Origin of the sequence: Bradyrhizobium sp. R2.2-H (genome assembly GCF_004346455.1) — a bacterium.
Taxonomy (GTDB): domain Bacteria; phylum Pseudomonadota; class Alphaproteobacteria; order Rhizobiales; family Xanthobacteraceae; genus Bradyrhizobium; species Bradyrhizobium diversitatis.
Map to the genome: position 1 here is coordinate 334,803 of NZ_SMBR01000003.1, position 57,671 is coordinate 392,473.

At 64.8% G+C, this 57,671-nt stretch carries 39 protein-coding genes, 3 tRNA genes and 1 pseudogene (2 of these 43 cut by a window edge); 34 read left to right on the top strand and 9 right to left on the bottom strand.

Annotation, left to right across the window (positions count from 1 at the left end):
- The 3 genes from EDE08_RS09190 to EDE08_RS09200 all read right to left on the bottom strand — a co-directional run.
- A protein-coding gene (locus EDE08_RS09190; protein ID WP_131868597.1) for a hypothetical protein crosses the window boundary here: on the bottom strand, positions 1-205 show its 5' end (the start). It extends 395 nt beyond the left edge of the window; 205 of the gene's 600 nt are visible here — the first part of the coding sequence; its start codon is at positions 203-205; its stop codon lies off the left edge, out of view.
- A gap of 1 nt (position 206) precedes the next feature.
- Positions 207-1,154 (bottom strand): AbiTii domain-containing protein, encoded by a 948-nt coding sequence (locus tag EDE08_RS09195; protein ID WP_131868598.1) that lies wholly within the window; start codon positions 1,152-1,154, stop codon positions 207-209.
- A 233-nt stretch (positions 1,155-1,387) separates the two neighbouring features.
- A tRNA-Arg gene (locus EDE08_RS09200) sits at positions 1,388-1,464 on the bottom strand.
- A 402-nt stretch (positions 1,465-1,866) separates the two neighbouring features.
- On the opposite strand from EDE08_RS09200, the gene EDE08_RS09205 reads away from it, so the two are divergent.
- The 6 genes from EDE08_RS09205 to EDE08_RS09230 all read left to right on the top strand — a co-directional run bounded on the left by EDE08_RS09205 (position 1,867) and on the right by EDE08_RS09230 (position 13,069).
- Complete coding sequence (locus EDE08_RS09205; RefSeq protein ID WP_131868599.1) at positions 1,867-7,071, top strand: alpha-2-macroglobulin family protein; 5,205 nt, start codon at positions 1,867-1,869, stop codon at positions 7,069-7,071.
- A gap of 114 nt (positions 7,072-7,185) precedes the next feature.
- A complete protein-coding gene (gene pbpC / locus EDE08_RS09210) occupies positions 7,186-9,294 on the top strand; it encodes a penicillin-binding protein 1C (RefSeq protein ID WP_131868600.1) in 2,109 nt (702 codons plus the stop codon).
- A gap of 50 nt (positions 9,295-9,344) precedes the next feature.
- Complete coding sequence (locus EDE08_RS09215; protein ID WP_131868601.1) at positions 9,345-11,087, top strand: ArnT family glycosyltransferase; 1,743 nt, start codon at positions 9,345-9,347, stop codon at positions 11,085-11,087.
- A gap of 1 nt (position 11,088) precedes the next feature.
- A complete protein-coding gene (locus EDE08_RS09220) occupies positions 11,089-11,934 on the top strand; it encodes a phosphatase PAP2 family protein (protein WP_131868602.1) in 846 nt (281 codons plus the stop codon).
- Between the two features lie 65 nt (positions 11,935-11,999).
- Positions 12,000-12,734: a glycosyltransferase family 2 protein gene (locus EDE08_RS09225; protein WP_131868603.1), complete on the top strand. Its 735-nt coding sequence runs from the start codon at positions 12,000-12,002 to the stop codon at positions 12,732-12,734.
- Complete coding sequence (locus EDE08_RS09230) at positions 12,731-13,069, top strand: lipid-A-disaccharide synthase N-terminal domain-containing protein (RefSeq protein ID WP_025036223.1); 339 nt, start codon at positions 12,731-12,733, stop codon at positions 13,067-13,069. Before EDE08_RS09225 ends, EDE08_RS09230 begins: the two co-directional genes overlap by 4 nt.
- Before the next feature lie 2 nt (positions 13,070-13,071).
- On the opposite strand, the gene EDE08_RS09235 is transcribed toward EDE08_RS09230, so the two are convergent.
- Together EDE08_RS09235 and metC are read right to left on the bottom strand one after the other, a co-directional pair.
- Positions 13,072-14,763, bottom strand: coding sequence for a Na/Pi cotransporter family protein (locus EDE08_RS09235; protein WP_131868604.1), 1,692 nt, complete (start codon positions 14,761-14,763; stop codon positions 13,072-13,074).
- 178 nt (positions 14,764-14,941) lie between these two features.
- Entirely contained in the window at positions 14,942-16,126 is a 1,185-nt protein-coding gene (gene metC / locus EDE08_RS09240; RefSeq protein ID WP_131868605.1) for a cystathionine beta-lyase, read from the bottom strand.
- Between the two features lie 398 nt (positions 16,127-16,524).
- Between metC and EDE08_RS09245 the strand changes: the two genes are divergently transcribed.
- From EDE08_RS09245 to EDE08_RS09270, 6 genes are all read left to right on the top strand, one after another.
- Positions 16,525-17,541 (top strand): amino acid ABC transporter substrate-binding protein, encoded by a 1,017-nt coding sequence (locus tag EDE08_RS09245; RefSeq protein WP_131868606.1) that lies wholly within the window; start codon positions 16,525-16,527, stop codon positions 17,539-17,541.
- A 24-nt stretch (positions 17,542-17,565) separates the two neighbouring features.
- Complete coding sequence (locus EDE08_RS09250) at positions 17,566-18,771, top strand: amino acid ABC transporter permease (RefSeq protein ID WP_131868607.1); 1,206 nt, start codon at positions 17,566-17,568, stop codon at positions 18,769-18,771.
- The gene (locus tag EDE08_RS09255; RefSeq protein ID WP_131868608.1) at positions 18,768-20,288 is read left to right on the top strand and encodes an amino acid ABC transporter permease; all 1,521 of its coding nucleotides are present in this window, start codon (positions 18,768-18,770) and stop codon (positions 20,286-20,288) included. Before EDE08_RS09250 ends, EDE08_RS09255 begins: the two co-directional genes overlap by 4 nt.
- An 11-nt stretch (positions 20,289-20,299) precedes the next feature.
- Positions 20,300-21,037 (top strand): amino acid ABC transporter ATP-binding protein, encoded by a 738-nt coding sequence (locus EDE08_RS09260; RefSeq protein ID WP_131868609.1) that lies wholly within the window; start codon positions 20,300-20,302, stop codon positions 21,035-21,037.
- Positions 21,038-21,138: 101 nt separating this feature from the next.
- Positions 21,139-23,379 carry an O-linked N-acetylglucosamine transferase family protein gene (locus EDE08_RS09265; RefSeq protein WP_165935824.1) on the top strand — a complete coding sequence of 747 codons (2,241 nt, stop codon included), beginning with the start codon at positions 21,139-21,141 and terminating at the stop codon, positions 23,377-23,379.
- 122 nt (positions 23,380-23,501) lie between these two features.
- The gene (locus tag EDE08_RS09270; protein ID WP_165935823.1) at positions 23,502-25,745 is read left to right on the top strand and encodes an O-linked N-acetylglucosamine transferase, SPINDLY family protein; all 2,244 of its coding nucleotides are present in this window, start codon (positions 23,502-23,504) and stop codon (positions 25,743-25,745) included.
- Positions 25,746-25,806: 61 nt separating this feature from the next.
- Here EDE08_RS09270 and EDE08_RS09275 read toward each other — a convergent pair whose 3' ends face one another.
- Positions 25,807-26,841, bottom strand: a complete 1,035-nt coding sequence (locus EDE08_RS09275; RefSeq protein ID WP_131868610.1) for a cysteine synthase A — start codon at positions 26,839-26,841, stop codon at positions 25,807-25,809.
- Between the two features lie 759 nt (positions 26,842-27,600).
- Between EDE08_RS09275 and EDE08_RS09280 the strand changes: the two genes are divergently transcribed.
- The 7 genes from EDE08_RS09280 to EDE08_RS38325 all read left to right on the top strand — a co-directional run bounded on the left by EDE08_RS09280 (position 27,601) and on the right by EDE08_RS38325 (position 37,986).
- Entirely contained in the window at positions 27,601-29,052 is a 1,452-nt protein-coding gene (locus tag EDE08_RS09280; protein WP_245524746.1) for an efflux transporter outer membrane subunit, read from the top strand.
- Positions 29,042-30,433, top strand: coding sequence for an efflux RND transporter periplasmic adaptor subunit (locus EDE08_RS09285; RefSeq protein ID WP_131868612.1), 1,392 nt, complete (start codon positions 29,042-29,044; stop codon positions 30,431-30,433). The genes EDE08_RS09280 and EDE08_RS09285 overlap by 11 nt, the downstream gene beginning before the upstream one ends.
- A 37-nt stretch (positions 30,434-30,470) precedes the next feature.
- Positions 30,471-33,620 carry an efflux RND transporter permease subunit gene (locus tag EDE08_RS09290; RefSeq protein ID WP_131868884.1) on the top strand — a complete coding sequence of 1,050 codons (3,150 nt, stop codon included), beginning with the start codon at positions 30,471-30,473 and terminating at the stop codon, positions 33,618-33,620.
- The gene (locus EDE08_RS09295) at positions 33,620-36,724 is read left to right on the top strand and encodes an efflux RND transporter permease subunit (protein WP_131868613.1); all 3,105 of its coding nucleotides are present in this window, start codon (positions 33,620-33,622) and stop codon (positions 36,722-36,724) included. Before EDE08_RS09290 ends, EDE08_RS09295 begins: the two co-directional genes overlap by 1 nt.
- Positions 36,725-36,760: 36 nt before the next feature.
- Positions 36,761-37,495: a tRNA-uridine aminocarboxypropyltransferase gene (locus tag EDE08_RS09300; protein ID WP_131868614.1), complete on the top strand. Its 735-nt coding sequence runs from the start codon at positions 36,761-36,763 to the stop codon at positions 37,493-37,495.
- Between the two features lie 94 nt (positions 37,496-37,589).
- Positions 37,590-37,663 (top strand) — tRNA-Cys (locus EDE08_RS09305).
- A gap of 176 nt (positions 37,664-37,839) precedes the next feature.
- Complete coding sequence (locus tag EDE08_RS38325; protein WP_165935822.1) at positions 37,840-37,986, top strand: hypothetical protein; 147 nt, start codon at positions 37,840-37,842, stop codon at positions 37,984-37,986.
- A gap of 76 nt (positions 37,987-38,062) precedes the next feature.
- Here EDE08_RS38325 and EDE08_RS09310 read toward each other — a convergent pair whose 3' ends face one another.
- Positions 38,063-38,269 (bottom strand): hypothetical protein, encoded by a 207-nt coding sequence (locus EDE08_RS09310; protein ID WP_131868615.1) that lies wholly within the window; start codon positions 38,267-38,269, stop codon positions 38,063-38,065.
- 183 nt (positions 38,270-38,452) lie between these two features.
- Here EDE08_RS09310 and EDE08_RS39035 point away from each other — a divergent pair.
- The 7 genes and pseudogenes from EDE08_RS39035 to EDE08_RS09345 all read left to right on the top strand — a co-directional run bounded on the left by EDE08_RS39035 (position 38,453) and on the right by EDE08_RS09345 (position 46,452).
- A pseudogene (locus EDE08_RS39035) lies at positions 38,453-38,664 on the top strand (hypothetical protein).
- A 445-nt stretch (positions 38,665-39,109) separates the two neighbouring features.
- Positions 39,110-40,030 (top strand): ABC transporter substrate-binding protein, encoded by a 921-nt coding sequence (locus tag EDE08_RS09320; RefSeq protein ID WP_131868616.1) that lies wholly within the window; start codon positions 39,110-39,112, stop codon positions 40,028-40,030.
- A gap of 255 nt (positions 40,031-40,285) precedes the next feature.
- The gene (locus EDE08_RS09325; RefSeq protein ID WP_131868617.1) at positions 40,286-41,908 is read left to right on the top strand and encodes an amino acid ABC transporter permease/ATP-binding protein; all 1,623 of its coding nucleotides are present in this window, start codon (positions 40,286-40,288) and stop codon (positions 41,906-41,908) included.
- 43 nt (positions 41,909-41,951) lie between these two features.
- The gene (locus EDE08_RS09330) at positions 41,952-43,193 is read left to right on the top strand and encodes an acetamidase/formamidase family protein (protein ID WP_061881556.1); all 1,242 of its coding nucleotides are present in this window, start codon (positions 41,952-41,954) and stop codon (positions 43,191-43,193) included.
- Positions 43,194-43,467: 274 nt separating this feature from the next.
- On the top strand, positions 43,468-45,798 hold the full coding sequence (locus EDE08_RS09335) for an acetamidase/formamidase family protein (protein WP_165935853.1): 2,331 nt from the start codon (positions 43,468-43,470) through the stop codon (positions 45,796-45,798).
- Between the two features lie 14 nt (positions 45,799-45,812).
- Positions 45,813-46,196 carry a RidA family protein gene (locus EDE08_RS09340; RefSeq protein ID WP_131868619.1) on the top strand — a complete coding sequence of 128 codons (384 nt, stop codon included), beginning with the start codon at positions 45,813-45,815 and terminating at the stop codon, positions 46,194-46,196.
- A 181-nt stretch (positions 46,197-46,377) separates the two neighbouring features.
- Positions 46,378-46,452: transfer RNA gene (locus tag EDE08_RS09345), tRNA-Asn, on the top strand.
- Between the two features lie 238 nt (positions 46,453-46,690).
- Here the strand turns inward: EDE08_RS09345 and EDE08_RS39040 are convergent.
- Positions 46,691-47,299, bottom strand: coding sequence for a helix-turn-helix transcriptional regulator (locus EDE08_RS39040; protein WP_245524747.1), 609 nt, complete (start codon positions 47,297-47,299; stop codon positions 46,691-46,693).
- Positions 47,300-47,615: 316 nt separating this feature from the next.
- On the opposite strand from EDE08_RS39040, the gene EDE08_RS09355 reads away from it, so the two are divergent.
- From EDE08_RS09355 to EDE08_RS09380, 6 genes are all read left to right on the top strand, one after another.
- Positions 47,616-48,422, top strand: a complete 807-nt coding sequence (locus tag EDE08_RS09355; protein WP_131868620.1) for a hypothetical protein — start codon at positions 47,616-47,618, stop codon at positions 48,420-48,422.
- Positions 48,423-48,900: 478 nt separating this feature from the next.
- The gene (locus tag EDE08_RS09360) at positions 48,901-49,080 is read left to right on the top strand and encodes a hypothetical protein (protein ID WP_028176399.1); all 180 of its coding nucleotides are present in this window, start codon (positions 48,901-48,903) and stop codon (positions 49,078-49,080) included.
- A gap of 139 nt (positions 49,081-49,219) precedes the next feature.
- Positions 49,220-49,882, top strand: a complete 663-nt coding sequence (locus EDE08_RS09365) for a protein-L-isoaspartate O-methyltransferase family protein (protein WP_131868621.1) — start codon at positions 49,220-49,222, stop codon at positions 49,880-49,882.
- A 203-nt stretch (positions 49,883-50,085) separates the two neighbouring features.
- Complete coding sequence (locus EDE08_RS09370; RefSeq protein ID WP_131868622.1) at positions 50,086-51,471, top strand: TolC family outer membrane protein; 1,386 nt, start codon at positions 50,086-50,088, stop codon at positions 51,469-51,471.
- A 395-nt stretch (positions 51,472-51,866) separates the two neighbouring features.
- Positions 51,867-52,625, top strand: a complete 759-nt coding sequence (locus EDE08_RS09375; protein ID WP_165935821.1) for a PopZ family protein — start codon at positions 51,867-51,869, stop codon at positions 52,623-52,625.
- A 126-nt stretch (positions 52,626-52,751) separates the two neighbouring features.
- Positions 52,752-55,628 carry a valine--tRNA ligase gene (locus EDE08_RS09380; protein WP_131868624.1) on the top strand — a complete coding sequence of 959 codons (2,877 nt, stop codon included), beginning with the start codon at positions 52,752-52,754 and terminating at the stop codon, positions 55,626-55,628.
- Positions 55,629-55,726: 98 nt separating this feature from the next.
- Here EDE08_RS09380 and EDE08_RS09385 read toward each other — a convergent pair whose 3' ends face one another.
- Entirely contained in the window at positions 55,727-56,329 is a 603-nt protein-coding gene (locus EDE08_RS09385; RefSeq protein ID WP_131868625.1) for a DNA-3-methyladenine glycosylase, read from the bottom strand.
- Between the two features lie 130 nt (positions 56,330-56,459).
- On the opposite strand from EDE08_RS09385, the gene lipA reads away from it, so the two are divergent.
- Positions 56,460-57,416, top strand: a complete 957-nt coding sequence (lipA, locus tag EDE08_RS09390; RefSeq protein ID WP_131868626.1) for a lipoyl synthase — start codon at positions 56,460-56,462, stop codon at positions 57,414-57,416.
- A gap of 6 nt (positions 57,417-57,422) precedes the next feature.
- Positions 57,423-57,671: the 5' portion of a type II toxin-antitoxin system RatA family toxin gene (locus EDE08_RS09395; RefSeq protein ID WP_131868627.1), read on the top strand. It continues 234 nt past the right edge of the window; the window shows 249 of its 483 coding nt (coding positions 1-249); the start codon lies at positions 57,423-57,425; the stop codon falls past the right edge of the window.

Consider the following 57,671-nt stretch of genomic DNA (forward strand, 5'->3'; position numbering starts at 1 on the left):
TTGCTATCTCGCGATACATTGCCTCGCTAAGGGCCTTCGATCCTAGATTGGTTAATAATGCAAGTTGCTCGCCAATCCACAGCACTAACGGTTTGAATGCGAAATCCCACAGAGCGGAGCCAAGGATGGCTAAACTGAGACTGCCAACAATCCAGAGCAGGCTCTTGGTGAGACTGAATGAAGGTTCGAATTTGTTCGAGTCCATATCACTTTAATCCGTAGTATTTCAAAGCTGCCTCTTTAAGCAGATCGGTTGCAATTGCCGAGCCGATCTTCCACGCCCCTGACGCCGCCTTCGGTGCGTTCCTCTTGATCCATTCTAACGCCTTTGGTCCGAGAGGTTTGTCTGCGGTCGGCGGTCCCTCCGAAGCAACAATGTCGGTGATTTCCTTGGCTGCACCGTCCGGCAACCCCGCCTTGGCAAGCTCACTCACCATCGAAACGGAGTCGCCGGCCACGATTGCGAGTGCCACTTGAGCGCCATCAGTCGCGGTGACGTGCGTCACGTTCCCGTAGACGGTTTGATTGAAAATTTGGGTGACCGCCGCTGCGGTCTCTGGTGTTTTGCTGCTGATCACTTGCTGCAAGGTAACTTCGATGGCGTCAGGCACGCGCTTTTCAAGCTCGATGGTCAGTTCGAGAATCCGAGCGCGTACGGTCTGCACGATCTCTTGAATTGCGATTGGCGACATCTCAGCGACAATCGAATTGCAGGCCCAATCCTTGTAAACTTTGCCTTGCAGCAACAGGATTAAATTTGAAGCGTTGATCCCCAATGTTTCTTCGCTGGCCGCCATATCCTGAACGGTAGCGATGCTTTCCCTAACTTTATATCGGGTCCATTCTATGCTCGCGTGCTTCTCCACGAGTGCTGTTGGAATTGGCGCATTATTGATGCCAGAATTAAAAGGACCAGACCAACTGCCTCGAAATGAAAGAGCTGCCACTCGATATTCGGGGACATCCGCGTCCTTAGGATATCCCTCTGCTTCGTATTTGACCCAATCCTCAAGTGGTTCACTTCCCAGTCGGGAAGCTAAGAAACGCAATTTCAGCAAGATCGTGCCGAGATTCGGATTCTCTTGGAGAATCGCGCCCTGGATTTCCCGAAGTATGCTCAACGTTGCCCCCATGCCGTCCGGTTGAATCGACACGCGCCCTGATTCGGCCGTCAATTGTGCACAACGCTGAGCGAGCATTGATATGCGGAGTTCGAATTACTGTGGATTCGCTCCCCATATCTCCGACCTATTCACAGCCTTGTCGCGCCTCGTGTCGCGCCGAGTAGCCGGGAGTGCTCGGGAGCCATTGAGAATTCACGGGAATTTCGCGCAACAAGCGCAACACAAATTCCGCACCGACACGTCAGTTAAGTATCTGAAAAGACTGGCGATCCCGGCAGGACTCGAACCTGCAACCCGCGGAGTAGAAATCCGCTACTCTATCCAGTTGAGCTACGGGACCGTTTTGAGCCGCCCGGTCTGGGGGCTGGCCGTTCATCTAACATGCCAATATGAAAAATCTGGTGTTTCGCCAAGCCTGAACCGAACCGTTTTCCTCAATGCCGCGACAAAGTGGAACAGTGGCGTGTCAGGGTGCCGGGTTGAGCGGCAGCGGACTGGACGATGGATCACATCGCCGGGACCGCTGAGGAGCTTCCGGGACACCGCCGCTGGTCGATTGGTCCGGTATTGCTGCGCCATCAGGCGGCGTGCGCGGCGGTATCTTGATCGGTCTCCTCTGGGCTTGCCTTGTCATGGCGATTGCGACGATTTGCACCTTTGGTTCCATCGCCTTGAGGCCGTCACCTTTCCGCGCATTTCTTGCGACAAGCGGCGTTCGTCCGCGATTTCCGGGAGTCCATCCATGATCGGTCTTGTTCGCGCCGTCACGATCTGCGCCGCGCTGGCGCTCGGCCTTGTCGCTGCGCAGGCCGCCGACAAGGCTTTCAAACGCGACGATCTCGCCGATTCCGCGATCAAGCTGGAGGCCCAGATCAAGAGCGAGGCGGGGCCGGTCGCCAAGTCCAGCGCGACGCTGCGCACGGATGCCGACGCCGCCTTCCGGCGCAATGATTACCGCACCGGGCTGTCGGTGCTCGGGCAGATCGCGGCCACCACGCCTGATGATGCCGGCAACTGGCTGCGGCTTGCCAAGGTCATCTTCCAGATCTCGCCCAAGAGCTCGAGCGAGCAGACCTTCCTGCTCGAGCGCGCTTCGACCGCCGCCTATATCGCCTATCAGCGCGCCGGAAACCCGGGCGAGGAGGCCGACGCACTCGCCGTGCTCGGCAAGGCGCTGGCCGAACGAAAATTGTGGCGGCCGGCGCTGGATGCATTGCGGCTGTCGCTCGACATGCGCGAGGTCGCCGACGTCCGCGGTCAATATGAGAAGATGCGCGACGAGCACGGCTTCCGGCTGCTCGACTACACCGTGGACTCGGATTCGGCGAGCCCGCGCGCCTGCTTCCAGTTCTCGGAAGAGCTTGCCAAGCGGACCGACTTCGCGCCTTTCCTGGCGCTGGCGGGGCAGGACAAGCCGGCTCTGTCGGCAGAAGGCAAGCAGCTCTGCGTCGACGGGCTGAAGCACGGCGAGCGCTACAACATCAATCTGCGCGCCGGCCTGCCGTCCACGGTGAAGGAGGGCCTGCCGAAATCGGCCGAGTTCAACATCTATGTGCGCGACCGCAAGCCCTTCGTGCGCTTCACCAGCCGCGCCTATGTGCTGCCGCGAACCGGCCAGCGTGGCATTCCCGTGGTCAGCGTCAACACGCCCGCGGTCAACATCAACGTCTTCCGGATCGGCGACCGCAATCTGATCAACACGGTGGTCGACAGCGACTTCCAGAGGACGCTGTCGACATACCAGCTCTCCGATCTCGGCGACCAGCGCGGCGTCAAGGTCTGGTCCGGCGAGCTCGCGACCGCGATGACCCTGAACCAGGACGTCACCACCGCATTCCCGGTGGACCAGGCGCTCGGCGAGCTGCAGCCCGGCGTCTACGTCATGACCGCCGCGGCCAAGGGCCCGGGCTCGGACGACGAATCCCAGCTCGCGACGCAATGGTTCATCGTCTCCGACCTCGGCGTTTCCGCGTATTCCGGCAATGACGGCATCCATGTCTTCGTCAACTCGCTGGCCTCGACCGATCCGGTCGGCAAGGCCGAGGTGCGGCTGGTTGCCCGCAACAACGAGATTTTGGCCACCCGCAAGACCGACGACAGCGGCCACGTGCTTTTCGAAGCAGGGCTCGCGCGCGGTGAGGGCGGCCTGTCGCCGGCGATGCTCACCGTCACCGGCGAGAAGGCCGACTATGCCTTCCTCAGCCTCAAGTCCTCCGCCTTCGATCTGTCCGACCGCGGCGTTTCGGGGCGTGCGGTGCCGGCCGGCGCCGACGCGTTCGTTTATGCCGAGCGCGGCGTCTACCGCTCCAGCGAGACCGTCTATCTGACCGCGCTGTTGCGTGACGGTCAGGGCAATGCCGTCACCGGCGGGCCGATGACGCTGGTGATCGAGCGTCCCGACGGCGTCGAATTCCGCCGCGCCGTGCTGGCCGACCAGGGCGCCGGTGGCCGCACGCTGGCCGTGCCCCTCAACTCGGCCGTCCCCACCGGAACGTGGCGGGTGCGCGCCTTCACCGATCCGAAGGGATCGTCCGTCGGCGAGACCACCTTCCTGGTCGAGGATTACGTCCCCGATCGGATCGAATTCGATTTGTCGGCCAAGGACAAGCTGATCAAAGCTAATGCTCCAGTGGAGCTGAAGGCGGACGGCCATTTCCTCTATGGCGCGCCGGCCTCCGGCCTCCAGCTCGAAGGCGACATGCTGGTGGCGCCGGCGAGCGAACGCCCGGGCTTTGCCGGCTATCAATTCGGCGTCGACGACGAGGAGACCAGCTCGAACGAGCGCACGCCGCTCGAGAACCTGCCCGAGGCGGACGCCAACGGCGTTGCCACCTTCCCGGTCACGCTGGACAAGCAGCCGTCCTCGACCCGGCCGCAGGAGGCGCAGATCTTCATCCGCATGGTCGAGACCGGCGGCCGCGCCGTCGAGCGCAAGATCGTGCTGCCGGTCACGCCCGCCACGGCGCAGATCGGCATCAAGCCGCTGTTCGGCGACAAGAACGTCGCCGAGGGCGACAAGGCCGAGTTCGAAGTCGTGTTCGTCTCGCCCGAGGGCAAGACGCTGCCGCGCGACGGGCTGCGCTATGAGCTCCTGAAGATGGAGTCGCGCTACCAGTGGTACCGCCAGAACAATTATTGGGAGTACGAGCCGGTCAAGTCGACCTCGCGCGTGGCCGACGGCGATGTCGTGATCGCCGCGGACAAGCCCTCGCGGATTTCGTTGAACCCACAGCCTGGCCGCTATCGTCTCGACGTGAAGTCGAACGATGCGGATGGCCCGGTGACCTCGGTGCAGTTCGACGTCGGCTGGTATTCCGACGGTAGCGCCGACACCCCGGACCTGTTGGAGACTTCGATCGACAAGCCGCAATACGCCTCGGGCGACACCATGACGGTGTCGGTCAATGTCCGCAGCGCCGGCAAGCTGACCGTCAACGTGGTCGGCGACCGCCTGCTGACGACGCAGACCATCGACGTCAAGGAAGGCACCGCACAGGTGAAGCTCCCGGTCGGCAAGGACTGGGGCACCGGCGCCTACGTCGTGGCGACGCTGCGCCGTCCGCTCGATGCGGCGGCCCAGCGCATGCCGGGCCGCGCGATCGGGCTGAAATGGTTCGGCATCGACAAGCAGGCCCGGACGCTGCAGGTGAAGCTGTCGCCGCCTTCACTGATCCGGCCGAACTCGACGCTGAAGATCCCGGTCAAGCTCGACGGGCTCAATCCGGGCGAGGACGCCAAGGTCGTCATCGCCGCGGTCGATGTCGGCATCCTCAACCTCACCAATTACAAGCCGCCGGCGCCGGACGATTACTATCTCGGCCAGCGCCGCCTGAGCGCGGAGATCCGCGATCTCTACGGGCAACTCATCGACGGCATGTCGGGCACGCGCGGCCAGATCAAGTCCGGCGGCGACGCCGGCGCTGGTGAGCTCCAGGGCTCACCGCCCGCGCAAAAACCGCTCGCGCTCTATTCGGGCATCGTCACGGTCGCCGCTGACGGCACGGCCGAAGTGAGCTTCGACATTCCGGAGTTCGCCGGCACCGCGCGCGTGATGGCGGTGGCGTGGACCGCCACGAAGCTCGGCCGCGCCAGCACCGATGTCGTGATCCGCGATCCCGTGGTGCTGACCACGACCCTGCCGCGCTTCCTGCTCAACGGCGACCACGGTACCGTCAATATCGAGATCGACAATGTCGAGGGCCAGGCTGGCGACTACGTCATCAACGTGAAGACGGGCGGCCCGGTGAAGATATCAGGCAATCCCGCGACCACCGTGAAGCTCGCCGCCAAGCAGCGCAACGCGTTCTCGCTCGCGATCGACGCGACTGCGGCGGGGCAGGCGACGCTCGATGTCGACATCCGGGGCCCGAATGGCCTCGCGCTGGCGCGCCACTATGCCTTCGACGTCAAGGCAGCGACGCAGGTGCTGGCACGGCGTTCGATCCGCACCCTGGCGAAAGGCGAGAGCCTGACGCTGACCTCGGACATGTTCTCCGATCTCGTGCCGGGTACCGGCAGCGTCTCGGTCTCGGCCAGCCTGTCCACCGCGCTCGATGCGGCGACGATCCTCAAGGCGCTGGACCGCTATCCCTATGGCTGCTCGGAGCAGATTACGAGCCGGGCCATGCCGCTGCTCTATGTCAACGATCTCGCCGCCGGGGCGCATCTGGCCATGGACACCGAGGTCGACCAGCGCATCCGCGACGCGATCGAGCGGTTGCTGGCCCGCCAGGGCTCGAACGGCTCGTTCGGCCTGTGGTCGGCGGGCGGCGACGATGCCTGGCTCGATGCTTACGTGACCGACTTCCTCACCCGCGCCCGCGAAAAGGGCTTTGCGGTGCCGGACGTGCTGTTCAAGACCGCGCTCGACCGCATCCGCAACTTCGTCGTCAATGCCGACGAGCCGGAGAAGGATGGCGGGCGCGATCTCGCCTATGGCCTCTACGTGCTGGCACGCAACGGCGCCGCGCCGATCGGCGATCTCCGCTATCTCGCCGACACCAAGCTGAACAACCTTGCGACGCCGATCGCAAAGTCGCAGCTCGCGGCAGCTCTTGCACTGGTCGGCGACCGCAATCGCGCCGAGCGGGTCTATGCTGCCGCGCTCGACAGCCTCGCGCCCAAGCCGGTGCTGGAGTTCGGCCGCACCGATTACGGTTCGCAGCTCCGCGATGCCGCAGCGCTTGTCTCGCTCGCCAGTGAAGGCAACGCGCCGAAGGCTACGTTGACGCAGGCAGTGTCGCGGGTCGAGTCCGCGCGCGGACTGACGCCCTACACCTCCACGCAGGAGAATGCGTGGCTGGTGCTGGCGGCGCGGGCATTGGCCAGGGAGAACCTCTCCATGGAAGTGGACGGCCAGCCGGTCAAGACCGCGCTCTACCGCAGCTACAAGGCGGACACGCTGAGCGGCAAGCCGCTGAAGATCACCAACACCGGCGATGCGCCGGTGCAGGCGGTGGTCTCGGTGTCGGGCTCGCCGGTGACGCCGGAGCCCGCCGCATCCAACGGCTTCAAGATCGAGCGCAGCTACTTCACGCTCGACGGCAAGCCGGCCGATATCAGCAAGGTCAAGCAGAACCAGCGCTTTGCGGTGGTGCTGAAGATCACCGAGGCCAAGCCCGAATACGGCCACATCATGGTGTCGGACTATCTGCCGGCGGGCCTGGAGATCGACAATCCCAAGCTGGTGTCCTCCGGCGACAGCGGCACGCTGGACTGGATCGAGGACGGCGAGGAGCCCGAGGATACCGAGTTCCGCGACGACCGCTTCACCGCGGCGGTCGACCGGGCCTCGGATTCCAAATCGGTGTTCACCGTCGCCTATGTCGTGCGCGCGGTGTCGCCCGGCAAATATGTGCTGCCGCAGGCCTATGTCGAGGATATGTATAATCCGTCGCGCTATGGGCGGACCGGCACGGGTGCCGTCGAGGTGCGGGCGGCGAAGTGAGGTGGTGGGTTCGAGCGTAAGCGGGATTGTATGAGCGACGCGGCGCCACATTCTCAGTCGTCATGCCCGGGCTTGCCCCGGGCATCCACGGACTTGGGCGCCGCTGGCAAGAACGTGGATGGCCGGGACAAGCCCGGCCATGACGGAGTGCGGGGCAGGGGCCTTCGTGCTCTCTCCGCCCTCGCGCTCACCCTCATCCTCGCCATCATCGGTTTCGTCGGCTGGGTCTACTCGCTCGGTCCTCTCCCGCTCGACGAGGCTCGGCAAGTCTCCACCACCATAGTCGACCGCAACGGAAAGCTGCTGCGCGCTTATGCCATGGCGGACGGGCGCTGGCGGCTGCCGGTCGAGACAAAGGCAAATGTCGATCCGACCTATCTGAAACTGCTGTTCGCCTATGAGGACCAGCGCTTCTACGCGCACAACGGCCTCGATCCGCTGGCGCTGGCGCGCGCGGCGTTGCAGCTCGGAATGCGTGGCCACATCGTCTCGGGCGGCTCGACCATCACCATGCAGCTTGCGCGGCTGATGGAGCCGCGGCGGCAGCGCTCGCTTCATGCCAAGCTGCGCCAGATCGTGCGCGCGATCGAGCTGGAGCGGACGCTGAGCAAGGAGCAGATCCTCAATCTCTATCTCGCGCTCGCACCTTACGGCGGCAATCTCGAAGGCATCCGCGCGGCTTCCATCGCCTATCTCGGCAAGGAGCCGAAGCGGCTGTCGCTGGCGGAGGCCGCGCTGCTGGTCGCGTTGCCGCAATCGCCGGAAACGCGCCGGCTCGACCGCCATCCGGACGCGGCGCGCAAGGCGCGCGACCGCGTGCTCGACCGCATGGTCGAGGAGCATGTGGTCAGCGCAGATGATGCCAGGCAGGCCAAGGCGGTGCCCGTGCCGAAGCTGCGCAAGCCGATGCCGATCCTGGCGCCGCATGCCTCGGACACCGCGCTTTCGACGGTCAAGGACGCGCCGGTCATCAAGCTCACGCTGGACGCGAACCTGCAGAAGGTGCTGGAGCCACTGGCGCGCGACCGCGCCATCGCGCTCGGGCCGAACATCTCGGTCGGGATTATCGTCATCGACAACGAAAGCGGCGACGTGCTCGCGCGCGTCGGCTCGGCGGATTATTTCGACGAGAGTCGGGCAGGGCAGGTCGACATGACCCGTGCCGTCCGGTCGCCGGGCTCGACACTGAAACCCTTCATCTACGGGCTCGCCTTCGAGGACGGCTTTGTCCATCCCGACAGCCTGATCGACGACCGGCCGGTCCGCTTTGGCTCCTACGCGCCGGAGAATTTCGACATGACCTTCCAGGGCACGGTGCCGGTGAGGAAGGCGCTGCAATTGTCGCTGAACGTGCCGGCCATCGTGCTGCTCGACCGCGTCGGCTCCAGCCGCCTGACCTCGCGGTTGCGGCAGGCCGGCGGCAACCTGGTTCTGCCCAAGGACGAGACGCCAGGGCTCGCCATGGGTCTCGGCGGGGTGGGCGTGACGCTCCAGGACCTCGCCCAGCTCTATGCGGGTTTCGCCCGCCTCGGCACCACCAAGCCGCTGCGTGAGGTCGTGACTGATCGGGACGACCGCGAGCCGCTCCGGCTGCTGGATCAGGTCGCGGCCTGGCAGGTCGGCAACGTGCTGCTGGGAACGCCGCCACCGGAGAACGCTGCCCACAACCGCATCGCGTTCAAGACCGGCACATCCTACGGCTATCGCGACGCCTGGTCGGTCGGCTTCGATGGCCGCATGACCATCGGCGTCTGGGTCGGCCGGCCCGACGGCGCCCCGGTTCCCGGCCTGATCGGGCGCGTCGCTGCCGCGCCGATCCTGTTCGACGCCTTTGCCAGGACCGGCAAGACGCTCGCCCCGTTGCCGAAGGCGCCTAGGGGAACCCTTGTGGCGGGCAACGCCAAGCTGCCGCTGCCCCTGAAGCGGTTCCGCCCGGTCGGGGAGCTATTGCGCACCGGGAGCGAGCAGGCGCTGCACATTCAGTTTCCGCTCAACGGTTCGCGGATCGATGTCGATCGATCTGGCAGCCGGGAGAACGCAGCCATGCCGGTCAAAGTCGCCGGCGGCGTGCTGCCCATGACGATCATGGTTAACGGCGCCGCGCTCGGCGAGATCGACGGCCGCCGTCAGCGGCTGATCGATCCGCCCGGACCGGGCTTTGCCCGGGTCACCGTGATCGACGCCACGGGCGCCGCGGACACAGTCGTCATTCGAATTCAATGACCCTGCCTCAAGCGGTTGTGGCGATGGCGGTTTCAGCGTAAGCGGAACCAATGGCCGAGACCTACCCAAGCCCCCGTTTTGGAGCCCCCCGCGAGTCGAAATCACCCGCAAATCCGGGCAACGGACTCGTGCGCATGCTCGACATCGTAACGGCCAGCCATGCACGCGCGGTCGGCTTCCTCGTGCTGTGCGCGCTGCTGCTGTTCCTGCCGGGCTTCTTCACGATCCCGCCGATCGACCGCGACGAAGCGCGGTTCGCCCAGGCCACCAAGCAGATGGTCGAGAGCGGCGACTACGTCGATATCCGCTTTCAGGAGGACGTCCGCTACAAGAAGCCCGTCGGCATCTACTGGTTGCAATCGGCGACCGTCGAAGCCGCGTCGATGCTCAAGCTGCCGAAGGCCGAATTGCGCATCTGGGTCTACCGGCTGCCGTCGCTGATGGGCGCGATCGGCGCCGTGCTCATGACCTATTGGGCCGCGCTCGGCTTCGTCACGCGGCGCGCCGCGGTGCTGGCGGCGCTGATGATGTGCGCGTCCGTGCTGCTCGGCGTCGAGGCGCGCCTAGCGAAGACCGATGCCATGCTGCTGCTCTGCGTCGTCGCCGCGATGGGCGCGATGGCGCGGGCCTATCTGTCCTGGCAGCGCGCCGAGGACGAGACGCATCCGCCCTGGAGCTGGCCCGCGATCTTCTGGACCGCGCTCGCTGTCGGCGTCCTGATCAAGGGCCCGCTGATCCTGATGTTCGCAGGCCTGACCATCGTCGCGCTCGCGATCCAGGACCGTGACGCCTCCTGGCTGTGGAAGCTGAGGCCTGTCTGGGGCCTGATGTGGATGCTGGTGCTGGTGCTGCCCTGGTTCGTCGCGATCTTCTGGCGCGCGGGCGAGACCTTCTTCGCCGATTCCGTCGGCGGCGACATGCTGAGCAAGTTGGGCGCCCAGGAATCCCATGGCGCGCCGCCCGGACTGTACCTCGCCTTGTTCTGGATCACGTTCTGGCCGGGCGCACCGCTGGCGGCGATGGCGGCACCCGCGGTGTGGCGGGCGCGGCGCGAGCCCGGCGCGCAGTTCCTGCTGGCCTGGCTGATCCCGTCCTGGATCGTGTTCGAGGCCGTGCTGACCAAGCTGCCGCATTACGTGCTGCCGCTCTATCCGGCGATCGCGATCCTCACCGCAGGCGCGGTGGAGCGGCGCGTGCTGTCGCGTTCCTGGTTGATGCGCGGTTCGGCTTGGTGGTTCGCGATCCCCGCGGCCGCCTCGATCATCGCGGTCGTCGGGTCGGTGATTCTGACGCGGCAGCCGGCCTTCGTGGCCTGGCCGTTCATCGCGGCATCGCTGATCTTCGGCCTGTTCGCCTGGTGGCTCTACGACAACAACCGTGCCGAGCGCTCGCTGCTCAACGCGCTGGTCGCGGCCCTGATGCTGGCTGTGACGGTCTACGGCATCGTCCTGCCGTCGCTGACGCCGCTGTTTCCGAGCATCGAGATCGCGCGCGCGCTTCGCAACGTCACCTGCGTCGGACCGAAAGCCGCTGCGGCCGGTTATCACGAGCCGAGCCTCGTCTTCCTGGTGGGGACCCGGACCCTGCTCACCGACGGTTCCGGTGCGGCGGATTTCCTGCGGCAGGGCAGCTGCCGCTTCGCACTGATCGAGCAGCGCTCCGAGCGCAGCTTCGTGCAGCGCGCCGAGGCGATCGGGCTGCGCTACAAGGTCGGCGCGCGCATCGACGGCTATAACTTCTCGCAGGGGCGCGCGATCTCGATCTCGATCTTCCGCTCCGAAGGCACCGAGTAGGATGCGGGCGCCGACCGACATTGCGCCGCGTGCCGGCTACCCCGCACAATTGCTCGCCGTGTCCCGGCGCGGGCTGGCGCAACTCGTGCGCTCGCCCTCGCATTCTCGCCGGGCCGAGGCCGCGCGCAAGCTGGCGCGGCACTCGCTCTGGCTCAGCGCAGTGGGCGCGGCGCTGATCATCATGTTGATGGTCGGGTTCGATCAGACCGGGATCCTGCTGATGCCGCCGCGCGGCACGCCCAGCCTGTGGCCGATCCGCATCCTCACCGATTTCGGCAAGGACGAGTATCTGCTGATCGTGCTGGGGGCTGCGCTGGTGGCTGTGGCATTCGTTGCGGCAGGGCTGCACGGGACTCGCCGCGCTTTGCTGCTCGGCTTCGGCACGCGGCTTCAATACATATTTCTGTCTGTTGCCGTGTCGGCGTTTGTCGCTGAGATCCTGAAATATCTCATCGGCCGCGGCCGCCCGTTCGTCGGCGGCAAGGCCAATCCGTTCAATTTCGTGCCGTTCGAGGGGACGGGGGCTTATGCCAGCCTGCCATCGGGACATGCAGTGGCCGCGTTCGCCCTGGCGTTTGCGGTCTCGGCGCTGTGGCCGGGCCTACGGGTGTTCATGTTTACTTACGCAATCGTGATCCTGCTGACGCGCCTGGTGCTGCTCGCGCATCACCCCAGCGACGTCGTGGCCGGCGCCCTGGTCGGAATGGTCGGCGCCATGACCGTGCGTTACTGGTTCGCGGCCCGGCGGCTCGGCTTTGCCATCCGCGCCGACGGCACCATCGTGCCTCTCCCGGGAGCGGCCCGGGGCCGCCTCAAAAGGGTTGCCCACGGGGCATCCGCCCCATAAAAGCGGCTGCCTGCCGGGACCGCCGGTTCCCCAAGGCGCAGGCCAAATCCAACCACGAGCCTCCTTTGTCGACGTCCCAGCCTTCGGTTTCCATCGTCGTTCCCGTGCGCAACGAAGCCGACAACATTGCGCCGCTGATCGCGGAGATCGGGGCGGCGCTCGATGGCCGCTGGGCCTATGAGATCATCTACGTCAACGATGGCTCCACCGATGCGACCGGCGAGCGGCTTGCCGCCATCATGAAGCAGCGGAGCAATCTGCGTCAGCTCCGCCATGCGCGGTCTGGCGGCCAATCGGCGGCCGTGCGCAGTGGTGTGCGTGCGGCGCGCGGGCAAATCGTGGCGACGCTCGACGGCGATGGCCAGAACAATCCCGTCTTCCTGCCGGACCTGATCGCGGCAGTCGAGAAAGGCGCGCGCGTCGGGCTGGCCGCCGGCCAGCGGATCGGGCGCAAGGACACCGGCTTCAAGAAGTTCCAGTCGCGCGTGGCGAACGGCGTTCGCAACGCCATCCTGAAAGACGGCACGCGCGACACCGGCTGCGGACTGAAGGCGTTCCGGCGCGACGTCTTCCTGATGCTGCCCTATTTCGACGGGCTGCATCGCTTCCTGCCGGCGCTGGTGCGCCGCGAGGGCTACGAGATCGCCTATGTCGATGTGATCGACCGGCCGCGCCACTCCGGCGTATCGAACTACGGCTTCTTCGACCGGCTGTGGATCGGCATCATGGATCTCGCCGGGGTGTGGTGGCTGATCCGCCGCAAGAAGCCGACTCCTGAGGTGACCGAGGTGAACGCATGATCATTCAATACGGTCAGGCGCTGAGCAATTATCTCTACGACGTCTTCGTCGCCAAATTCGACTTCTGGCTGGCGTTCGGCCTCGTCGCGCAGCTGTTCTTCACCGCGCGCTTCCTGGTGCAATGGATCGCGAGCGAGCGCGCCGGCAACAGCGTGGTGCCGATGGCGTTCTGGTTCTGCTCGATGGGCGGCGGGCTGATGACGCTGGTCTACGGCGTCGTGAAGCGCGAGCCGGTCATCATCCTCGGACAGTCACTCGCGACCATCATCTACATCAGGAACATCATGCTGATCTGGAAGAACCGCGGCACCGCCTCGAAGACGCTCGACCGCTGATCTTATCGCGGCAGCGCCGAGGCCGCGCCTGACGCGGGCAGGGCGGCTGTGTCCGCCTTGGTTCTGCGGTAGGGCTCGCCGGCCGCGTCGAGCACGGGATAGGCGACCGAGCAGATGTGCGAGTGGATGCGGCGCAGGTCGCGCAGCACGTCCAGATGCAGCGACGTGGTCTCGATGGTCTCGGGACGGCCCTCGCGCAGGCGGTCGAGATGCCGCTCGGTCGCGGCAAGCTCGGTGTTGCGCAGCGCAGTTTTCTCCACCAGCAGCTTGCGCGCCTCGTTGGCGTCCCCCGACATGAAGACGCCGAACGCGATACGCAGCGAGTCCATCGTGCGCTTGTGGAAGGCGGCGAGCTCGTCGGCCCCTTCCGCCGAGAACTGAAAACGCCGCTTGATCTTCTTGGTGGCGAGCTCGCTCAGGCTCTTGTCGATGATGTCGCCGATGTGCTCGAGGTTGATGGCGAAGGAGATGATCTCCATCGCGCGGCGTCCTTCGGTCTCGTCGAGGCTGCCCCGCATCAGCTTGGTCACGTAGAGCTTGATGGCCTCGTCGAGACCGTCGACGAGATTGTCCATCTTGGAGACCTGGTCGACCAGCGCACGGTCGCCGGTCATCATCGCGGCCATCACCTTGCGCAGCATCACCTCGACGAGATCGCCCATGCGCAACGTCTCGCGGGCGGCGTCGGCGAGCGCCAGGGACGGCGTCTCCAGCGCGGTCTCGTCGAGATAGCGCGGCCGGGCCGGGTCGGCCTCATGCACGCGATCCGGCAAAAGGCGGGTGAGCAGGCGCGACATGGTGTCGAGCAGGCCGATGAAGACGATGGCCGTGCCAAGGTTGAAGGCAATGTGGAAAGCCGCCGTCATCTTGGCGAGATCGGGCTGCCAGGCAAGCATGTGCTCGGCGATCGCGCTCAGGAAGGGCAGGACGAGGGCGATCCCGACCACGCGGTTGACGAGATTGCCGACCGGCAGGCGATAGCTCGCGGGATCGTCACGCCTGGCGCCCTCGAACACGGGATTGATGGCGCTGCCGAGATTGGCCCCCAGCACCAGCGCCAGCGCCGCATCGGGCGAGATGAACTGCGAATAGGCCAGCGACATGATCAGCAGCACGCTGGCGACGCTCGAATGCACCGCCCAGGTGACGAGGGCGGCGATGACGATGCACAGGATCGGATCGCCCGTGATGGCCGACATCACGACGCGGACGCCGGGCGCGTTCTCGGCCGGCGCCAGCGTGTCGAGCAGGATGTGCAGCGAGAGCAGCATCAGGCCGAGGCCGATACAGACGCGGCCGATGTCCTTGATCCGCGAGCGCGGGCCGGAGCGGAACGCGACCAGGCCGAGCACGAACAGCACCGGCGCAACGGCTGCGATGTTGAACGACAGCACCTGCACGATCAGCGTCGTGCCGACATTGGCTCCCAACATGATGGCGAGCGCGGCGGCGAGGCTGACGAGGCCCTCGGCCGCGAACGAGCTCGTGATCAGCGCCGTCGCCGTGCTGCTCTGAAGCAGCGCGGTGAGCCCGAGGCCGGCGGCGAATGCGCTGGCGCGATTGCTCAGCGCCTTGCCGAGCAGCCGCCGCAGGTCGGGACCGAAGGCGCGCAAAATGCCGCTGTGGACCATGTGCAGGCCCCACAGCAACAGGGCAACGCCGCCCATGAGATCGAGCAGAACCAACGTTCCCATGCTCCGTGTCCGGATTGGAGTCGATTGGCGAGGCTAGCGCCAAACGGGAGCCGATCAAACCCTTTGTCGGCGCATCGGCGTTAACGTTTGCGGCAGCGGCACGTTCCCGCGGCGCGCGATTGCGCGTCCGCCGGAGCGTGGCTGCCGTGTCCCGAGGCGCGTTGCCTCGCGAGCAGGCTCACATTGCCGCTTTCAAGGCAGCGAAGCCGCGATCGAGATCGGCCTTGAGGTCATCGACGTTCTCGAGCCCGATGTGCAGGCGCAGCGTCGGGCCGCCGGGCGCCCACTTGGTCGCGGTGCGATAGGCATCGCAATCGAAGGGGATCACGAGGCTCTCGAAGCCGCCCCAGGAGAAGCCCATGCCGAACAGCTTCAGCGTATCGAGCATGGTGTCGACCGCCTTCTGCGGCGCGGGCTTCAGCACGATGCTGAACAGGCCTGACGCACCGGTGAAGTCGCGCTGCCAGATCGCATGGCCGGGATCGGTTTCGAGCCCCGGATGCAGCACGCGCGCGACCTCGGGTCTGGCAGCAAGCCAGCGCGCCATCTCGAGCCCGGAGCGATGATGCTGCGCCAATCGCACCGACAGCGTGCGCAGTCCGCGCAGCGCCAGAAAGACGTCGTCGGGGCCCGCGCAGACGCCGAGCAGGCGGATGCCCTCGATGATCTGCGGCCAAGCCTTGGCATTGGCGGAAATCGTGCCGAACATGATGTCGGAATGGCCGCCGATATATTTGGTGGCGGCCTGCATGCTGATGTCGACACCCTGCTCGAGCGAGCGGTGATAGAGCGGGGTCGCCCAGGTGTTGTCGTCGATGACGAGCGCGCCGCGCCCATGCGCGACCTCGGCGATGGCGCGGATGTCGGGCATCTCGAACGATTGCGAGCCCGGCGCCTCCACCAGCACCGCGCGGGTGTTGGGCTTGAACAGCTTGTCGATGCCGGCGCCGATCAGCGGATCGAAATAGGTGGTCTCGACGCCATAGCGGGCCAGCATGCCGTTGCAGAAATTGCGTGAAGGCCGGTAGACGTTGTCGACGACCAGAATATGGTCGCCGGTCTTCAGTACCGAGAGCAGGGTGGTGGAGATCGCCGAAAGCCCGGAGGGCACGATGCCGACGCCGGCGCATTGCGGTCCCTCCAGTGCCATCAGCGTGTCCTGGAACGCCTTGGTCGTCGGGGTGCCGTGGCGGCCATACGTGAACTCGCCGCGATGGGCGTGCAGGTCCTCGGCGGTCGGATAGAGCACGGTCGAGCCGTGGAACACCGGCGGATTGACGAACCCCTTCTGCGCCTTGGTGTCGCGGCCGGAGGTGACCAGCCGGGTCTCGGCATGCTGCTGCTGGGGGTGCGAGGAATCCATGCGTCTGCTTTCAAAATCGCGTTTCCGCCGGGCGCGTTGCGCCCGCGGGCGGGCCGAAAGGCCGTCGTCGTTAATAACAGAACACAGAAGAGTCTCGTCAACCCCTTGACCCGGCAGGCCAGTCGTTCTGTGATGCGCAGGTGCTATTCAGTCGCCGCATGTTGAGGGGCCTGCCGCGACCTTCGATCCAATGTCTGACCGGACCTTGCGCCACAGCCGTAATGGCGGGCGCCTGCGGCGGGGATTAAGGTATGGCCTCCCGGGATCGGCGGGTGTTCGGCAAGGTGTTCCAGCATGACTCTTGCAAGGCTAGCCCTGATACGATTAGCCCTGGCAGAGATGACCCCACAGACAACATTATTCCTGATCTTGAGACGACCTTGAAAGGCCCAAAGCCCATGAAACGCGTAACCCTGGCTCTCACCCTTGCTCTCGCCGCCGGCCTCTCTGCCGAAGCCGCCGATGCGCAAACGCTCAAGACCGTCAAGGACCGGGGCATGCTGTCCTGCGGCGTCAGTCAGGGCTTGCCCGGCTTCTCCTCTCCGGATGACAAGGGCAACTGGACCGGCATCGACGTCGACGTCTGCCGCGCCATTGCGGCGGCGATCTTCAACGATCCGACCAAGGTCAAGTACGTGCCGCTGTCCGCCAAGGACCGGTTCACGGCGCTGCAATCCGGCGAGATCGACGTGCTCTCGCGCAACACCACCTGGACCATCTCGCGCGACACCTCGCTCGGCGCCAACTTCACCGGCGTGACCTACTATGACGGGCAGGGTTTCATGGTGAAGAAGTCCCTCAAGGTGAATTCGGCGCTCGAGCTCAATAGCGCATCGGTCTGCGTGCAGACCGGCACCACCACCGAGCAGAACCTCGCCGACTACTTCAAGGCCAACAACATGAAGTACGAGGTCATCGCGTTCGCGACCAACGACGAAACCGTCAAGGCCTATGAGGCCGGCCGCTGCGACGTCTTCACCACCGACCAGTCGGGCCTGTACGCCAATCGTCTGAAGCTCGCCAAGCCCAACGACCACATGGTGCTTCCCGAGATCATCTCGAAGGAGCCGCTCGGTCCGATGGTGCGCCACGGCGACGACCAGTGGTTCGACATCGTGAAATGGACGCTGTTTGCGATGATCACCGCCGAAGAGCTCGGCGTCACCTCGAAGAACGTCGACGAGAAGGCGAAGCTGGAAAATCCGGAACTGAAGCGCGTGCTCGGCAGCGACGGCAATTTCGGCGAACAGCTCGGCCTGACCAAGGATTGGGTGGTGCGGATCGTGAAGGCGGTCGGCAATTACGGCGAGGTGTTCGACCGCAACGTCGGCGCGGGCTCGCCGCTCGCCATCAATCGCGGTCTCAACAATCTCTGGAACAAGGGCGGTCTTCAGTACGCGCCGCCGATCCGCTGATCGCCCCGATCGGCCGGCAACGGCATGAGCACCGAGGCCCGAAAACCGCCGGCCCAGATTGCGCTGAAGATCCGGCGTATCCTGGGCGGCAAGGCAGGCTGGAACGGCGTTGCCGTCCAGTTCGCCTTCGCGGCGATCCTGGGCTGGATCGGCTATGAAATCGTCTCCAATGCCCGCGCCAACCTCGAGAACCAGCACATCGCCGCCGGCTTCGGCTTCCTCAGGAACAATGCCGGCTTCGACGTCAACCAGACCCTGATTCCCTATACCGGCTCGGACACGTTCCTGCGGGTGTTCGTGGTCGGGTTGCTGAACACGCTCGTCGTCTCGGTGGTGGGCATCGTCTTCGCCACCGTGATCGGCTTCATCGTCGCGCTGTGCCGGCTGTCGCCCAATTGGCTGCTGTCGCGCGTCGGCGAGATCTATGTCGAGGTCATCCGCAACCTGCCGGTGCTGTTCCAGATCCTGTTCTGGTACCTCGCGGTGCTCGCGGCGTTGCCCAATCCGCGGCAGAGCATTTCCCTGTTCGGCATCGCCTTCATCAGCAATCGCGGCCTCGTCGTTCCCAGCCCGATCGGCGAGCGCGGCCTCGAGCCGTTCCTGGCGATGCTGGCGTTCGGCATCGTGGCGTCACTGGCTCTGCGCTTCCATGCGCGGCGCGCGCTGTTCCAGGAAGGGCGCATGATCCGGATCTGGCCCTATGTGCTGGGACTGCTGTTCGGGCTGCCAGTCGCGACCATGCTGGTGTTCGGCTTGCCCTTCACCTTCGAGCTGCCGCAGCTCAAGGGCTTCAACTTCGCGGGCGGCGCGCGTATCATCCCGGAATTCGTGGCGCTGACGGTGGCGCTGTCGACCTATACCGCCGCCTTCATCGCCGAGATCGTGCGCGCCGGGATATTGTCCGTTCACAAGGGACAGATGGAGGCGGGATCCTCGCTCGGTCTCAGCCGCGGCGCGACGCTCCGCCTGATCGTCGTGCCGCAGGCCATGCGCGTCATCGTGCCACCGCTGACCAACCAGTACCTCAATCTCACCAAGAACTCGTCGCTGGCGGTCGCGATCGGCTATCCCGACCTGGTGTCGGTGTTCGCCGGCACGTCGCTGAGCCAGACCGGGCAGGCGATCGAGATCATCGCGATGACGATGGGCATCTATCTTCTGATCTCGCTGCTCACCAGCGCCGTCATGAGCATCTACGGTTGGCGCGCCAGCCGGAGCCTCGGCGCATGACCGATATCAGCTCAAGCAGCTTCGTCCGCCGGGACCTGCTCGCCGAGCGGCCTGCGCCGATCAAGACCACGGGCTTCATCGGCCTGGTGCGCTCGCGCCTGTTCAACTCGCCGACCAATATCCTGCTGACGATCGTTGGCGCCTTGCTGCTCTGGTTCACCATCATTCCCTCCGTCAGGTTCCTGATGGTCGATGCGGTCTGGAGCGGCCAGGACCGCACTGCGTGCCTCGCCGAGAACGCCGGCTTTGCTGTCGGCGCCTGCTGGCCCTACATCCAGGCGAAACTCCCGCAACTGATCTACGGCTTCTATCCCGAGGCGGAGCGCTGGCGGGTCGACCTCACGATGTTGCTCGCGGTCGTGCTTCTGCTTCCGCTGCTCGTTCCGCGGCTGCCGGCGAAGGGTCTGAACGCGGGCCTGTTCTTCGTCGCCTTTCCGGTGGTCGCATTCTTCCTGCTGCACGGCGGCGGCATCAAGGGCTTCGGCCTGAGCTGGACGGCCGGCCTGCTGCAACTGTTCGACGAGAGCATCATCGGGGCCGGGCAGGCGCTCCTCAGTCTCAGCAAGACGTCCGCCATCGCACCGTTGCTGTGGGTTGTCGGAAGCCTCATCGTGCTGGTCGGCACGGCGATCTCCTGGCTGATCTTTCCGCTCACCTGGCTGCGCGATTATGTCCAGGTGATGGGGCAGCCGGTCTGGGTCGATTTCGGCATCACGGCCGCGATTGTCAGCCTGATCGCGTTCTTTATTGCTGGCGGCATTCGCACCGGCGGGCGGGCTCTGGCATCCAGCATCGCCACCTTCATTGCCATCGCGATCGTCATCAAGCTGATGGGCCTGGATCGCGGCGGCTTGCCGATCGTGACGACCAATCTATGGGGCGGCCTCCTGGTGACATTGGTGGTCTCCGTCACCGGCATCGTCACCTCGCTGCCGATCGGCATCGCGCTGGCGCTCGGCCGCCGCTCCACCATTCCCTTGATCCGGATCTTCTCGATCGCCTTCATCGAGTTCTGGCGCGGCGTGCCCCTGATCACCGTGCTGTTCTTCGCCACCTACATGCTGCCCCTGTTCCTGCCCGGCAATTTCACCGTCGACGGGCTGGTCCGGGCGCTGATCGGCATCGCGCTGTTCACCGGCGCCTATCAGGCCGAGAACGTCCGCGGCGGGCTCGCTGCGATCCCGCGTGGGCAGAGCGAGGCGGCGGCCGCCCTCGGACTGTCGTGGTGGAAGACGACCTCGCTGATCGTGCTGCCGCAGGCGCTTCGTCACGTCATTCCGAACCTCGTCAACAGTTTCATCTCGCTGTTCAAGGATACCTCGCTGGTCTCGATCGTGGCACTGTTCGACCTCCTGGGCTCGCTTCGCGCCTCGTTCTCGGATCCCAAATGGTCGACGCCGTCGACTGCGTTCACCGGCTTCGCTTTCGCCGGGGTCATCTACTTCATCTTCTGCTTTGGAATGTCGCGCTACTCGCTGTTCGTCGAGCGCCGCCTCAACGCCCACCGCCGCAGCTGATCGAGGCCACCATGTCCGATCCCATCGTCAAGATTTCCGGCCTCAACAAATGGTACGGCGAATTCCATGTCCTGCGGGACATCGACCTGGCGGTCGCAAAAGGCGAGCGCATCGTGATCTGCGGGCCCTCGGGCTCGGGCAAGTCGACCTTGATCCGCTGTATCAATGCGCTGGAGGAATTCCAGGAGGGCGAGATCGTCGTCGACGGCATCGAGCTTGGTCCCAACCTCAAGCATGTCGATGCCGTGCGTCGCGAAGTCGGCATGGTGTTCCAGAGCTTCAATCTGTTCCCGCATCTGACCGTGCTCGACAATTGCACGCTGGCGCCGATCTGGGTCCGCAACATCCCCAAGAAGGACGCCGAGGCGACCGCGATGAAATTCCTGGAGCGGGTCAAGATCCCGCACCAGGCCAACAAGTTTCCGGGTCAGATGTCCGGCGGCCAGCAGCAGCGCGTCGCGATCGCCCGCGCGCTGACCATGAATCCGAAGGTGATGCTGTTCGACGAGCCGACCTCGGCGCTCGACCCCGAGATGGTCAAGGAGGTCCTCGACACCATGGTCGACCTCGCCGAGGAGGGCATGACCATGCTGGTCGTCACCCACGAGATGGGCTTTGCCCGCGAGGTCGCCAACCGCGTCGTGTTCATGGACGCCGGCCAGATCATCGAGGCCAACACACCGAGAGAATTCTTCGCCGCCCCACGGCATGCCCGCACGAAACTGTTCCTGAGCCAGATCCTGCGGTGAGCCCCCGCAACCCGGCGGCCTCGGCAGTCTGATCGCCGCGGCAAGCTTGGCACCATGCGAATCAGCTCGTCTCTTTTCGGACCATCCTCCGGAGAGAAACCTTGCAGAGCAGTCTCGGCGCGCGCGCATACCAGAACGCGCGATTGCAGAAGAAGTTGAGGAAGCAGGCGGACGCCGTCATGTCCTTCGCGGTCGAGGCGCTCGGGCAGGGCAGACTTGCCGAGGCCGAGACGCTGTGCCGCGAGATTCTGAAAGAAGTTCCGGATCATTTCCACGCCACGCACCTGCTCGGCCTGCGCGCGTTCGACGGTGGCCGGCTCGATGAGGCGGAATTCCTGCTCGAGCGCGCGATCGCGCTCGACCCGCGTTCGCCCGACGCCCATGGCAATCTCGGGGCCGTGTACTTCGCTCTCCAGAAATTTCAGGCCGCCCGCGCGTGCCAGGAGAAGGCCATTGCGCTGAAGCCGAATTGTCCGATCACCCTGACCAATCTCGGCAATACGCTGCTGCACATCGGTCTCGGCGAAGAGGCGATCGGGCTGCACGACCGCGCGATCAGGCTGAAGCCGGACTATGCCGATGCATTCTGCAACCGCGGCATGGCGGAGTTGATGACCGGCAAGTTCGAGCGCGCCAAGGAGAGCTTCGATCGCGCCCTGTCGCTTCAACCGCGTCATGCCGAGGCAATCGCCGGCAAGGGCATGGTGAGCCTCGAGCTCAGGCACTTCAACGAGGCTGCCGCCGCCTTCGACGCAGCGCTCGCGATCAAGCCAGGGTCACCCAGGATTTTGCTGCAGCGCGGACGGCTCAATCTGAGCCTGTCCCGGCTGGAGCAGGCGGCAGCGGACCTCGATGCGGCGCTAACGCAATCGCCACGGCTCGAGCTCGCGCTGTGCTGGAGGGCGCAAATCGACATCCTCGTAGGGAACACGGCGCGGGCGATGGCGGGCGTCAAGACGCTGCTCGAGGTCAATCCGCGGTCGGAGATGGGATTGGCGCTTCTTGCGGCTTGCCACGTGAACCAGGGAGACATCGCGACGGCGCTCGCGCATCTCGATGCGGCGCTGGAGATCGCGCCGGACTTTCCGGAGGCGATCGGATACAAGATTTTCGTGCTGGATTATCTGCCGCAGGCCGATTTCGTAGTCCAGCAGGCGGCCCGAAAATACTGGTGGGATGCGATCGGCGCCAAGTTGCCGAGAAGGACGCTTGCGCCGCGCAAGCTCGATCCGGACAGGCGGATCGTGATCGGATATGTCGCGTCCGAATTCAGGCGCCACTCGGCAGCGTACTCCCTGTTACCAGTGCTGCGCCATCATGATCACGCCAGGTTCAAGATCGTCTGCTATTCCTGCTGGCCGTTGCAGGACGAGATGACCGAACAGTTCAAGCCTTTGGCGGACGTCTGGGTCGATGCCGCACAGCTTTCGGACGACGAACTGGCTGATCGCATCCAGGCCGATGGGATCGATATCCTGATCGACGTCTCAGGACATACGACCGGCAGCCGGCTCCATGTCTTCGCCCGCAAGCCGGCCCCGATCCAGGTCACGGGCTTCGGACATGCCACCGGGACCGGCCTTCAAACCATGGACTATGTGCTCGCGGATCCGGTCTTCATTCCGCCATCCGCGCGCCATCTGCTGGCTGAGAAGGTTCACGATCTGCCGTGCCTGATCACGATCGATCCCATCCTGGATGCGCCGCCTTCTGAGCTTCCCATGCTCCGCAACGGCCATGTGACCTTCGGCGTGTTCAACCGCATCTTCAAGATCTCGGACGAGGCCATCGGTGTGTGGTCGAAGGTTATGCGCACGGTGACCGGATCGAAGATCATCATCAAGAACGGATTGCTGGACGATCCCATGCTGCGCGACCGCCTGATTGCGCGGTTCGTGGAACAGGGTATCGCCGAAGACAACGTCGTCTGCATGGGCTCGACCCCGCGCGAGGAGCATCTGCGGGCCTTTGCAGATGTCGACATTTCGCTGGATACCTTCCCGCAAAACGGCGGCATCAGCACCTGGGAATCGCTCTATGCCGGCGTTCCCGTCGTCGCCAAGCTCGGGAGCGGCGCCTCGTCGCGCGCCGGCGGGTCGATCGTCGCGGCCGTCGGTCTTGGCGACTGGGTCGCCGAGGACGACGAAGGCTACGCCGCGATCGCGTGCAAATATGCGGCGCAACCGGCTTATTTGGCGAAGCTGCGCGCAGAATTGCCGGCCCGGATCGCAGCTTCGCCTGCCGGCAATGTCGAGATCTACACACGGAAGGTCGAGGCGGGGTATCGCCGGTTCTGGCGCGACTATTGCGCCGCGGCCCCGGAAGGCGGGGATGTAGCGTAGGCCGGGGGCCAGTCTCGCTGCGTGTACCGGGAAACCCCGGGGGCCTCGCCGTTCCAGCTACCGGGCGGCCTTGACGGCGAATCAGCTAGACTCTCTTTGCGGCCATCCTTCGGAGAGCAACCTTGCAGAGCAGCGGCGCCGGCGCCCGCGCGTTCCAGAACGCGCGATTGCAGAAGAAACTGATGAAGCAGGCGGATGCCGTCATCTCCGCCGCAGCGAGCGCCTATGGCCAGGGCCGGTATGCGGAGACCGAGGCGCTTTGCCGCGAGATCCTGAAGGCGCTTCCGGATCATTTCGATGCCACGCATTTGCTCGGCCTGTGCGCCCATGACGACCGTCGCCTGGCGGAGGCGCAACAGCTGCTCGAGCGCGCGATTACGCTCGATCCGCGTTCGCACGAAGCCCATAGCAACCTCGCGACCGTGTACTTCGACCTGAAGAAATTCGAGGATGCGCGCAGGTGCCAGGAGAGGGCAATCGCGCTGAAGCCGAACTTCCCGCTCGCGCTGACCAATCTCGGTAATACCCTGCTGCACATGAAGCTCGCCGAGCAGGCCATCGAACTACACGAACGCGCCATCAAGCTGAAGCCGGACTATGCCGATGCGTTCTGTAATCGCGGCATGGCCGAACTGATGATGGGCCAGTTCGACCGCGCCAGGGAGAGTTTCGACCGCGCCCTGTTGTTTCAGCCGCGTCACGCCGAAGCGATCGCCGGCAAGGGGATGCTGAGCGTCGAGCTCCGGCACTTCGACGAGGCCGAAGCCGCGCTCGCGGCGGGACTGGCGATCAAGCCCAATTCGGCGAGGATGCTGGCCCAGCGCGGACGGCTCAACTTCGATCTGTCGCGGCTGCCGCAGGCCGCCGCGGACTTCGATGCCGCGCTGGCGCAATCGCCCACGCTCGAGCTGGCGCTGCGCGGGAAGGCACAAGTCAACATTCTCCTGGGCAATACGGCGAAGGCGATTTCGGCCGTGAAGACCTTGCTCGAGGAAAATCCGCGCTCCGAGATCGGCATGGCGCTGCTGGCGTCGTGTCATGCGAGCCAGGGAGACATCGCGACGGCGCTTGAGCATCTGGACAAGGCGCTGGAGCTCAGGCCGGACTATGCGGACGCCATCGAGCGCAAGATTTTCCTGCTGGACTACCTTTCCGAGGCCGGTTTCGCGGTCCAGCAGGCCGCGCGAAAGTCCTGGTGGGATGCGGTCGGCGCCAATTTGCAGCGGAGGACGTTGGCGCCCCGAGAGCTCGATCCGGACAGGCGGATCGTGGTCGGATATGTCGCGTCCGAATTCAGGAACCACTCGGCCGCGCTCACCTTGTTGCCGGTGCTGCGCCATCATGATCACGCCAGGTTCGAGATCATCTGCTATTCCTGCTTTCCGTTGCCGGATGAGATGACCGAACGCTTCAAGCCTTTGGCGGACGTCTGGGTCGACGCCGGGCAGCTCTCGGACGACGAGCTGGCCGATCGCATCCAGGCCGACAAGGTCGATGTCCTGATCGACGTATCAGGCCACACGACTGGCAACAGGCTCCATGTCTTCGCCAGGAAGCCCGCGCCCATCCAGGTCACGGGTTTCGGACATGCGACGGGGACCGGCCTTCAGACCATGGACTACGTGCTCGCCGATCCGGTCTTCATTCCGCAATCGGCGCGCCATCTGCTGGCCGAGAAGGTTCACGATCTGCCGTGCCTGATCACGATCGAGCCCGTGCTGGACGTGCCCACGTCGGAGCTGCCCATGCTCCGCAACGGCTACGTGACCTTCGGCGTCTTCAACCGCATCTACAAGATCTCGGACGAAGCCATCCTTGTGTGGTCGAAGGTGATGCGCGAGGTAACCGGATCGAAGATCATCATCAAGCACGGGCTGCTTGACGACCCCTTGCTGCGCGACAGCCTGGTGGCGCGGTTCGTGGCGCACGGCATCGCTGCAGAGAATATCACCTGCATGGGCTCGACCTCGCGCCACGAGCATCTGTTGGCCTTCGCGAAGGTCGACATCTCGCTTGATACGTTCCCGCAAAACGGCGGCATCAGCACCTGGGAATCGCTCTATGCCGGCGTTCCCGTCGTCGCCAAGCTCGGCAACGGCGCCTCGTCGCGCGCCGGCGGCTCCATCGTCGCGGCCGTCGGTCTTGGCGACTGGGTCGCCGAGGACGATGAAGGCTACGCCGCGATCGCATGCAAATATGCGGCGCAGCCCGCCCATCTGGCGAATCTGCGCGCGGAACTGCCGGCCCGGATCGCAGCTTCGCCTGCCGGCAACGTCGAGATCTATACGCGCAAGGTCGAGGCGGGCTATCGCCAGTTCTGGCGCGACTATTGTGCCGCAGCCTCGGAACGCGGCGACATCGCATAAATGGGCCGAACCGGGAGCGCTTTGCGGGCGCACGTCGCCGACGTGCGGCTTTCTGTGACGATCACACGAAGGGCGGCTTGATGTTGCTGCGCTTCTCCAGCCACTCCGGCACCGGCAGGTTCTTGGCCCGCATGAAGTCCGCGTTGAACAGCTTGGACAGATAGCGGCTGCCGGAATCGCACAGCACGGTGACGATCGTCTTGCCGGGCCCGAGCTGCTTGGCAAGGCGGATCGCGCCGACCACGTTGATGCCGGTGGAACCGCCGAGGCACAGGCCTTCGTGCTGCAGCAGCTCGTAGATTGCGCTGACGGCTTCGGCATCGGGAATGAGATGGGTATCGTCGACCTTGGCTGTCTCGACGATCGCAGTGGCGCGGTTGAGGCCGATGCCCTCGGTGATCGAGCCGCCCGGCGTCGCCTTGGCCTCACCGGTCCTGAAATATTCGTACATGCCGGCGCCGTGCGGATCGGCGCAGGCGATGCGGACGCTCTTGCTCTTCTCTTTCAGATAACGGCTGACGCCGGCAAGCGTGCCGCCGCTGCCGACCGAGCAGACGAAGCCGTCGACCTTGCCGCCGGTCTGCTCCCAGATCTCGGGGCCGGTGGATTCGTAATGCGCCTTGGCATTGTCGAGGTTGTTCCACTGATCGGCGAACAGCACGCCATTGGGTTCGGTCTTGCGCAGCTCGTCGGCAAGACGGCGACCGACGTGCTGATAGTTGTTGGGATTGGCGTAAGGAAGGGCCGGCACCTCGATCAGCTCGGCGCCGCACAGCTTCAGGAAGTCCTTCTTCTCCTGGCTCTGCGTTTCAGGGATCACGATCAAGGTACGATAGCCGCGCGCGCTGGCCACGACCGCGAGGCCGATGCCGGTATTGCCGGCGGTCGCTTCCACTACGAGACCACCGGGCTTGAGCTCGCCGCGCTTCTCAGCCTCCAGGATCATCCATTTGCCGGCGCGGTCCTTGACCGACTGACCCGGATTCATGAACTCGGCCTTGCCGAGAATGGTGCATCCGGTCAGTTCCGAGGCGCGCTTCAGCTTGATCAGCGGGGTGTTGCCGATGGCTTCGACAACGTCGTTTCGAATGGTCATGTCGGGAGAAATCACTGGCAAGGGGTTGATCAGCTTTGGCCAGAACCTAGTGCCTGGGAGGCCAAAGGGGAAGGCTTTTGCGCTGCGGCGAACCGGACCGAAACGCCCGCCCAGACAGGGATATTCCGAGCGGCGAGACCGGCGGTGATGCGCTCGGCCGCGAGGCAGGATACCGGTAGGAGGGAAATCACTGAATGCCGCCAGGGGACGAAACGATAGCGCGCGTCATGAGCGGTCTTGCGACCAATTTTTTCCAGGGACGAGACGGGTCGAAATCGAGGAGCGTGGGAGCGCGTGGAAGGCCGAAGAAGTGTCGGCGCGATGGACGGAATCGCTTTCGGCAAATTGACGGTCTTGTGATGTGGCTCGGAGGCGCGACTGGGCCGAAGCTGCGCGGTGGGCAGTCAAATTGCAGCTTAGCAGCCGGTGTGGCAGCAATATCACATGAAATCTTGGTAAGCTTGATCGCGTTTGCCGACGCCACGCAGAGAGAAAAGTCTCTGCGAGACAGACACTTTTTGTATTCCTGTCAGTTTCGCGCCCGCTCGTTGGCACGGGCATCTCGCAACTGCGACACTGTCCCCCTGTTCCACGCCCGGCTAGTATGAAGCTCGAGGTTCCGCAGAAAGCATCGCCTGTGAACGAGTTGCCGAAAGCCCCCCCACCGTCCTGCCGCGAATCGGCTAATCCCGCGGCGGGGTGGCGGCTCGATCTGCCCGGCGGGGGGTGGATGTGACACAACATGTTCCGGCGATCGCCATGTGGCGATCATTGCGCTCCGTTTCCTGGACGCGTCGTGCGGCGCGCTGGCTTGCGGTGCTGAGCCTCTCCACCGGTTCTGGCGCTTGCGTGCTGACGCAGGATCTGCCCGACCCCGCGCTCGATGTTCCCGCGCGATACAAATATGCCGGGAAAGGGGAGGTGCCGCCGTCACTGGATTGGTGGCGCGGCTTCCGCTCAGCGGAACTGACGCAGCTGATGGTGGAGGCACAGACCGTCAACCTCGACATCGCCGCTGCCGTTTCGCGCATCGTCCAGGCCGATGCCCAGGCGCGGCAGGCGGGCGCCGCGCTGTTGCCGAGCCTGTCGACAGCCGGCTCGGAAACCTATTCGCGCACCTCGGGTTCGAGCGCCTCCGGTCTGTCCATCGGCGGGCGCGAGGTCGTCAATTATTCGGCCTCGCTCAGCGCGAGCTATCAGCTCGACTTCTGGGGCCAGAACCGTGATGCGCTGCAGACGGCGGAGGAGACCGCGAACGCCAATCGTTTCGATCGCGACACGGTCGCGCTGACGACGCTCGCAGCGGTCGCCAACGCCTATTTCCAGGTGCTGGCCTCGCAGGACCGCATCAGGACCTCACAGCGCAACATCGCGAGCGCGCAGCGCATTCTCGATGCGGTCCGGGAGCGTCGCAGGGCCGGCACCGGCACCGATCTCGACGTCGCCCAACAGGAAAGCGTGCTGGCGAACCAGAAGGCCCTGGTGCCGCCGCTGCGCCAGACGCTGGACCAGAACGTCAACGCGCTCGCCGTGCTGGTCTCGCGCCCGCCGGAGAGCGTACGCGTGCTCGGCGGCTCGCTGGACCGGATCGCGATCCCACGCGTGACGCCCGGCCTGCCGTCGGAGCTGCTGACGCAGCGGCCGGACATCCGCCGGCAGGAGGCGCAGCTCGCCGCCGCCACCGCGAACATCGGCAATGCCCGCGCGCAGTTCTTTCCGACCATCCAGCTCACCGGCAATGGCGGCTACCAGAGCTCGGCGCTGGTCTCGCTGTTCCAGCCGCACGCGGCCTTCTTCCAGCTCGTCGGCAGCGCCACGCAGCCGATCTTCGACGGCGGCCGGATCCTCGGCAATTTCGAGTTTGCCAAGGCACGCCAGGACGAGCTGCTCCAGACCTACCGCAAGACCATCGTCCAGGCCTTTGCCGACGTCGACAATGCGCTGTTCTCGATCAGGCAGACCACGATCCGGCTGCAATTGCAGCGCGACGTCGTGGCCGCCTCGCGCCGCGCCTTCGATCTGTCGGAGCAGCAATTGCGCGCCGGCACCGCCGACATCGTGACGGTGCTCAACACCCAGCTGACCCTGTTCCAGGCGGAAGACGTGCTGTCGCAGGCGCAACTCGCACGGCTTCTCGCCATCGTCAGCCTGTACCAGGCGCTCGGCGGTGGTTGGGAGCCGCGAATGGAGAAACCGGTCAATGCTCTTTAAGCCGGATACGAAGCAGGGCGCGGAAGAGGGGACGGCGAAAAGATCGCGCGGCCGCGGCTTCGTCATGACCCTGATTGCGCTCGCAATCCTGGGCGGCCTTGGCTATCTCGGCTGGATCGTCACGCATCAGCAACAGGCCAACAACCGCAACCAGCGCCCCGATCTGCCGGTGCCCGTGCTGGCGGCGAGCCCGCGCATCCAGGACGTGCCGGTTTATCTCGAAGGCGTTGGGGCGATCCGCGCGCTCAACACCGTGACCGTGCGCTCGCAGGTCGACGGCAAGCTGATCGCCGTCAACTTCACGGAGGGCCAGGACGTCAAGAAGGGCGACGTGCTCGGCGAGATCGATCCGGCGATCTATCAGGCGCAGTACGACCAGGCGGTCGCCAAGAAGGCGCAGGACGAGGCCCAGCTCGCCAATCAGCGCATCGATCTCGCCCGCTACGAGCAGCTCGCCGCCTCCAATGCCGGCTCCAAGCAGCAGGCCGATACCCAGCGCGCGCTGGTGGCGCAGACCGAGGCGCTGGTGAAAGCCGACCAGGCCGCGATCGACAACGCGGCCGCGACGCTGAGCTACACCAAGATCGTGGCGCCGATCTCGGGCCGGGTCGGCCTGCGCCAGGTCGACCAGGGCAACATCGTCCACGCCTCCGACACCACCGGTCTTGTGGTGATCACGCAATTGCAGCCGATCGCGGTGTGGTTCAGCCTGCCGCAGCAGCAGATCATGCGCGTCAACGCGGCCGCGGCAAAGGGCACGCTCGCCGTCGACGTGTTCGGAAATGACGGCATTACCGTGATCGACACCGGCAAGCTCACCGGCATCGACAACCAGGTCGACCAGACCACCGGCACGCTCAAGCTCAAGGCGGAATTTCCGAACGCCCATTACCAGCTTTGGCCTGGCCAGTTCGTCAATGTCCGCCTCAAGGTCGAGACCTTGACGCAGGCGCTGGTGGTGCCGACCTCTGCCGTGCAGCGCGGTCCGATCGGGACCTTCAGCTACGTCATCGGCGAGGACAATATCGTCTCGGCCAAGCCCGTGACGGTGACCCAGCAGAACGAGCACGACGCCGTCATCGCCAGTGGCCTCTCGCCGACCGACAAGGTCGTCACCACCGGCTTTGCCAATCTGTCCGATGGCTCCAAGGTGATCGTGGGCCGCGACGACCAGACCCCGTCGGCCGATCTCGCGCCGCGCAAGCGCTCGCGTGGGCCGGACGCCCAGAAGAAGGAGGGTGCCAAAGAAGGCCAGAAGGATTCGCAAGGCAAGGAGGGCGAATTCCGCGCCAAGCGGAAGAGCAGCGAAGGCGACCAGAAGGGACAGACCGGGCCTGCACCGGGGCCGGGAGCATCGGGAAGTGGAGCGAAGCAGCCATGATCCCGACAACAGCCGCCTGAAGCGGCAGGCAGCTCCCATGGGTGTCTCCGAACCCTTCATCCGACGGCCGATAGCGACCTCGCTGCTCGGCATCGCGCTCCTGATCGGCGGGCTGCTGGGCTATTTCGCGTTGCCGGTCTCGGCGCTGCCGCAGGTCGATTTCCCGACCGTGCAGGTGACGACGCAGCTTCCGGGCGCCAGCCCCGACGTGATCGCCTCGCTGATCACCGCGCCGCTGGAGCGTCAGCTCGGCCAGATCCCGTCGCTGTCGGCGATGAACTCGACCAGCTCGTTCGGCGTCAGTCAGATATCGCTCCAGTTCGACCTCAACCGCGATATCGACGGTGCGACCCAGGACGTGCAGGCCGCGATCAATGCCGCGGCCGGCGTGCTGCCCAAGACGCTGCCTTATCCGCCGACCTACGCCAAGGTGAACCCGGCGGATGCGCCGGTGATGACGCTGGCGCTGCGCTCCGACACGATCTCGTTGCGCGTGATGAGCGACATCGCCGACACCATTCTGGCGCAGCGTTTGAGCCAGATATCGGGCGTCGGACGGGTCTCGGTCCTCGGCGGGCTGAAGCCGGCAGTGCGCATCCAGGCTGATCTCGCGCGCCTTGCTGCCTACGGCATCGCCATGGAGGATCTGCGCACTGCGATCGCCAATGCCAATGTCTCGGGGCCGAAGGGCTCGCTCGACGGCGCGCAGCAATCCTACATCATCGCCGCTAACGACCAGATCGCCGCCGCCGATGCTTACAAGCCTGTCATCATCGCCTATCGCAACGGCTCGCCCGTCACCATCGGTGACGTCGCCCAGATCGTCGACGGCCTCGAGAACGACCGCACCGGCGGCTGGTACCAGGGCACGCCGGCCGTCATCATCGACATCCAGCGCCAGCCCGGCGCCAACGTCATCGACGTCGTCAGCCAGATCCGCGCGGAAATCCCCAAGGTGCAGCGCGCGATCCCGGCCGGCGTGAACCTCACCATCGTCTCCGACCGCACCGTCACCATCCGCGCCTCGGTGCGCGACGTGCAGTTCACGCTGATCCTTGCCGTCGTGCTGGTGACGCTGGTGGTGCTGCTGTTCCTGCGCTCGCTGCGCGCCACGCTGATTGCCGGCGTCGCGCTGCCGCTGTCGCTGATCACGAGCTTCGGCATCATGTATTTCGCCGGGTTCAGCCTCGACAATCTCTCGCTGATGGCGCTCACGATCGGCACCGGCTTCGTCGTCGACGACGCCATCGTCATGATCGAGAACATCGTCCGCCACATGGAGAACGGCGACAGTGCGATGGAGGCTTCGCTGAAGGGCGCCAGCGAGATCGGCTTCACCGTGATCTCGCTGACGGTGTCGCTGATCGCGGTCTTCATTCCGCTGCTGTTCATGTCGGGCCTCGTCGGGCGCATGTTCCGCGAATTCGCACTGACCTTGACGATCGCGGTCGTGACGTCGGCTGTGGTCTCGTTGACGCTGACGCCGATGATGTGCTCGCGCCTGCTCAAGCACGCCCATGAGGAGCTGGCGGTGCCGGGCTTGGCCGCGATCAGCCGCTTCATCGATCGCACGGTCGATGCCTATCACAGATCGCTTTTGTGGGTTCTGGAACGCCAGCGCGCCACGCTGGTCGTGACCTTCGCCACGCTGATTGCGACCCTGGTCCTCTACGTCGTCGCCCCAAAGGGGTTCCTGCCGCTGCAGGACACCGCCTCGATCACGGCGGTGACGGAGGCCGGGCCCGACGTGTCATTTGCGGAGATGAAGAGACGGCAGGCCGAGGCGGCCGACGCCATCAGGGCCGACCCCGACGTGGTCGGCGTGGTCTCGGTGATCGGCGCGGGCTCGGTCAACCCGACCACCAATGTCGGCCGGCTCGTCATGAGCCTGAAGCCGCGCGGCGAGCGGCGTGACGACATCACGGGTGTCGTGGCCCGGCTGAAGCAGCGGGTATCGGGCATCCCCGGCATGACCGTCTATTTCCAGCCGGTGCAGGACGTGCAGATCTCGACCCAGTCGAGCCGCTCGCAATACCAGTACACTCTGACCGGCACCGATGCGACGCTGGTCTCGGAATGGGCGCGCAAGCTGGTCGCGGAGATGCGGCGTGATCCCTTGTTCCGGGACGTCTCCTCCGAGGCGCAGGAAGGGGGCTTGCGGGCCCAGCTCGATGTCGATCGCACCCGCGCCGGCCAGCTCGGCGTCAGCCTTCAGGCCATCACCGACACGCTCAACGACGCCTTCGCCCAGCGACAGATCTCGACCATTTACGGGCAGGCCAACCAGTACCGCGTGGTGCTGGAGGCGCTGCCGATGTACCAGCGCGATCCCTCGATCCTGTCGAAGCTCTATCTGCCGGGCGCCGCCAGCACCACCGTCGGCGCGCCCAACGCGCAGGTGCCGCTGTCGGCCGTGGCGACGCTGAAGCGGACAACGGCGCCGCTCGCGATCTCGCACCAGGCGCAGTTCCCCTCCGTGTCGCTCAGCTTCAACCTCGCGCCGGGCGCGGCGCTCGGCGATGCCGTCGAGGCGGTGAAGACGATCGAGACCCGCATCGGCATGCCCAACAGCATCGTCGGCGTCTATGCCGGCGATGCCGCCGAATTCGCCAAGGCGCTCGCCGGACAGCCCTGGCTGCTGCTCGCCGCCGTGATCACCATCTACATCGTGCTTGGCGTGCTCTATGAGAGCTACATCCATCCGATCACGATCCTCTCGACGCTGCCCTCGGCCGGCGTCGGCGCGATCCTGGCGCTGATGCTGTGCGGTCAGGATCTCTCGGTGATCGGCCTGATCGGCATCATCCTCCTGATGGGCATCGTCAAGAAGAACGCGATCATGATGATCGACTTCGCGCTGGAGGCCGAGCGCGGGCAGGGCATGTCGCCGAACGAGGCGATCGTGCAGGCGTGTCTTCTGCGGTTTCGTCCCATCATGATGACGACGCTGGCGGCGCTGTTCGGCGCGCTGCCGCTCGCGATCGAGAGCGGCACCGGCGCCGAGCTGCGCTTCCCGCTCGGCATCTCCATCATCGGCGGCCTGTTGCTGAGCCAGCTGCTGACGCTTTACACCACTCCCGTGATCTATCTCGCGCTCGACCGCATCAACCGCCGCCTCGAGCAGGCGCTTCCGCCGGCCGAATCCGGCGGACCGCCGGTCGCCGGCGCGACCGAGGGGATGCAGTGATGGCATCGATCTCGGAGCCCTTCATCCGCCGGCCGGTCGCGACCACGCTGCTGTCGATCGGGTTGTTCCTGCTGGGTGTCGTGGCCTACCATTTCCTTCCCGTCGCCTCAGTCCCGAACGTCGACTTCCCCGCCATCTTCGTCTCGGCCAGCCGGCCCGGCGCCGATCCGTCCGTGATGGCGGCCACGGTGGCATCGCCACTGGAGCGGCGGCTGGGCGAGATCGCCGGCATCAACCAGATCACCTCGACCTCGACCCTCGGCACGACCAGTATCCAGCTCCAGTTCGACATCGGCCGCAACATCGACAAGGCCGCACGCGACGTGCAGGCGGCGATCAACGCCGCGATGGTCGACCTGCCGAGCGACCTGCCGACGCTGCCGCGCTTCCGCAAGGCGAACACGGCCGGCGCGCCGGTTTTCGTGCTGGCGCTGACCTCGAAGACGCTGTCGGCAAGCGCGATCTACGACGTCGCCGATACCGTGCTGGCGCAGCGCATCTCGCAGGTGCCGGGCGTCGGTGACGTCACCGTCTCGGGGGCCGACCAGCCGGCGGTGCGGGTCCAGCTCAACCCGGTCGCGCTGTCGAACGCCGGTATCGCCACCGACGACGTCCGGACCGCGATCATCAACGCCAACCCGCTCGGTCCCGTCGGCATTTTCGAAGGCGAGCGTCAGAGCGAGACGCTGGCGCTCAATCGGCAGATGCGTACCGCGAAAGAGTTCCGCGACATCATCATCAAGAGCTCCAACGGCAATTTCGTGCGGCTCTCGGACGTCGCCGACATCGAGGATTCCGTCCGCAACGCCCGTTCGATCGCCTGGTTCAACAAGCAGCCGGCGGTGCTGATCCAGATCACCAAGCAGGGTGATGCCAACGTCATCGACACCGTCGACAGGGTGAAGGCGCTGATCCCCGCGCTGAAGCAGTGGATACCGGCCGGCGTCGAGGTCTCCACTTTGGTCGACCGCACCGGCACGATCCGCGCCAGCGTGCTGGACATGCAGTGGACCCTGCTGGCGACCGCGTTCCTGGTGATGGCCGTGGTGTTCGTGTTCCTGCGACGGCTGACCCCGACGATCGCGGCCGGCATCTCGGTGCCGCTGGCGCTGGCCGGCACCTGCGCCGGCATGTGGGTCGCGGGCTTCTCGATCGACAATCTGTCGCTGATGGCGCTGGCGATTTCCGTCGGCTTCGTGGTCGACGACGCCATCGTCATGATCGAGAACATGTACCGCAACCTCGAGCATGGCATGCGGCCGTTCCGGGCGGCGCAGGAGGGCGCGAAGCAGATCGGCTTCACGGTGGTCTCGATCAGCCTGTCGCTGATCGCGGCGTTCACGCCGCTGATCTTCATGGACGGCATCGTCGGCCGGTTGCTGCGCGAGTTCTCGCTGACGCTGACCTTCGCCATCCTGGTCTCGACGCTGGTGTCGCTCACGGTCACGCCGATGATCTGCGCCCATTACATCCGGCAGACGACGTCCGGCACCGCGACCCTGTTCGACCGCGTCGTCGAAGGCTCGCTGTCGCGCCTCGTCGCCTTCTACGCCCGCACCTTGCGCACCGTGCTGGAATTTCCGCTGCTGACGCTGCTGGTGTTCTTCGCCACCATCGCGCTCACGGTGACACTCTACATCAAGGTCCCCAAGGGTTACTTCCCGACGGACGATTCCGGTTTCATCATTGGCGCGACGCGCGCCTCGGCCGACATCTCGTTCCAGTCGATGCTCGGCCTGCAGCAGCGGCTGGCCGACATCGTGATGCAGGATCCGGCCGTAGCCGGCATCGGCTCGTCCGTCGGCGCCGGAGGCGGACCGGGGGGAGCGACCTCGAACCGCGGCATCATGTACATCAGCCTGAAGCCGCCTGAGGAGCGCGACCACGTCTCGACGCAGGTCGTGATCGACCGCCTCAGGCGCGCGTTATACCCCGTGCCCGGCATCCGGCTCTTCATGTTCGCCGCCCAGGACGTGCGGGCCGGCGGGCGACAGAGCGATTCCGATTACCAGTACACGCTGACCAGCACCGATCTCGGCCTGCTGCAGAAATGGGCGCCGATCGTGGCCAAGCGCATGGAGAGCGTGGAGGGCATCACCGACATCTCCAGCGATCGCGACCCCGGCGGGCTTCAGCTCACGCTTTCCATCGACCGCCAGAAAGCCTCGGCGCTCGGCGTCAGGGTTCAGGACATCGACAACGCGCTCAACAATGCGTTCGCGCAACGGCAGATCTCGATCATCTATACCCAGCGCAACCAGTACATGATCGTGCTGGAGATCGACCCGAAATTCCAGGTCGATCCCTCCAACCTCGACCGCATCTATGTCGCCGGCGCGGGCGACGCCCAGGTGCCGCTCTCGGCCGTGGTGCATGCGACGCGCGGGCTCGCCGCGCTGGCGGTCTATCACTCGCAGTCGTTCCCTTCGACCACCGTGTCGTTCAACCTGCTGCCGGACGTGCCGCTGCAGGCCGCGACGCAGAACATCCAGCGTGCGGTCGAGGAATTGCACATGCCCGAGGGCATTCGCGGCAGCTTCGACGGCAATGCCGGGGACTTCGCGAGGACCAGCGGCCGCCAGCCGCTCCTGATCCTCGGCGCGCTGGTCGCGATGTATATCGTGCTGGGGGTGCTCTACGAGAGCCTCGCCCATCCGCTCACGATCATCTCGACGCTGCCCTCGGCCGGACTCGGCGCACTGCTCGCCCTGCAGATCACCAACACGCCGCTGACGGTGATCGCCTTCGTCGGCATCATCCTGCTCATCGGCATCGTCAAGAAGAACGGCATCATGATGGTGGATTTCGCGCTCGACGCCGAACGACGGCGCGGCCTGTCCTCGGCGGAGGCGATCTTCGAGGCCTGCCAGGCGCGCTTCCGGCCGATCCTGATGACGACCATGGCGGCGCTATTCGCCGGCATTCCGCTCGTGGTCGCGACCGGCCCCGGCACGGAGCTGCGTCGTCCGCTCGGCATCACCATCATTGGCGGCCTGTTCGTCTCGCAGATCCTGACGCTCTACACCACGCCCGTGATCTATCTTCTGATCGACCGCCTGCGGCGCCGTTCCGAGCCGCGTCCGCTGGCGGCACCGGCGGAATAGGTTGTTGAAGCGGCGCGCGAAGCGTATAGCGCGCCCATGTCGAACCCAGCAGATACGGCCGCTGCCGATCCCATTCCCGAATGCCCGCACTGCCAGAAGCCGATGCCGCTGTGCATCTGCGACAGCGTCACCCCGATCGAAAGCCGGCTGTCGCTCCTGATCCTCCAGCATCCGCAGGAGCAGGACAGAGCGCTCGGCACCGCGCGGCTGCTTGCCGGGCATTTCGCCGATGCCACGGTGAGGGTCGGCCTGTCCTGGCCGAGCCTGTCCAAGGCACTGGGGCGGCCGGTCGAGAACGCCTCGCACTGGGCTGTGCTCTATCTCGGCTCGGCCCGGGCGGCCGATCTCGAGGCCGAAGGCGAGATCGTCGCGCTCAACCGCAAGGGTGAGATCGCGGAGAACCAGCGTGCGATCCTCGCCAAGCTCGAGGGGGTGGTGCTGCTCGACGGCACCTGGAGCCAGGCCAAGGCGCTATGGTGGCGCAATCCGTGGATGCTCAAGTGCCAGCGCGTGATCCTCAATCCGGCGCACCCCTCGCGTTACGGGCGTCTGCGCCGCGAGCCGCGCAGCGACGGGCTCTCGACCATCGAGGCCGCGGCGACGATCCTCGCCGGGCTCGAGCGGCGGCCTGACATCGCCGACACGCTGCATGCGAGTTTTGAGCGGCTGTTGACCCGATACCGCGAGGTCCAGGCCGAGATGCCGGAATTGGCGCCCAAACCTGCCCCGAAGGGCCGCCGACGCGACTTCCGGCGTCGCAAACGCGCCTGACTTCGATCCACATCGGAAGAGCCCCGTTGTTCCCGCAGTCGGACGAAGGCGGTTGCCTAAACGCTTCATCCTCTATATTGGTCCGCCCTTACGGGGCCACGTGGCGGAGTGGTTACGCAACGGTCTGCAAAACCGTGTACACCAGTTCAATTCTGGTCGTGGCCTCCATCGCAACCTTCTGATTTCCCAACGCAAACTGTCATCACCGCGAGTTCCGCCGGACGCACGGACGAGGCTTGCCGCGCCTTGGTCACCGGGTTTGCCCGGGGCTGCGATTCAGGCCCTGTGGCATAGACTTCGCATCTGCGAAGAGACGCATCCAAAACCTTGGAGCTGGAGAGCACGTGGGCGAAATCGTCCGATTTGTTCCAAAATCCGAGCTGGAGCGGGCCCGCCTCATTGCCGAGGCCCGCGCGATCTATGACAGCATCTTTCCGCCGGCTGCACCCGACCGGGCGCCGCAGGATGGCGAGGAACGCGTCAAGAGTTGATCGTGGTCGCGCCCGGCCCGGGCCCGATAACGCCAAAGCGACCGCGAGGGGGCCGCCCGGTTAGGCGAAAGCGCCCTCAGCAGGCCGCATACCAGCCGTCGGGAAAGGGCAGGAGGGGCCAAGCGCCCTCGTTGTCATTGGCGGCCTTGGGAGTCGTCCTGAACGTCGCGTCGAAACTCCACGAGCGGGGCACGAATTCCTCCTCCGGCGCGGGAGCCAGATCTTCAAGGACCATGACGTCCCGGACGGCATCCAGCAGCAAGTTGAATTCGGCTTCGCTCATCACACCCTCCGGAACGCGGATGAGGCAATGTCGCAAAGCCGGCTTGTTTTCGGATTGACCCGATCGCTCGCATTTTAACGATCCGGCGATCGGGCCCCGGTTGGTTAGCGATTCCTGAAAAAGTCCCGCGCGATTCCTACGTGCCGCCACCGCCTCGTTGGTGTGAAAGAGATCACATTCCCACTGGCTTATTTCTCCTGGCTCTTCGCACCAAAGTCACCCGCCGCGGGCCGGGCGGGCAGGGCAGAGCAGCGACGGGCCTGCACCCCTGACGTTTACCGCCTCTGCGCCGGCGAGATTCCAACGTCCGCGCCATCACGGCCTGCTTGCGGCGCAACCGGTCCAGCCTCAGCGAAGCCTGTCGTCGCGCGGTGTTCGACCGGGCTGGCGGCTGAGTTGTGGGGCCTGTGGGTTTGTGCGCAGCAAGTACCCCGCACGGCCTCACGAATCCGGCATGGTGAGCCTGTGGATATGCTGCGGACAGGCTGTGGAGGGCCGGTGGATTTGCTGCGGATGCCGACCGTAGATGCTTCTGTCCGGGGCCGCACCTCCATCGGCAAATGTCACATCTCTGTCAAATTACCTCACCAAATGATTCTCTGATCGGACAGTTCGCTGCGTCAGCCGGGATCATTTGGTTCTCCCAATTCGAAAATCCCGCCCCCGCACCGTTTCGCGGCCCGCGAACAGTTTTTGTGCAGCCGTTTGCCCAAACGCCGGGCGCACTCCATCCAATTTTTTGTACGTCCGCGGACAAGCTTTTCGCGGCGCACTCCCGCACGCTTCCGCCCCGATCACTGGACCATGGCAGGCGCCATGACATTCGGAGGAGCTGGCGAGATGGAGAAATTGGTTGGGCCCCAGGCGCGGCGGGGATTGGCGCGCGCATCATTGCCACGGCGCAAGCTCATGCTCGGCGCCGCCATCGCTTTCGGCCTCGTCGTCGCCGCGCCGCTGAGCGCGCAGGCCGCAGCGCCCGCCGCCTGCGCCGCGCTTCAGGAAAAGTATCCGGACTGGAAGGGCAAGACGCTCGTCAACGCCATCAACCCGCACACGCCGGGCTATGAGACGATCGATCCCAAGGATCCCAGCAAGTATATCGGCTTCGACATCGATCTCGGCGAAGCCATCGGCGAATGTCTCGGCTTCAAGCTGACCTACAAGGCGGTGACGTTCGCGGCGCTCCTGACCACGCTCGCCGCGGGACAGGCCGACATCGTGATCTCCGACATCTACGCCACCAAGGAACGCGCCAAGGCCGCCGACTTCATCACCTACTCGAAGGTGTTCGACGGCGTGCTGGTCGCCAAGGGCAATCCGAAAGGCATCAACGGCATCAACATGTCGCTGTGCGGCGCCGCTGCTGCCGAAAACACCGGCTATGTCGAGGTGCCCCTGATCCAGGCGTTGATCCCGGAGTGCAAGAAGGCCGGCAAGCCCGAACCGACCATCCAGCTCTACGACAACAACGCCAACTGCATTCAGGCGATCCTGGCCGGCCGCGCCGACACCTACATCAACGACGTCAACACCGTCGACAGCGCCGTAAAAGCCTATCCGGACAAGCTGGAGAAGGCGATCGCGGTGACGATCCCGTATTCGGTCGGCATCGCCGTGCCCAAGAACAAGCCGAAATTCCGCGATGCCGTGCTCGCCGCGCTGATCGAGGTGCAGAAGGCCGGTACACACATGGAGCTTCTGAAGAAGCATGGGCTCGATGTGAACAACTTCATGGCGCCGGAAATTCTGACCGCGGACTGAATGCGGTTTACCTCTCCCCGACGGGGAGAGGTCGGCGCGAAGCGCCGGGTGAGGGGGCGCGGCAAACTCGGTGCGGCGTAATCTCTCACCCGGATCGCATCGGATGATGCGACATAGCCGAAGCATCGCTTCGGCGTCCTTTGCTCAAGAACGGGCGCCGAAGGCACCCTATGCCTCTCCCTCCGGGAGAGGTGGCCCGTGCTCAAGGCGCCCGCCTTCAACCAAACCTGATCCCGCTCCAATGACGGCGGACTGATGTCGCTGTTCCTTCACTACCTGAGCATGCCGTATCTGCTCGCGGGCATCGAGCTCACCCTCGAGGTGACTGCCCTCGGGCTCGGCGGCGGATTGATCCTCGGATTGATCCTCGCCGGCATGCAGCTCTCTCGCTTCTGGCCCCTGGCGGCGATCGCCAGGGCCTATACCGTGATCTTCCGCGGCACGCCGCTGATCCTTCAGATGGTGTTCGCCTACGACGCGCTGCCGCATATCGGCATCAAGCTGCCGGCGGTGCTGGCCGCCGGCCTCGCGCTCGCCTGCAACGAGGCGCCGTTCATCGCGGAGATGCTGCGCGCCGGCGTGCTCGGCGTCGACCGCGGGCAGCTGACGGCGGGGCAGGCCCTCGGCATGACGCCGTCAGTGCTGATGCGCAGGATCATCGCGCCGCAGGCCATCCGCACCATGATCCCGGCCTTCGGCAACGAGGCGGTGAGCGCGTTGAAGAATTCCTCGCTCGCCTCCGTCGTCGCGGTGCAGGAGCTGACCTTGCGCTCGACGCAGCTCGCGTCCTCGACCTTCGACTTCTTCTCGATCTTCTTCGCCTCGGGTCTGCTCTATCTCGTTCTGACCACGGCCATCAGCGTCATCCAGCTCTTCGTCGAATGGTGGCTCGATCTCGACCGCACCACGCGCCGCGAGCGCAAGCTCGCCGATTATCTGCCCTGGCGCCGCGTCGATCTGGTCTCCAAGGTCGAACTCGCCGATGCGACCGCCGTCGATCCCGAGCCCGCGCCAGCAGAGCTCGCGGCCACCACGCCGCTCGCCCTGACGCGCGAGGAGCGCGCCCGCCGCGCCGCGACGATTGCGCGCAACAATATTGCGGTCGAAGTGAAGGACCTCACCAAGAGCTACGGCCCGCAGAAGGTGCTCGGCGGTCTCGACCTCACGGTGCGGGTCGGCGAAGTGGTCGCGCTGCTCGGCCCCAGCGGCTCCGGCAAGAGCACGCTGCTTCGCTGCATCAACCACCTCGAGAACTGGGACGCCGGCACCGTGCGCGTCGGTGGCCGGCGCCTCGGCTTCAGCGAGAATGGAAAGCCGCTGTCGCCGCGGTCGATCGCCAATGAGCGCGCCAGCGTCGGCGTCGGCATGGTGTTCCAGCAGTTCAATCTGTTCGCGCATCTGTCGGCGAAGGAGAACATCGCCGGTCCCCTGCGCTGGGTTCACGGCATGACGCGCATCGACGCCGACCGCCGCGCGGCCGAGCTGCTCGACCGCGTCGGGCTCTCGCATCGCGCCCACGCGCTGCCGCGGCATCTGTCCGGCGGCCAGCAGCAGCGCGTCGCCATCGCCCGCGCGCTGGCGCCGAACCCGAGCGTGCTGCTGCTTGACGAGCCGACCTCCGCGCTCGATCCCGAGCTCGTCAATGAGGTGCTGGAGGTGATCCGCCGCCTCGCGATCGACGACGGCCTCACCATGATCATCTCGACACACCAGATCCGTTTCGCCGACGAGGTCGCCGACCGTGTCGCCTTCCTGAGTGGCGGCGCGATCATCGAGGAGGGGCCGGCGCACGAGGTGCTCTCCAATCCCCGCAATCCGCTGACGGCGCGATTCCTCAGCGTCATGGAAGCCGACAAGACTCCGGAGGCGGTGCGATGAGCGACGCATCCGCAAGGTTCAAGACTCCCGAAGAGGCCACCTCATGAAGCATGTCACGCTGCCGGTTTCGCCGAAAACCGTCCACTGGGGCTATTTCTCCAAGACAGTCGCGCCGGCCCTGACGCTGCGCTCAGGTGATCGCGCCACCATCGAGACACTGACCCATCATGCCAATGACGATTACGAGCGCATGATCCAGGGCGATCCCGGCGCCGAGAGCGTGTTCCAGTGGACGCGCGAGCACAAGGCTGTCGCGCGCCGCGGCTCCGGTCCGACGGAGGGCCCGTTCATTCGCGGTGCAGGCGAGGGGATCGGCGTGCATTTGCTCACCGGACCGGTCGCGATCGAAGGCGCCGAGCCCGGCGACATTCTGGAGGTGCGCATTCTCGACGTCCGGCCACGGCCGAGCTGCAGCGCCTGCCACGCCGGCCGCTGCTTCGGCTCCAACGTCGCGGCGAATTGGGGTTTCCACTACCATGATCTGATCGAGGAGCCGAAGCCGCGCGAGGTCGTCACCATCTTCGAGCTGGACACCTCCGGTGAGCCCTACGCGAAGGCGGTCTATAACTATGTCTGGACGCCGCAGACCGACCCTGACGGCATCGTGCATCCGACCATCGACTATCCCGGCGTGCGCGTCGATCACGCCACCATCAGGAAGCGCGAGAACATCCTCTCCAGCGTGAAGGTGCCGGCGCGACTGCATTTCGGCACGATGGGCCTCGCGCCGTCGGAGGCCGATTTCGTCAGCTCGATCCCGCCGAGCTACACCGGCGGTAACATCGACGACTGGCGCATCGGAAAAGGCGCGCGGATGTTCTATCCGGTTGCCGTCCCCGGCGCCTATTTTTCGGTCGGCGATCCCCACGCCGCGCAGGGCGATAGCGAGCTCGGCGGCACCGCGATCGAGACCTCGCTGACCGGCGACTTCGAATTCATCCTGCACAAGAAGGCCGACCTTGCCGGCACCAGCCTCGAAGGCCTCGACCACCCGATGCTGGAGACCGACCACGCCTGGTCGTTCTACGGTTTCACCTATCCGAACTACCTCGCCACGCTCGGCGCCGATGCACAAACCGAGATTGCCAATCACTCCAGTCTCGACCGTGCGATGCGCGATGCGTTCAGAAAGCTCCGCCGCTTCCTGATGACCGTGCATCGTCTCAGCGAGGACGAGGCGATCTCGCTGATGTCGGTCGGGGCCGATTTCGGCGTCACCCAGGTCGTCGACGCCAATTGGGGGGTCCACGGCACGATCCGCAAGAACATCTTCCGGTGCGACTGAATTTCTCCCCTTCGTCATTCCGGGGCGACGCAACGCGTCGAACCCGGAATCCATCGTACCACCGTTTTCTGCGCGCAATGGATTCCGGGTTCGCGCTTGCGCGCGCCCCGGAATGACGAAGGGGGATCGCCATACTCCAACACCTTGAAGAACGGTCCAATTCCCGGATGAACACTTGACCAACGAACCTCGTCTTCGGCCCATTGCGGCGACGGACGATCGCGTGCGTCTGGCACGGAGGTTGCTTCGATCGACTGCAATCTGGGTCGATCCGATGAGCTTCCGCCCGTTCACGAGCGAGTCCTACGCGCAAGACGACCGCCCGGAAGCCTGGCGGGACGTGCTGGCTGCGGTCGGCCTGCAGCCGGCGGGTGGCCACAGCGTATTGGACGGACACGCGACCGCGTCGCACCGGCACGCCGCCGGTGTCGCGCTGACGCGTATGGCTGCGGGTGCGCAGAGCGTCGTTCCGCTCTCACGAGCAAGCGAAGACCTTCCCATCGCGCTGATGCCGGTCGAGGACGGCATGGTGCTGAAGAGCGCCGGCAGTCATCGTATCGTTCCCGTCGGTCATCTCGTGCTGCTGCCGCGCAGCGGCGACTGGAGCATCGTGTTCCAGCGCGACATGCGCGCCATCATGCTGTCGGTGACATCGGAGGCGCTGCACGGTCGCCTGTCGGGCAAGCCGCGGCTCGGCGGGCCCCGCGTCGTTCCGCCCAGCGGCTTTGCCGACGTCTTCTCCCGTCTGCTCGATGCCACTGCACGGACGCTCGACACCCTGAGCGATCCCGAATGGAATTCGGTCGCGCAGTCCTTCGTCGATCTGCTGCTGACGCTGGTGCATCAGCTGGCGTCCTCGGCCTCCGATGCTGGATCGAGCGCGACGCAGGCCGCGCTGCTGCACCGGATCTGCCAGACCATCGAGCGTCGCCTCGACGATCCCGATCTAGTGCCGGCGCGCGTCGCGCAGGCCGAGGGGATTTCCGAACGTTACCTGCAAAAGCTGTTCGAGACGGTCGGGGACAATTTCACCCACTACGTTCGCGAGCGCCGCCTCCAGCGCGCCTGGGCCGACCTATCCAACCCCACCGAGACGCATCGCTCGATCTCGGAGATCGCCTACGCCTACGGTTTTGGCGACTCCGCGCATTTCAGCCGCGCCTTCCGGCATCGCTTCGGCCTGCCGCCGCGCGAGTTTCGCCAGCAGGAGGCGGAGCGCGCGACGGCACAGCACGGCGTCGCCGGCCAGCGCGGCTGGCCGCAGGAGGCACTGGCGCAGCTTCGCGTCCATCAGAGCGTGGAGACGCGCAGCAGCGTCGCCTGCGCCGGCGCCGAGGCGCGCACGACCGCCGAACGCCGTCATCACCATCTCCCGGTCGAGGCCAGCCGCGTCCATTGGGGTTATTTCAGCCGTTCGCTGCCGCCGCAGATCGAGATCACCTCGGGCGACACCATCACCATCGAGACGCTGACGCAGCACGCCTCCGACGATCCCGAGTTGATGATATCAGGCGATGCCGCCGCCGAAAGCGTGTTCGGTTGGACACGGGACAGGAAGAACGTCGACCGCCGCGGCGCAGGGCCCATGGATGCCAGCGTGTTCGGCCGCGGTGCCGGCGAGGGCTTTGGTGTGCACATCTGCACCGGACCCGTCGCTGTGAAGGACGCCCAGCCAGGTGATGTGCTGGAGGTGCGCATCCTCGACATCGTGCCACGGACGAGCCGCAATCCGAACCATGCGGGCCGCGTGTTCGGCTCCTCGGTCGCGGCGTGGTGGGGCTATCACTACAACGAGTTTCTCGGCGGTCCCAAGCCGCGCGAAGCGGTTACCATCTACGAGATTTTCGACGACGCCGAGCTGCCGCACGCCTGTGCGCTCTATTCCTACCGCTGGGAGCCGCAGACCGATCCGTTTGGCGTCGTGCACACCACCTACGATTACCCCGGCGTTCCCGTTGCACCCGCCACGAACAAGCGCCGCCATGGCGTACTCGACGGCATCAAGATCCCCCTGCGTCCGCATTTCGGCGTGATCGCTGTGGCGCCGCGCGAGGTCGATTTCGTCGATTCCGTGCCGCCATCCTACTTCGGCGGCAATCTCGACAATTGGCGGCTGGGGAAGGGAGCAGCCGTGTATCTTCCGGTCTCGGTTCCCGGTGCGCTGCTATCGGTCGGCGATCCCCATGCCGCGCAGGGCGACGGCGAACTCAGCGGTACCGCGATCGAGTGCTCGATGACCGGCACCTTCGAGGTGATCCTGCACAAGAAGGCCGATCTCGCCGGCCAGCCCTTCACCGATCTCTCTTACCCCCTGATCGAGACCGAGACCGATTGGGTGCTGACAGGCTTCAGCCACCCGAACTATCTCGCGGAGTTCGGCGCCCAAGGGCAGAGCGAGGTCTACGCCAAGTCCTCGCTCGACCTCGCCATGAAGGACGCGTTCCGCAAGATGCGGCGCTTCCTGATGAACGTCAAAGGCCTCAGCGAGGACGAGGCGATCGCGCTGATGTCGGCCGCCGTCGATTTCGGCGTGACGCAGGTGGTCGACGGCAATTGGGGCGTGCACGCCATCCTCAGCAAGCGCCTGTTTCAGGACGCATCTTAACAAGGACCGCTCAAGTGAAATTCCACATGATTAGCGGCGGACCGAAGCCGGTCGCGCCTTTCAGCCATGCGGTCGAGACCGATGGATTCGTCTTCGTCACGGGCCAGATGCCGGACACGCCGCAGGCGCCGGGCGTGCTGCCCGAGGGCATCGTCGCGCAGACCCGCGCCGTGATGGAGAACCTGAAAGTGGTGCTCGCCGGCCTCGATCTCGGCCTCGAGCACGTCGTGATGACGCGCATCTATCTGACCCGTTTCAAGGAGGACTACGCCGCGATGAACGAGACCTACCGCACGTTCTTCGCGCCGGATCGCCTGCCGGCCCGCACCTGCGTCGGCGTGACCGGGCTTGCCTACGACGCGCTGATCGAGGTCGATCTGGTGTGCCGGCGGCCGTGATCAAGATGCAGCAAAGCTCGGGCGAACGTTGCGAGCGTAGCGCAAGCATCCAGAACCCATCCTCGAAGGAGGGGTCGTTCAGGCCCTTCCTCAAGTACGTTTGGATGATGACGAATTCGTCCTTTGCAAGCGCAAGCGGCTTTGTTATACGCAGCCGCGCGCGGACGAACGGTTCGCCTTTTCCTCGGTAGCTCAGCGGTAGAGCATCCGACTGTTAATCGGATGGTCGCTGGTTCGAATCCAGCCCGGGGAGCCAAATTCAGAAATAAAATCAAATACTTGCAACTGTTGCGATTTCGCAACGCTTCCCAAAATCGCCTTGTGGGAAGCATATGGGAAGCAAATCGACGCATTTCGCTTCAGAATCATGGAGTTCGCACTTCCCATCTCGTGTTTGCGAGCCTTGCGGGAAGGCAGAGCCCCCGTCGGCCGGTAATTGCCGCTGGCGGAGTGGCCGTTGGGAAGCACATGGGAAGCGGCGTCACGTCCCGCGTTCAGTGATTTGATCCGCGCCTGTTCCGAGGTCGGCTTACGCCCGGGTTGCTACCAATGGTTCCAAGGCTCTCGGACCTCTTTGCGATTAGGGCTTCGACGAACGCCTCGATCTCACTCGCAACCCAAGCTACTCGTTGCTCGCCAACCGGGACTCTCTTCGGGAACTTGCCATCCGCCTCCAGCCTGTCGATATGGCGGCGCGTGTACGGAATGTTGTGCTTTGATTTCAAATCGGAGAAGGTCAAAAGCACCCGCGGTGCTATGATCGCGGAGGACGGCGACTTTTCGGGTTCATCGGACATGTCTGCATCGGTCTTGGGGCGGTTGGCACGGCGCTTTCGACCATCCGGAAGCACCGGCTTCGCAAAGGTCTCCCGAAACACCGGCGGCCGGTCCTTACCCGGCACCGGAGCATCTGCGAATTTTGCGGCAGTTCGGCGTGCCGTGTTGAGATGAAACCTACTTATGTTGCCGATGATCTTGATCGGCCTGCCGGTCACTTCCGAGACGATTGCATAGTAGAGCCTACCAGAAGGGTCGAGGCAGATGCCGAAGATCGGCAGCCTCTCGTCGACGAGAATGACACGTGCTCCCTCCGGAATATCCATGCAATAATTGTTAAACGAAAAACATGAAGAAAGCAATAGTTGTTAAACAAAAAAAGGGTAGAGGGCGGCCTGCAACCGGCCAGAGCCCCTTGGTCGGCTTTCGCGCCTCTGCCGAAATGAGAAATGCCATCAGTCAGTGGGCAGCGCGTCAGCCGGATAGTCCGAAGCTTTCCGAAGCAATCAGAAGGCTTGTTGAGCTAGGTCTCAAAAAATGAGCCGCGCGGTCCCGGGCGAGATGTCACCAGAAAAAGCCACGTGTACCCGTTCAGTTCGTAGGCTAAAGTTCTCTCATCGCTTTTCATCCGTGGTGCCGTAGATGGCCGATGATGACCGGATCACTCTGATTATCGAGGGCCTGCCCGAGGATGAAGGGCGGGTGCGGCTAGGAGCGTTCATGTCTCAGCTCCAGCATCTTAGCGCGACAATTGCGAAGCTGGATCGTGATGCGAACGAGGGAAAGCTCGCGACGTATTACAATATTGCCGAGCTATCATACAACAGTCCGGCCCGGATCGTTCTTGAGCCGCAAGCCCTACCGAAACAACGCTACGTGGGGCACGCCATCATCGAGAGCCTCGCGCGAGTGGTTACTGCGCTTGAAGATGATGACGAGATATTGGGTATTGATGCCGATCTATTAGAGGATTTTCGCGGTCTGGCGCGACCTATCGGCAAGTCGGTGGCAAACGTCACCTTGCTCTTCAATGATCATCGGTTCGACATCACTGAGAAAATCGCCCGCAAGGTTGATGATGCGCTTGCAGTGGACGAGGAGTGTGAGGGCGCGATCGAAGGGAAACTTGAGCAGATAAATTTACATCATGGCGCAAACGTCTTTTACGTCTATCCTGATGTTGGGCCGCGTAAACTAACTTGCCACTTTCCTTCCCGTTTGTACGACGAAGCCGTTTCTGCAGTCGGTAAGCGCGTGGAAGTCTTCGGTACTCTTCGATATCGAGCTGGTGCTGATTTTCCTCATCAAGTTGCTGTGGCGGCGATCGATGCCTTCCCACTAGAAGCCGATTTGCCGGATTGGGATGATGTTCGAGGAATGGCTCCCGATGCGACGGGCGAACTGAGCAGCGAGGCATTTATTCGGGAGCTTCGCGATGGCTGGTACTGAGCCAATATATTATTGGGACTCGTGCCTCTTCCTAGCGTGGATCAAAGACGAGGAGCGTCCTTCCGGCGAGATGGACGGGGTCCGCGAGGTGATCGAGCGCTCGAAGCGACGTGAAGTCAAAATCGTCACCTCGGTGCTGACCTCAGCTGAGGTCCTGGAAAGTCGACTAGTCGCCTATTGGTGTCCCGCTAAGTCCTTGTTCTCCTTACGGTTGAATTTGACCTGTTAATCGGATGGTCGCTGGTTCGAATCCAGCCCGGGGAGCCAAATTCTGCCGACAATTCAGAGATTTATGCCCGCATCCTCATGCGGTGTGCGATCTTCTTCGCCTGACTTTGGAGCATGGCCTCCGCAATCCAGCGTGGAATCACGCTTTGAACAGATGTGCGCGCGGGCGCGGTGGCGCCATGCGGACGGCGCCAAATCGACTCAATTCGAATCGAGCATCGATCCGCCGGACATTTACGGAGCTCATTCCATGCCAGACATCCAGGCCGACCGTTCTCTCATGGCCCCCTCGATTCTGCCGGCCGATGTCCCCGAACTCAGCGACGATGAATGCATCGCCCGTCTGGCGCGTGCGGTCGAGACGCCGGATTCGGCGCGGCTGGACGAGGTCGCAGCTCTGATCGGCCGCCTCGCGGTGGCGATCGAGTAGGACTGGTCGACCCTCCGATTGAGCAGTTGCGGAAGCCTTGGTCTCTCGGGGCCAACGGCCATGTTGCGTTTTGACCGAGCATGCTCCAAAGATGCCGCGAATTTCTTCCGCGGCATCGTCCGCATTGCAGGGTCCGCAAATGTCCGGTTTCTCGACCGCGCGCCAGAAAATGGTCGATGGCCAGGTGCGCACCAGTGACGTCACCGATCGTCGTGTTCTCGATGCCATGCTCACGGTTCCGCGCGAGGCCTTCGTGCCGGCCGCCCGGCAGGCGCTGGCCTATCTCGATCTCGACCTCGACGTGAGCGAAGGCGGCGCCAAGCGGTTCCTGATCAAGCCGGCGCTCACCGGCAAGCTGCTTCAGGCCGCCGAAATCGGCGAGGGCGACAGCGTTCTGGTCGTCGGCTGCGCCACGGGCTACCTCGCGGCGCTGACCGCCAAGCTTGCGCGGCACGTCGTCGCGACCGAGTGCGATTCGGCCTTGGCCACGAAAGCCAAGGATGCGTTCACCGCCCTGGGGCTTGCCAATGCCACCTGCCGGGCGGCGGCGTGCCCCGAAGGGGAACCTTCTGCCGCTCCCTATGACGTCATCGTCCTCAACGGAGCGGCCGAGGTGATGCCGGAAGCCCTGCTCGGGCAGCTGAAGGAGGGGGGGCGTCTGGTAGGGGTGTCGGCCGAATCCAGCCCGCCGCGCGCCACGATCGTGACCCGTACCCACGGTGAATTCGGCCATCGGGCCCTGTTCGATGCCGCAGCCCCAGTCCTTCCCGGGCTGGAACGGGCCGCCGCCTTCGTGTTCTGACGGGCCAAAGCCCGCCAAAATCCCGTTCCGAATCAGAAGTGTGGCAGGGATGCTGCACGTGAAGAGTTTCCGCCGAGAACCACCTTCAGGTAGTTCCGTCGCGCTTGCCCCCGTCCTATGTTGCAGCGGGGCGATGACTCCTCGTAGACGGTAAACCCAGCCCGTGGGCACGGGGTGGGCGTTAGATGAACGGAATTTAAGGGATGCATGGGGTGAAGCTCTTCACCGGAGCTGCGGTTTCGGTCCTGCTGCTGGCGCTTGCCGGGCCGACGCCTGCCTTGGCGGAGACGATGGAAGGCGCGCTGGTGCGTGCCTATCAGGACAATCCGCAACTCAACGCGCAGCGTGCCCAAGTGCGCTCGACTGACGAAAACGTGCCGCAGGCCTTGTCCGGCTATCGCCCGCGGGTCTCGCTGACGGCGAGCGGCGGTTATCAATATCAGGACCTGCAGAGTGCCCCGGGCACCAACTCATTCAATGGAAACAGGCTACCTCGCAGCGCTGCGCTGACCGCTACGCAGACGCTCTATAATGGTAACATCACGGCCAACCGGGTTCGCGGCGCAGAGCATCAGGTCTCAGGCGCGCGCGAGGGGCTGCGCAATCTCGAGCAGAGCGTCCTGTTCTTGGCGGCGCAGACCTACATGGACTATCTGCGCGATTCGGCGACGGTCGAGGTCAACAAGAGCAACGTGCGCGTCCTCGAGCAGACGTTGAAGCAGACCCGCGACCGCTTCAACGTCGGCGAAGTCACCCGCACTGACGTGGCGCAATCGGAAGCGCAGCTGGCTGCAGGACGAACGCTGGAGCAGCAGTCCGAGGCCACGCTGACGGCGACGCGCGCGACCTATCGCCGTGTGATCGGCAACGACCCTGTCAACCTTGCGCCCGGCTCGCCGGTGGATCGTTTGCTGCCGCCGTCGCTGGCAAAAGCGATCGAGCTTGCGCTTATCGAGAACCCGACAGTCACAGCAGCGATGTTCGGCATCGATGTCGCTTATATGAGCGTGAAGATCAATGAAGGCGCGTTGCTGCCGACGGTCACATTGCAAGCGACCGCCCAGCAGGCCAACGAACAGACCTTGATTGCGATGCGCTCGTTCACCGCATCGGCGATCGCGCAGGTCTCGGTGCCGATTTATCAGGGCGGCGGTGAATATTCCCTGATCCGGCAGTCCAAGGAGTCGCTGGCCCAGCAGCGTCTCACGCTTGATCAGACTCGTGACCAGGCTCGCGCTGACACCGCATCTGCCTGGGGCCTGCTCCAGGCATCCAAAGCGCAGGTGACGTCCGCACAAGCCCAGGTGACAGCATCCGAGATCGCGCTGAACGGTGTGCGCGAGGAGGCAAAGGCCGGGCAGCGCACCACGCTCGACGTTCTCAATGCGCAACAGGCGCTGGTCAACGCCCGCATCAATCTGGTGAACGCGCAGCATGATCGCGTTGTGAATTCCTACAGGGTCCTCAGTACCGTCGGCCGTCTGTCGCCGCAGGTGCTTGGTCTGCGGACCACAACCTACGACCCCAGCGTTCACTATCATCAGGTACGCGACAGCTGGGCCGGCGTGCGTACGCCCGACGGGCGCTGATCCGCCTAAAGCGCGATACGATCAGGATGAATCGTCATTGCGCCTTAGGTTTTTGTTCAAGCATGATCTTTTCGGAACACCTCTCCGGATCATGCCTTGGTGATTCGGGCGACCTCGCCGACAGCCGAGGTCGACCGGTGCTTTGCTTGCAATCGTCAAAATCCCTGACATAGCCTTGCCAGAATGATGCGGGTCGATTCGGCCCCGCGTTGATGTCGTGTGCGTAATGCTTGAGTGCCGGGGCAGGGGCGCACCGCTGCACGTTGAGCCGTGATCTGGGGACAAGTCGGGCTGCCGCGACGAAAATGACGGGCCTCCCGTTGCGGAACCGGCCAATCCTGCCGTGCTTGGTGTAAAACAACGCATGCGAGGGCGTTGATGATGTGGAGTCGGAGATGACGCAGCCTGCAAAGGTCACAGAACCCTCGATGGAGGAGATTCTGGCCTCGATCCGGCGCATCATTGCCGACGACGAGGCAAAGCCCCCGCCGGCTGAGGCCGCCAAGCCCGAGAAGGCCGCAGCCCCCGCGACGCCGTCGAAGCCGCAGGCCATGACCGACATTCCGCCATCCAAGGTTGCGCCCGCAAAACCTGCGGCCGAGAAGCCGGCGCCGCCAGTTGCGAAGCCGGCTCCGCCGCCGCCACCCGCGCCCGCGGCGGACGCCACCAACAACCAGGATGATATCGACGCACTGCTGGCGGGGCTCGACGCGGCCACACCTGCGCCCGAGGTCCGTCCTCCCGAGCCGGAGCCGGAACCAGAACCCGACGTGCTCGAATTGACGGACGAGATGGCGGTGGATCCGACACCGCCTCCGCCGCCGCCCAGCTTCCGCAAGGTCGAGCCGCGCGACGATCTCGAGTTCGCCGAATCGCCCCCGCCGCGGCCGACGCCGCCGCCGTCCTACGCGCCGGTGGACTTCGACGCTCCGCCGCAGCAGCCGATCCTCGCGCAATCGACGGTCTCCGCAGTCGAATCCGCCTTCAACTCCCTGGCCCATACGGTGCTGAGCAGCAACGCACGGACGCTGGAGGACCTCGTCAAGGAGATGCTGCGGCCGATGCTGAAGTCCTGGCTCGACGACAACCTGCCGGGCCTCGTTGAACGCATCGTGAAGGCCGAAATCGAGCGGGTCTCGCGCGGCGGCCGTTAAGAAGGGCCGTACGGCCCCGATATAGCCCCGCTCGTACGCCATATTGGGCTCGTCGACCGGGCCGGAAAGCCCGTGCGCTGACGTTTTCGTTGACTTGGCCCACTCGCGCGGCTTTCTAGCAGCCCCATGATCGAGAAAAATTACCAGCCCGCCGATATCGAAGCCCGCATGTCCGTCGTGTGGGAGGATGGCCTTGCCTTCAAGGCCGGTCGCCCCGACCGGCGTGATGCCGTGCCCTTCACCATCGTGATCCCGCCGCCGAACGTGACGGGCTCGCTGCACATGGGCCACGCCCTCAACAATACGCTACAGGACATCCTGTGCCGGTTCGAGCGCATGCGCGGCCGCGACGTGCTGTGGCAGCCCGGCACCGACCATGCCGGCATCGCCACCCAGATGGTGGTCGAGCGGCAGCTGATGGAACGGCAGCAGCCCGGCCGCCGCGAGATGGGCCGCGCGAAGTTTCTCGAGCGGGTCTGGCAGTGGAAGGCCGAGAGCGGCGACACCATCATCAACCAGCTCAAGCGGCTCGGCGCGTCCTGCGACTGGTCGCGCGAGCGCTTCACCATGGACGAGGGGCTGTCGAAAGCCGTCGTCAAGGTGTTCGTCGAACTGCACCGCGAGGGACTGATCTACAAGGACAAGCGGCTGGTGAACTGGGACACCAAGCTGCTCACCGCGATCTCCGATCTCGAAGTGCAGCAGACGGAAGTGAAGGGCCACCTCTGGTATCTGCGCTACCCGATCGAGGGCAAGACTTTCAGCCCCGAGGATCCCTCGAGCTTCATCGTCGTCGCCACCACGCGTCCCGAGACCATGCTCGGCGATACCGGCGTTGCCGTGCATCCCGAGGATGAGCGCTATCAGAAGCTGATTGGCAAGAACGTCATCCTGCCGCTGGTCGGCCGCAAGATCAAAATCGTCGCCGACGAATATTCCGACCCTGAAAAGGGATCGGGCGCGGTGAAGGTGACGCCGGCGCACGACTTCAACGATTTCGAAGTCGGCAATCGCCACGGCCTGCGCCGGATCAGCGTCCTCGACAGGGAAGGTTGCCTCGATCTTCTCGGCAACGAGGATTATCTGCGCGACCTGCCCGAAGGCGCTTCGCAATTTGCCGAGGAGTTCCACAAGGTCGACCGCTTCGCTGCGCGCAAGCGTATCGTGGAGCGGCTGGAATCGTTCGGCTTCGTCGAACGGATCGAACCGCACACCCACATGGTGCCGCATGGTGACCGCTCGAACAGCGTGATCGAGCCGTACCTGACAGATCAGTGGTATGTCGACGCCAAGACGCTGGCGAAGCCTGCGATCGCCGCGGTGCGTTCGGGCGAAACGACGTTCGTGCCGAAGAACTGGGAAAAGACCTATTTCGAATGGATGGAGAACATCCAGCCCTGGTGCATCTCGCGCCAGCTCTGGTGGGGCCACCAGATCCCGGCCTGGTACGGACCTGACGGCAAGGTGTTCGTGGCCGAGACCGAGGAGGAGGCCGTCAGCCACGCCCTCGGCTACTATGTCGAGCAGGAGGTCATCACGCCCGAGCAGGGGCGCGAGATGGCGCTCGACCGCAACAAGCGCGAAGGCTTCATCACCCGCGACGAGGACGTGCTCGACACCTGGCTCTCGTCGGCACTGTGGCCGTTCTCGACGCTCGGCTGGCCCGACGATACACCCGAGCTGCAGCGCTACTATCCGACCAATGCGCTGGTGACCGGCTTCGACATCATCTTCTTCTGGGTCGCCCGCATGATGATGATGGGCCTGCACTTCATGAAGGAAGTGCCGTTCTCGACCGTCTACATCCACGCCCTCGTCCGCGACGAGAAGGGCGCCAAGATGTCGAAGTCGAAGGGCAACGTCATCGATCCCCTGAACCTGATCGACGAATACGGCGCCGACGCGCTGCGTTTCACGCTGGCGGCGATGGCGGCGCAGGGGCGCGACATCAAGCTCGCCACCAGCCGCGTCGAGGGCTATCGCAATTTCGCGACCAAGCTCTGGAACGCCTGTCGCTTCGCCGAGATGAACCATTGTGCCGTGCCTGAAGGCTTCGAGCCGGCAAAGGCGAAGGAGACACTGAACCGCTGGATCGCGCATGAGACGGCGCACACCACGCGTGAGGTGACTGAGGCGATCGAAGCCTATCGGTTCAACGACGCTGCGGGCAGTATCTATCGCTTCGTCTGGAACGTCTATTGCGACTGGTATGTCGAACTTGCCAAGCCCGTGCTGCTCGGTCCGGACAATCCCGCCAAGGACGAGACCCGCGCTATGGTCGCCTGGGCGCGCGATGAGATCCTGAAGCTGCTGCACCCCTTTATGCCCTTCATCACTGAGGAGCTGTGGGAGGTGACGGCCAAGCGTGAGGGCCTGCTCGCTTTGGCGCCGTGGCCGCTGAAGCAGGTCGAGCCGACGCCGGAGCAGCTTGCGATGCTCGCGGCGACGACGGGGCCGACCGATGCGCTCGTTTCCCCGGCCTGGGTGCTTCCGATCTTCGATCATGCCGACTTCACCGATCCCGCGGCCGAGGCCGAGATTGGCTGGGTGATCGACCTCGTCACCCAAATCCGCTCCGTGCGCGCCGAGATGAACATCCCGCCGGCGACACTGACGGCGCTGGTGCTCGCCGGCGCCTCGGCCGAGACCCGGGAGCGCGCGCCGCGCTGGACCGATGTCATCAAGCGTATGGCCCGGCTGTCCGACATCTCCTTCGCCGAGCGCGCGCCTGATGGGGCGGTCCAGCTGCTGGTGCGTGGCGAAGTGGCTGCGCTGCCGCTGAAGGGTGTGATCGACGTTGCTGCCGAGCGCGCGCGTCTGGACAAGGAGATCGGCAAGGCCGACGCCGACATCAAGCGCGCCGAGTCCAAGCTGGCGAACGAGAAGTTCGTCGCCAACGCCGCCGAGGAGGTCGTCGAGGAGGAGCGCGAAAAGCGCGAGGCCGCGCTGGCCCGCAAGGCCAAGCTGCTCGAGGCGCTGGAGCGGCTGAAGCAGGCGTCGTGAGGTTTCAGTCATTCCGGGATGGTCCGCAGGACCAGACCCGGAATCTCGAGATTCTCAGGTGCGCAATTGCGCGATGCTTCGCATCCCCGGAATGACGATCATCTCGGAAACGGCTTGCTCAGAAACTTCGATCCCTTGACGCCGTAGCGCCAGGGCAGTTCGACCGCCTTGGTGATGCCGATGCGGATGCCGGTCGCGACCTCGACATCCTCGGTGCGAGCATGCAGCGCGATTGGCGGACGGTCCAGCGGCAGCGCGTTGTGCGCGAGGGTGATGCCGAGCGCTTCGGTCAGCTTGCCCGGGCCGGAGCACAGCGCATGCGCATCCTGGAGATGCCGGCGCCGGCGCATCGCAGCCAAGCCGTGCGTCGGCTCCAGTGCACGGATCAGCACGGCGCTGGCCGAGCCTTCCGCCTCGCAGACGAAGTTCACGCACCAGTGGATGCCGTAGGAGCGGTAGACATAGGCGAAGCCGGGCGGGCCGAACATCACCTGATTCCGTGGCGTCGGCCCGCGAAAGGAGTGCGCCGCCGGATCGGTATGATGATAGGCCTCGACCTCGACGATGATCCCGCCGACACCGTTGACCAGCATGGTCGCGCCGATCAGGTCGGGGGCGACCTCGTGGACGCTGCGGCCGAAAAAGGTCCGCTTCAGCTGCTTGCCGAGCCGCGGTGTGGATGCCTTCGAGATTGGAGCCATTCGAGGTGAGAATCGACTGAGAACAGAGCAGGATATTGCCCATATCTGCCATGTTCCCTGAAGCGGCGCGAGCCGGGTTGCGGCAGGCAGCCAGACCGATTAGGTAGGACCTGAACAGACCGGACACCCCATGGTCGTTATTGTCGATACCATCTCGAACCCGCTGCGCCCGCGCCACCCCGAAAAGGTGAACCGGCCCGATTCCGCTTCGCCGCCCAAGCCGGACTGGATCCGCGTGCGCGCGCCGAATACCCGCGGCTATGCCGACACCCGCAACATCGTGCGGTCGAACGGCCTGCACACGGTGTGCGAGGAGGCGGGCTGCCCGAACATCGGAGAGTGCTGGGACAAGAAGCACGCGACCTTCATGATCATGGGTGACACCTGCACCCGGGCCTGCGCCTTCTGCAACGTCAAGACCGGCCTGCCGAATGCGCTGGATGGTGCCGAGCCGCAGAACGTCGCCGAGGCCGTGGCCAAGCTGGGCCTCGCCCACGTCGTCATCACCTCGGTCGATCGCGACGACCTCACCGACGGCGGCGCCGAGCATTTCGCCCAGACCATCCGCGCGATCCGGGCCGCGTGCCCCTCGACCACGATCGAGATTCTGACGCCGGACTTCCTGCGCAAGGAGGGGGCCCTCGAGGTCGTGGTCGCGGCGAAGCCCGACGTGTTCAACCACAATCTCGAGACGGTGCCGTCGCGCTATCTCACGGTGCGGCCCGGCGCGCGCTATTTCCATTCGATCCGGCTGTTGCAGCGGGTCAAGGAGCTCGATCCAACCATCTTCACCAAGTCCGGCATCATGGTTGGCCTCGGCGAGGAGCGCCACGAGGTGCTCCAGGTGATGGACGATCTGCGTTCGGCAGAGGTCGACTTCCTGACCATCGGCCAGTACCTCCAGCCGACCCGCAAGCACCACGCCGTGATGCGCTACGTGCCGCCGGACGAGTTTTCGTCTTACGAGAAGGTCGCCTACACCAAGGGCTTCCTGATGATATCGGCGAGCCCGCTGACCCGCTCGTCGCATCATGCCGGCGAGGACTTTGCGAGACTGAAGGCCGCGCGGGCAGCTAACGCCCACTGAACCGATATGCCCCGTTTTTCCAGCAAGCGCCGTGTCAATCACAGCGCATCCGAGATGTTCGATCTGGTCGCCGACGTCGAGCGCTATCCGGAATTCGTGCCGCTGTGCAGCGCGCTGAAGGTGCGCCAGCGCATGGCCAAGCCGGACGGCACCGAGGTGCTGGTCGCCGACATGACGGTGTCGTTCAAGCTGGTCAAGGAATCCTTCACCAGCCGCGTGACGCTCGATCGCGCCAATCTGAAGATCCTGGTCGAA

Bases quoted from the DNA above. Each gene is read 5' to 3' on its own strand.
- metC (WP_131868605.1), bottom strand. From the start codon at position 16,126: ATGGATTCCTCGCACCCCCAGCAGCAGCATGCCGAGACCCGGCTGGTC.
- EDE08_RS09300 (WP_131868614.1), top strand. From the start codon at position 36,761: ATGTCGAACCCAGCAGATACGGCCGCTGCCGATCCCATTCCCGAATGC.
- EDE08_RS09375 (WP_165935821.1), top strand. From the start codon at position 51,867: ATGACGCAGCCTGCAAAGGTCACAGAACCCTCGATGGAGGAGATTCTG.
- EDE08_RS09230 (WP_025036223.1), top strand. From the start codon at position 12,731: ATGATCATTCAATACGGTCAGGCGCTGAGCAATTATCTCTACGACGTC.
- EDE08_RS09215 (WP_131868601.1), top strand. From the start codon at position 9,345: ATGGCCGAGACCTACCCAAGCCCCCGTTTTGGAGCCCCCCGCGAGTCG.
- EDE08_RS09360 (WP_028176399.1), top strand. From the start codon at position 48,901: ATGCCAGACATCCAGGCCGACCGTTCTCTCATGGCCCCCTCGATTCTG.
- EDE08_RS09220 (WP_131868602.1), top strand. From the start codon at position 11,089: ATGCGGGCGCCGACCGACATTGCGCCGCGTGCCGGCTACCCCGCACAA.
- EDE08_RS09310 (WP_131868615.1), bottom strand. From the start codon at position 38,269: ATGAGCGAAGCCGAATTCAACTTGCTGCTGGATGCCGTCCGGGACGTC.
- EDE08_RS09380 (WP_131868624.1), top strand. From the start codon at position 52,752: ATGATCGAGAAAAATTACCAGCCCGCCGATATCGAAGCCCGCATGTCC.
- EDE08_RS09320 (WP_131868616.1), top strand. From the start codon at position 39,110: ATGGAGAAATTGGTTGGGCCCCAGGCGCGGCGGGGATTGGCGCGCGCA.
- EDE08_RS09260 (WP_131868609.1), top strand. From the start codon at position 20,300: ATGTCCGATCCCATCGTCAAGATTTCCGGCCTCAACAAATGGTACGGC.
- EDE08_RS09330 (WP_061881556.1), top strand. From the start codon at position 41,952: ATGAAGCATGTCACGCTGCCGGTTTCGCCGAAAACCGTCCACTGGGGC.
- EDE08_RS39040 (WP_245524747.1), bottom strand. From the start codon at position 47,299: ATGGATATTCCGGAGGGAGCACGTGTCATTCTCGTCGACGAGAGGCTG.
- EDE08_RS09255 (WP_131868608.1), top strand. From the start codon at position 18,768: ATGACCGATATCAGCTCAAGCAGCTTCGTCCGCCGGGACCTGCTCGCC.
- EDE08_RS09290 (WP_131868884.1), top strand. From the start codon at position 30,471: ATGGGTGTCTCCGAACCCTTCATCCGACGGCCGATAGCGACCTCGCTG.
- lipA (WP_131868626.1), top strand. From the start codon at position 56,460: ATGGTCGTTATTGTCGATACCATCTCGAACCCGCTGCGCCCGCGCCAC.
- EDE08_RS09325 (WP_131868617.1), top strand. From the start codon at position 40,286: ATGTCGCTGTTCCTTCACTACCTGAGCATGCCGTATCTGCTCGCGGGC.
- EDE08_RS09245 (WP_131868606.1), top strand. From the start codon at position 16,525: ATGAAACGCGTAACCCTGGCTCTCACCCTTGCTCTCGCCGCCGGCCTC.
- EDE08_RS09275 (WP_131868610.1), bottom strand. From the start codon at position 26,841: ATGACCATTCGAAACGACGTTGTCGAAGCCATCGGCAACACCCCGCTG.
- EDE08_RS09285 (WP_131868612.1), top strand. From the start codon at position 29,042: ATGCTCTTTAAGCCGGATACGAAGCAGGGCGCGGAAGAGGGGACGGCG.
- EDE08_RS09280 (WP_245524746.1), top strand. From the start codon at position 27,601: ATGTGGCGATCATTGCGCTCCGTTTCCTGGACGCGTCGTGCGGCGCGC.
- EDE08_RS09365 (WP_131868621.1), top strand. From the start codon at position 49,220: ATGTCCGGTTTCTCGACCGCGCGCCAGAAAATGGTCGATGGCCAGGTG.
- EDE08_RS09250 (WP_131868607.1), top strand. From the start codon at position 17,566: ATGAGCACCGAGGCCCGAAAACCGCCGGCCCAGATTGCGCTGAAGATC.
- EDE08_RS09335 (WP_165935853.1), top strand. From the start codon at position 43,468: ATGAGCTTCCGCCCGTTCACGAGCGAGTCCTACGCGCAAGACGACCGC.
- EDE08_RS09235 (WP_131868604.1), bottom strand. From the start codon at position 14,763: ATGGGAACGTTGGTTCTGCTCGATCTCATGGGCGGCGTTGCCCTGTTG.
- EDE08_RS09385 (WP_131868625.1), bottom strand. From the start codon at position 56,329: ATGGCTCCAATCTCGAAGGCATCCACACCGCGGCTCGGCAAGCAGCTG.
- EDE08_RS09295 (WP_131868613.1), top strand. From the start codon at position 33,620: ATGGCATCGATCTCGGAGCCCTTCATCCGCCGGCCGGTCGCGACCACG.
- EDE08_RS09205 (WP_131868599.1), top strand. From the start codon at position 1,867: ATGATCGGTCTTGTTCGCGCCGTCACGATCTGCGCCGCGCTGGCGCTC.
- EDE08_RS09370 (WP_131868622.1), top strand. From the start codon at position 50,086: ATGCATGGGGTGAAGCTCTTCACCGGAGCTGCGGTTTCGGTCCTGCTG.
- EDE08_RS09355 (WP_131868620.1), top strand. From the start codon at position 47,616: ATGGCCGATGATGACCGGATCACTCTGATTATCGAGGGCCTGCCCGAG.